The 57671-nt window shown below is 64.1% G+C and carries 46 protein-coding genes, 1 tRNA gene and 1 pseudogene (1 of these 48 running past the window's edge); 24 read left to right on the forward strand and 24 right to left on the reverse strand.

The window, feature by feature from the left end; genetic code table 11:
- Positions 1–214 precede the first annotated feature (214 nt).
- A tRNA-Asp gene (locus tag LU684_RS23320) sits at positions 215–291 on the forward strand.
- Between the two features lie 198 nt (positions 292–489).
- A complete protein-coding gene (locus LU684_RS23325) occupies positions 490–1317 on the forward strand; it encodes a DUF2242 domain-containing protein (RefSeq protein ID WP_096425773.1) in 828 nt (275 codons plus the stop codon).
- Between the two features lie 231 nt (positions 1318–1548).
- On the opposite strand, the gene LU684_RS23330 is transcribed toward LU684_RS23325, so the two are convergent.
- Positions 1549–2589 carry an AraC family transcriptional regulator gene (locus LU684_RS23330; protein ID WP_197888673.1) on the reverse strand — a complete coding sequence of 347 codons (1041 nt, stop codon included), beginning with the start codon at positions 2587–2589 and terminating at the stop codon, positions 1549–1551.
- A gap of 4 nt (positions 2590–2593) precedes the next feature.
- Positions 2594–3712 carry a nitrilase-related carbon-nitrogen hydrolase gene (locus tag LU684_RS23335; RefSeq protein WP_016485532.1) on the reverse strand — a complete coding sequence of 373 codons (1119 nt, stop codon included), beginning with the start codon at positions 3710–3712 and terminating at the stop codon, positions 2594–2596.
- Positions 3713–3904: 192 nt separating this feature from the next.
- Here LU684_RS23335 and LU684_RS23340 point away from each other — a divergent pair, with 192 nt between their 5' ends.
- A complete protein-coding gene (locus LU684_RS23340; RefSeq protein ID WP_095117040.1) occupies positions 3905–5941 on the forward strand; it encodes an NADPH-dependent 2,4-dienoyl-CoA reductase in 2037 nt (678 codons plus the stop codon).
- 88 nt (positions 5942–6029) lie between these two features.
- Positions 6030–6959 carry a 1-aminocyclopropane-1-carboxylate deaminase/D-cysteine desulfhydrase gene (locus LU684_RS23345; protein ID WP_232895076.1) on the forward strand — a complete coding sequence of 310 codons (930 nt, stop codon included), beginning with the start codon at positions 6030–6032 and terminating at the stop codon, positions 6957–6959.
- Here the strand turns inward: LU684_RS23345 and LU684_RS23350 are convergent.
- Both LU684_RS23350 and LU684_RS23355 read right to left on the reverse strand, forming a co-directional pair.
- Positions 6911–7456, reverse strand: coding sequence for a cytochrome b (locus LU684_RS23350; protein ID WP_016485535.1), 546 nt, complete (start codon positions 7454–7456; stop codon positions 6911–6913). The genes LU684_RS23345 and LU684_RS23350 overlap by 49 nt on opposite strands.
- A 217-nt stretch (positions 7457–7673) precedes the next feature.
- Positions 7674–8606 carry a DUF1853 family protein gene (locus LU684_RS23355; protein ID WP_145914609.1) on the reverse strand — a complete coding sequence of 311 codons (933 nt, stop codon included), beginning with the start codon at positions 8604–8606 and terminating at the stop codon, positions 7674–7676.
- An 88-nt stretch (positions 8607–8694) separates the two neighbouring features.
- Between LU684_RS23355 and LU684_RS23360 the strand changes: the two genes are divergently transcribed.
- From LU684_RS23360 to LU684_RS23410, 11 genes are all read left to right on the forward strand, one after another.
- Positions 8695–9585 carry an NAD(+) kinase gene (locus tag LU684_RS23360; RefSeq protein ID WP_016485536.1) on the forward strand — a complete coding sequence of 297 codons (891 nt, stop codon included), beginning with the start codon at positions 8695–8697 and terminating at the stop codon, positions 9583–9585.
- Entirely contained in the window at positions 9582–10556 is a 975-nt protein-coding gene (locus tag LU684_RS23365) for a metallophosphoesterase (protein WP_169725181.1), read from the forward strand. Before LU684_RS23360 ends, LU684_RS23365 begins: the two co-directional genes overlap by 4 nt.
- Positions 10553–11437 (forward strand): rhomboid family intramembrane serine protease, encoded by an 885-nt coding sequence (locus LU684_RS23370; protein WP_016485538.1) that lies wholly within the window; start codon positions 10553–10555, stop codon positions 11435–11437. The genes LU684_RS23365 and LU684_RS23370 overlap by 4 nt, the downstream gene beginning before the upstream one ends.
- A 13-nt stretch (positions 11438–11450) precedes the next feature.
- On the forward strand, positions 11451–11711 hold the full coding sequence (locus LU684_RS23375; RefSeq protein ID WP_016485539.1) for a YeaC family protein: 261 nt from the start codon (positions 11451–11453) through the stop codon (positions 11709–11711).
- Positions 11708–12538, forward strand: coding sequence for a DUF2797 domain-containing protein (locus LU684_RS23380; RefSeq protein ID WP_016485540.1), 831 nt, complete (start codon positions 11708–11710; stop codon positions 12536–12538). The genes LU684_RS23375 and LU684_RS23380 overlap by 4 nt, the downstream gene beginning before the upstream one ends.
- Before the next feature lie 13 nt (positions 12539–12551).
- On the forward strand, positions 12552–15209 hold the full coding sequence (gene pepN, locus LU684_RS23385; protein ID WP_232895077.1) for an aminopeptidase N: 2658 nt from the start codon (positions 12552–12554) through the stop codon (positions 15207–15209).
- Positions 15210–15475: 266 nt separating this feature from the next.
- Entirely contained in the window at positions 15476–16504 is a 1029-nt protein-coding gene (locus LU684_RS23390) for a WD40/YVTN/BNR-like repeat-containing protein (protein WP_023048020.1), read from the forward strand.
- A 20-nt stretch (positions 16505–16524) separates the two neighbouring features.
- Positions 16525–18900, forward strand: a complete 2376-nt coding sequence (locus LU684_RS23395) for an efflux RND transporter permease subunit (RefSeq protein ID WP_033731806.1) — start codon at positions 16525–16527, stop codon at positions 18898–18900.
- 150 nt (positions 18901–19050) lie between these two features.
- Positions 19051–19341: a DUF5629 family protein gene (locus LU684_RS23400; protein WP_232895079.1), complete on the forward strand. Its 291-nt coding sequence runs from the start codon at positions 19051–19053 to the stop codon at positions 19339–19341.
- Entirely contained in the window at positions 19307–20437 is a 1131-nt protein-coding gene (locus LU684_RS23405) for a lactonase family protein (protein ID WP_232895080.1), read from the forward strand. The genes LU684_RS23400 and LU684_RS23405 overlap by 35 nt, the downstream gene beginning before the upstream one ends.
- A 122-nt stretch (positions 20438–20559) precedes the next feature.
- Positions 20560–20739: a hypothetical protein gene (locus tag LU684_RS23410; RefSeq protein ID WP_016485546.1), complete on the forward strand. Its 180-nt coding sequence runs from the start codon at positions 20560–20562 to the stop codon at positions 20737–20739.
- A gap of 163 nt (positions 20740–20902) precedes the next feature.
- On the opposite strand, the gene LU684_RS23415 is transcribed toward LU684_RS23410, so the two are convergent.
- The 3 genes from LU684_RS23415 to LU684_RS23425 are packed head-to-tail and all read right to left on the reverse strand — an operon-like array spanning position 20903 to position 26372.
- Complete coding sequence (locus tag LU684_RS23415) at positions 20903–21496, reverse strand: glutathione S-transferase (protein WP_024717869.1); 594 nt, start codon at positions 21494–21496, stop codon at positions 20903–20905.
- Complete coding sequence (locus LU684_RS23420) at positions 21493–25137, reverse strand: AAA family ATPase (RefSeq protein WP_232895082.1); 3645 nt, start codon at positions 25135–25137, stop codon at positions 21493–21495. The genes LU684_RS23415 and LU684_RS23420 overlap by 4 nt, the downstream gene beginning before the upstream one ends.
- A complete protein-coding gene (locus tag LU684_RS23425) occupies positions 25134–26372 on the reverse strand; it encodes an exonuclease SbcCD subunit D C-terminal domain-containing protein (protein ID WP_016485549.1) in 1239 nt (412 codons plus the stop codon). The genes LU684_RS23420 and LU684_RS23425 overlap by 4 nt, the downstream gene beginning before the upstream one ends.
- Before the next feature lie 379 nt (positions 26373–26751).
- On the opposite strand from LU684_RS23425, the pseudogene LU684_RS23430 reads away from it, so the two are divergent.
- Positions 26752–26994: pseudogene (locus LU684_RS23430) on the forward strand (RHS repeat-associated core domain-containing protein); the annotation flags it as partial.
- Positions 26995–27567: 573 nt separating this feature from the next.
- Here LU684_RS23430 and LU684_RS23435 read toward each other — a convergent pair.
- The 6 genes from LU684_RS23435 to LU684_RS23460 are packed head-to-tail and all read right to left on the reverse strand — an operon-like array spanning position 27568 to position 34382.
- Positions 27568–29202 carry a BatD family protein gene (locus tag LU684_RS23435; RefSeq protein ID WP_016485550.1) on the reverse strand — a complete coding sequence of 545 codons (1635 nt, stop codon included), beginning with the start codon at positions 29200–29202 and terminating at the stop codon, positions 27568–27570.
- Positions 29199–30917, reverse strand: coding sequence for a vWA domain-containing protein (locus LU684_RS23440; RefSeq protein ID WP_060519075.1), 1719 nt, complete (start codon positions 30915–30917; stop codon positions 29199–29201). Before LU684_RS23440 ends, LU684_RS23435 begins: the two co-directional genes overlap by 4 nt.
- Entirely contained in the window at positions 30914–31990 is a 1077-nt protein-coding gene (locus tag LU684_RS23445) for a vWA domain-containing protein (RefSeq protein WP_016485552.1), read from the reverse strand. Before LU684_RS23445 ends, LU684_RS23440 begins: the two co-directional genes overlap by 4 nt.
- Positions 31983–32477 (reverse strand): DUF4381 domain-containing protein, encoded by a 495-nt coding sequence (locus tag LU684_RS23450; RefSeq protein WP_016485553.1) that lies wholly within the window; start codon positions 32475–32477, stop codon positions 31983–31985. Before LU684_RS23450 ends, LU684_RS23445 begins: the two co-directional genes overlap by 8 nt.
- Positions 32474–33418 (reverse strand): DUF58 domain-containing protein, encoded by a 945-nt coding sequence (locus tag LU684_RS23455; RefSeq protein ID WP_016485554.1) that lies wholly within the window; start codon positions 33416–33418, stop codon positions 32474–32476. The genes LU684_RS23450 and LU684_RS23455 overlap by 4 nt, the downstream gene beginning before the upstream one ends.
- A gap of 4 nt (positions 33419–33422) precedes the next feature.
- On the reverse strand, positions 33423–34382 hold the full coding sequence (locus LU684_RS23460) for an AAA family ATPase (protein WP_016485555.1): 960 nt from the start codon (positions 34380–34382) through the stop codon (positions 33423–33425).
- 231 nt (positions 34383–34613) lie between these two features.
- Between LU684_RS23460 and LU684_RS23465 the strand changes: the two genes are divergently transcribed.
- Positions 34614–35921 carry a T6SS phospholipase effector Tle1-like catalytic domain-containing protein gene (locus tag LU684_RS23465; RefSeq protein ID WP_060519073.1) on the forward strand — a complete coding sequence of 436 codons (1308 nt, stop codon included), beginning with the start codon at positions 34614–34616 and terminating at the stop codon, positions 35919–35921.
- Between the two features lie 114 nt (positions 35922–36035).
- Here LU684_RS23465 and LU684_RS23470 read toward each other — a convergent pair whose 3' ends face one another.
- The 5 genes from LU684_RS23470 to mtlD all read right to left on the reverse strand — a co-directional run bounded on the left by LU684_RS23470 (position 36036) and on the right by mtlD (position 42724).
- Complete coding sequence (locus tag LU684_RS23470; RefSeq protein ID WP_232895084.1) at positions 36036–37238, reverse strand: MFS transporter; 1203 nt, start codon at positions 37236–37238, stop codon at positions 36036–36038.
- 58 nt (positions 37239–37296) lie between these two features.
- Positions 37297–38511: a benzoate/H(+) symporter BenE family transporter gene (locus LU684_RS23475; RefSeq protein WP_023049012.1), complete on the reverse strand. Its 1215-nt coding sequence runs from the start codon at positions 38509–38511 to the stop codon at positions 37297–37299.
- A 69-nt stretch (positions 38512–38580) separates the two neighbouring features.
- Positions 38581–39468 carry a dihydrodipicolinate synthase family protein gene (locus LU684_RS23480; protein WP_016485559.1) on the reverse strand — a complete coding sequence of 296 codons (888 nt, stop codon included), beginning with the start codon at positions 39466–39468 and terminating at the stop codon, positions 38581–38583.
- Positions 39469–39512: 44 nt separating this feature from the next.
- Positions 39513–40295: an aldolase gene (locus LU684_RS23485; RefSeq protein ID WP_016485560.1), complete on the reverse strand. Its 783-nt coding sequence runs from the start codon at positions 40293–40295 to the stop codon at positions 39513–39515.
- A gap of 284 nt (positions 40296–40579) precedes the next feature.
- Positions 40580–42724 (reverse strand): bifunctional mannitol-1-phosphate dehydrogenase/phosphatase, encoded by a 2145-nt coding sequence (gene mtlD / locus LU684_RS23490; protein WP_023049009.1) that lies wholly within the window; start codon positions 42722–42724, stop codon positions 40580–40582.
- Positions 42725–43110: 386 nt separating this feature from the next.
- Here mtlD and LU684_RS23495 point away from each other — a divergent pair, with 386 nt between their 5' ends.
- A complete protein-coding gene (locus LU684_RS23495; RefSeq protein WP_016485563.1) occupies positions 43111–43407 on the forward strand; it encodes a DUF3144 domain-containing protein in 297 nt (98 codons plus the stop codon).
- A 25-nt stretch (positions 43408–43432) separates the two neighbouring features.
- On the opposite strand, the gene LU684_RS23500 is transcribed toward LU684_RS23495, so the two are convergent.
- Positions 43433–44326 carry a LysR family transcriptional regulator gene (locus LU684_RS23500; protein ID WP_016485564.1) on the reverse strand — a complete coding sequence of 298 codons (894 nt, stop codon included), beginning with the start codon at positions 44324–44326 and terminating at the stop codon, positions 43433–43435.
- A gap of 147 nt (positions 44327–44473) precedes the next feature.
- Between LU684_RS23500 and LU684_RS23505 the strand changes: the two genes are divergently transcribed.
- The 4 genes from LU684_RS23505 to LU684_RS23520 all read left to right on the forward strand — a co-directional run bounded on the left by LU684_RS23505 (position 44474) and on the right by LU684_RS23520 (position 49672).
- Positions 44474–45553, forward strand: coding sequence for a 4-oxalomesaconate tautomerase (locus LU684_RS23505; RefSeq protein ID WP_016485565.1), 1080 nt, complete (start codon positions 44474–44476; stop codon positions 45551–45553).
- Positions 45554–45625: 72 nt separating this feature from the next.
- Positions 45626–46933, forward strand: coding sequence for a dicarboxylate/amino acid:cation symporter (locus LU684_RS23510; RefSeq protein WP_016485566.1), 1308 nt, complete (start codon positions 45626–45628; stop codon positions 46931–46933).
- Between the two features lie 113 nt (positions 46934–47046).
- Positions 47047–48351, forward strand: coding sequence for a CitMHS family transporter (locus LU684_RS23515; protein ID WP_232895086.1), 1305 nt, complete (start codon positions 47047–47049; stop codon positions 48349–48351).
- 67 nt (positions 48352–48418) lie between these two features.
- Positions 48419–49672: an OprD family porin gene (locus LU684_RS23520; RefSeq protein WP_232895088.1), complete on the forward strand. Its 1254-nt coding sequence runs from the start codon at positions 48419–48421 to the stop codon at positions 49670–49672.
- Positions 49673–49724: 52 nt separating this feature from the next.
- On the opposite strand, the gene LU684_RS23525 is transcribed toward LU684_RS23520, so the two are convergent.
- Positions 49725–49973, reverse strand: coding sequence for a CsbD family protein (locus LU684_RS23525; RefSeq protein ID WP_016485569.1), 249 nt, complete (start codon positions 49971–49973; stop codon positions 49725–49727).
- Positions 49974–50119: 146 nt separating this feature from the next.
- Positions 50120–50575, reverse strand: a complete 456-nt coding sequence (gene soxR, locus LU684_RS23530) for a redox-sensitive transcriptional activator SoxR (protein WP_023049466.1) — start codon at positions 50573–50575, stop codon at positions 50120–50122.
- A gap of 84 nt (positions 50576–50659) precedes the next feature.
- Here soxR and LU684_RS23535 point away from each other — a divergent pair, with 84 nt between their 5' ends.
- Complete coding sequence (locus tag LU684_RS23535; RefSeq protein WP_060519062.1) at positions 50660–51757, forward strand: efflux RND transporter periplasmic adaptor subunit; 1098 nt, start codon at positions 50660–50662, stop codon at positions 51755–51757.
- The gene (locus tag LU684_RS23540) at positions 51754–54834 is read left to right on the forward strand and encodes a MexW/MexI family multidrug efflux RND transporter permease subunit (RefSeq protein ID WP_232895089.1); all 3081 of its coding nucleotides are present in this window, start codon (positions 51754–51756) and stop codon (positions 54832–54834) included. The genes LU684_RS23535 and LU684_RS23540 overlap by 4 nt, the downstream gene beginning before the upstream one ends.
- Positions 54835–54883: 49 nt before the next feature.
- On the opposite strand, the gene LU684_RS23545 is transcribed toward LU684_RS23540, so the two are convergent.
- The 3 genes from LU684_RS23545 to LU684_RS23555 form a co-directional block, all read right to left on the reverse strand.
- On the reverse strand, positions 54884–55621 hold the full coding sequence (locus tag LU684_RS23545) for a GntR family transcriptional regulator (RefSeq protein ID WP_060519057.1): 738 nt from the start codon (positions 55619–55621) through the stop codon (positions 54884–54886).
- A 146-nt stretch (positions 55622–55767) separates the two neighbouring features.
- Positions 55768–57282: a DHA2 family efflux MFS transporter permease subunit gene (locus tag LU684_RS23550; protein ID WP_095117036.1), complete on the reverse strand. Its 1515-nt coding sequence runs from the start codon at positions 57280–57282 to the stop codon at positions 55768–55770.
- Positions 57272–57671, reverse strand: partial view of an HlyD family secretion protein gene (locus tag LU684_RS23555; protein WP_232895091.1) — the end only. The gene runs 746 nt beyond the window's last position; the window shows 400 of its 1146 coding nt (coding positions 747–1146); the start codon falls outside the window, past its right edge — the gene reads right to left on this strand; the stop codon is at positions 57272–57274. Before LU684_RS23555 ends, LU684_RS23550 begins: the two co-directional genes overlap by 11 nt.

Consider the following 57671-nt stretch of genomic DNA (forward strand, 5'->3'; position numbering starts at 1 on the left):
CGGTAGTTCAGTCGGTTAGAATACCGGCCTGTCACGCCGGGGGTCGCGGGTTCGAGTCCCGTCCGCTGCGCCATCTTCGCTTCAAGGTCCCTAGAACACCTTGAAGCAAACACAAGAGAAGCGATCATGTTATCGCTTTTTTTGTGCCTGCCCTGAGGCCTTGGCGCCGGAAGGGTAGACCCAGGTTTCAATCGGGTGAAAGCCTGAATGATACGCAGCGGTAGTTCAGTCGGTTAGAATACCGGCCTGTCACGCCGGGGGTCGCGGGTTCGAGTCCCGTCCGCTGCGCCATCTTTGCCTCAAGGCCCCTTTGAACGCCTTGAAGCACAAAAAGAGCGACCTTAGGGTCGCTTTTTTTGTTTCTGCGGCTGAAAGCCTGTCTTTACCCATTTTTACACCAACCTGACAGACTCTTCACCGACCAGTGGTTCCTGTGCCTGCCTGCTGTGTTGCACAATAGGCACCTTCTCGACTTACCCGGAATTCGCAATGACCAGATCTTCCGTCTTTGGTGCGCTCGGGCTGGCCCTGGTGCTGGCGGGGGTGGCCGGTTGTTCCTCGAAAAAGACTGCCGTGTACGAGCACGAGAACTTCGATGACTCGGGTACCTTCTCGCGCAGCTTTCCGGTGAGCGATGCCGGCACTTGCGAGGCCGCCCGGCGTGCCTTGCTCAGCCAGGGCTACATCATTACCAACAGCGGTGCCAACCAGGTGGTGGGCAACAAGAGCTTCCAGCAGAATAGCGAGAATCACCTGCAGATCAGCTTCAACGTGACCTGTGCGCCGGATGTGAGCGACGAACAGCGCTCGACCATGTTCGCCAACGCCCTGCAGGACCGTTACGCGCTGAAAAAATCCAACACCTCTGCCAGCCTGGGCGTGGGGGTACTGGGTTCGGTATCGATGCCGATCGGCTCCAGCGACGACTCGATGGTCAAGGTGGCCAGCGAAACGGTGACGGCAGCGCAGTTCTATGACCGTTATTTCGCCTTGGTAGAGAGCTACCTGCCCAAGCCCAAGCCTAAGAAGGTTGAAGAAGCCAAGGTCGAGGCGCCCAAGGTTCCGAAGCCAGCGGTAGAACTGGGGTTACCTGAGCAGGCAGCGGCGAACCCGGTGGCGCCTGCGCCGGCTCCGGAAGCGGCACCGGAGGCGCAAGTTGCACCTGCGCCGGCCGTTGCCCCGGCCAGTGAAGCGGCAGCGGCACCGGTGGTGGATGACAGCCAGGGCTCGCAGCCGGTGGCGCCGCCGGCCGAAGCTGCGCCTATTCAGGTGGAGCAGCAATCCCAGCCTGCCGAGGCCGCGTCACCCTCCCTTTGACTGTTTGCCTGTTACAGACACCCCGCGATAACTTCCTGAACCCCTGCTACGTTTACCACTCATAAGCTTGTCATCATCCCTTCATCCCACCTGCTTAGGCTGAAGGCGATACCTACGAAGACAATATGAGTAAAGAGGACGCAGGGCGATGGATGAATACCAGGAAGAACTACTCGAAACCCAGGCTTACGAACTGGACACCCCGGAACCGGCTGAAGACGCTACCGAGCTTTAGCCCGCCCGCCGCTGGTTGCGGCGGAACTCCCCCGGCGTTAGGCCCGTCCAGCGCTTGAATGCGCGCTGGAAGGCCTCGGCCGAAGCAAACCCCAACAGATAGGCAATCTCGCCGAAGGCCAGCTCCGTGTCACGGATATAGGTCTCGGCCAGGTCGCGCCGCGTTTCGTTGAGCAGGTCGCGAAAGCGCGTGCCTTCTTCGGCGAGTTTGCGGCGCAACGTCCAGGTCGGTAGCTGTAAGTGCAGCGCCACTTCTTCCAGGTCCGGTTCACGGCCGCCATTGAGCAGCGGGCCCAGCAAGTGGGTAATGCGTTCACCCAGGCTGCGCACCCGTGTGCGTTGCAGCAGCTCTGCCTCACACAGTTGCAGGAGGTGCTGCCAGGTGCTCGGGCAATGCCTTGGGTTGGCCAGTTGCAGGGTTGCGCGGCTTAGCCGCAGCTGGTTGCCCTCGGCCGCGAATTGTACAGGTGTGCTGCACAGCGCCTGATAACACTTGGCGTAGGCAGGGGCGGCAAACTCGATGTCCAGGCGCTCGGCCTGCACCTGTGTGCCGGCCAGGTCGGCAAGTTGCGCCAGCCAGCCGGCAAGCAGTGAGTCGACCACGAAGCGGTTGTAGGCGTTGTAAGGGCTGATGGAGTAGAAACGCAACCAGGCGCCTTGGGCGTCTTCCTCAAAGCTGGAGTGGCCACGGTAGTTGGCCGCATACAGTGGCTCGAAGCGCAGCAGGGTGCGCGCCGCGTCGCCCAGTGTCGGTGCCTGGGCGGCGGTGACCCCGGCCAGGCCGGCATGCGTAAGGCGGCTCAGGCGGCCCATGTGCAGGCCCAGTGCGGCTTCGCCGCTCAGCTCGATGGCTGCGTGGCCCAGGTGCATGTAACGGGGGATCGACAAGCGCGCGCCGGCCTCGGCAAGGCGGGGCGCACCCAGACCATAACGGCGCAGCAGGGGCTCGGGGTCGTGCCCCAGTTCGCGCAGGGCCTCTGTCAGCGGCTGGACAAAGCCTACCGAAAGGTCGCCCAGGCGTACGCGGGGGCGGGTCATGGGCCTACAGCCACAGATTCAGCAGGCGGGCGCCAGGGCTGGGGGGACCCGTCAGCAACTCACCCGACTGTCGGGCAAAGCCCTGGCCGTCGCTGGCCTGCTCCCAGAACTGCCCGCGCATGAACACGCTCATGCTGCTGACGCTGGCCCCGGCTGCCTCGGTCAGGCGTTGCCAGGCAGTCTGTTCGCTGACCTCGCCCCGTTGCAGGGCCAGCCCTGCGCTGGCGTCCTGGTGGCGATTGCCGCGCCATGACGCTTCCCAGCTACCCTTGCCGCTGAGGAACACCGGGTTGGCGATCAGCTGTACCGCTTGTTGTGCCAGTTGCTCATGGTTTTGCGGATACCAGCTGTCACTGCCCACCAGGACACCCAAGCGGCCGGCCGGGGTTTGCACCACTTGCAGCGGTTGCTGGCGGCCATCATGGACGTAGCGGCGGATTTCACTGTCGGGGAACTGTTGGCGCTGTGGCTGGCCCAGCAGCGAGCCATCTGCGGCAAACACCAGGCTGCTGTTGAACAGCGGGCCACTGCCGGCATGCAGCACGCCTTGTTTGACATAGGGTGCGGGCAGCACGATGGAGCCGGCCACCAGGGTGACGCCGAACTCCCTGGCCAACCCGCCGAACAACTGCTGATAGTCTGCGGCCATTTGCTCGGCCTTCATGCGCAAATGCGCGTCAGCGCGCCAGTCGTCGCCGTCTGCGCCGAGTATTGCCAGGCCGTAGCGCAGCGGGTTGCTCAGCTCCAGCCACTGCAAGGCCTCGCGGCTGTGCGTGACTTGATAAAGCTCATTCTTTTCCCCACGCGCCCACAGCCAGGTGCCGATGTGCTCCGGCAGCACCACCACCGTGCGCGGGCTCACCAGCCCTTGCGCGCGGGCTTGCTCCAGATAAGCCGCGAGCTTGCGGTGCAGGCGTTGCAGGTTCTGGTAGTCGCCCGGGTACAGCAGCGGCTCGACGCCCAGCAGATTACCGTGCTCGCCCGGCACGCCATGGTTGAGGGCCAGCTCGATGCGCAGGTCGGACAGGTAGTGGCCTTCTGGGCGCTGCTGGGTCCAGAAGCCGTAGCCGCACAGGGAGGCGATCATCACCAGCGCCAGCGCGCTTGCCAGGAGTTTTCGCATGGAACAGGACGAGGCCTTGAGAACCGAGGGTTCCCTAGGGTAGTCCGGCTGTACGTCAGGATCAATAACTTGTCATTTTCGATCATTGAGCCCATTCAAACGGCTGTTTAATCTCGCTGACAGACAAACGACGGGCCCCGCCGACCAGTGAGGTGCCCGCATACCGTGATCACGCCACCAGGGGACTTTTCCATGGCTGCCGACCGCTACCCGCACCTGCTCGCCCCGCTGGACCTGGGCTTTACTACCTTGCGCAACCGCACCCTGATGGGCTCGATGCACACCGGCCTCGAAGAGCGCCCTGGTGGTTTCGAGCGCATGGCTGCGTACTTTGCCGAGCGCGCCCGTGGGGGCGTCGGCCTGATGGTCACCGGGGGCATTGCGCCCAACGATGAAGGCGGGGTGTATTCCGGCGCGGCCAAGCTCAGTACCGAAGAAGAGGCCGACAAGCACCGCATCGTCACCGAAGCCGTGCACGCGGCGGGTGGCAAGGTGTGCCTGCAGATCCTGCATGCCGGGCGTTACGCTTACAGCCCTCGGCAGGTGGCACCTAGCGCGATCCAGGCGCCGATCAATCCGTTCACGCCCAAGGCGCTGGACGAGGAGGGCATCGAGAAACAGATTGCCGACTTCGTCAATTGCGCGGCACTGGCCCAGCGCGCGGGTTACGACGGCGTCGAGATCATGGGTTCGGAAGGCTACTTCATCAACCAGTTCCTCGCCGCCCACACCAACCACCGCACCGATCGCTGGGGCGGCAGCTATGAAAACCGCATGCGCCTGGCGGTGGAAATCGTCAGCCGGGTACGCGGCGCGGTAGGGCCGAATTTCATCATCATCTTCCGCCTGTCGATGCTCGACCTTGTTGAGGGTGGCAGCACTTGGGACGAGATCGAGCTGCTGGCCAAAGCCATCGAGCAGGCTGGCGCGACCTTGATCAACACCGGCATCGGCTGGCACGAAGCGCGTATCCCCACTATCGCCACCAAGGTGCCGCGTGCGGCATTCAGCAAGGTCACGGCCAAGCTGCGTGGGGTAGTGAATATTCCGTTGATCACCACCAACCGTATCAATACGCCGGAAGTGGCCGAAGCTGTATTGGCCGAAGGCGATGCGGATATGGTTTCAATGGCCAGGCCGTTCCTGGCCGACCCGGAATTCGTCAACAAGGCAGCGGCTGGCCGTGCCGATGAGATCAACACCTGCATCGGCTGTAATCAGGCCTGCCTGGACCACACCTTCGGCGGCAAGCTGACCAGTTGCCTGGTCAACCCGCGTGCCTGCCACGAAACCGAGCTCAACTACCTGCCCGTGCGGGCAGTGAAGCGCATTGCCGTGGTCGGCGCCGGCCCGGCTGGCCTGGCTGCGGCCACCGTGGCGGCCGAGCGGGGCCACGCGGTGACCCTGTTTGACGGCGCAAGCGAAATCGGGGGGCAGTTCAACGTGGCCAAGCGGGTGCCGGGCAAGGAAGAATTCTTTGAAACCCTGCGCTACTTTCGCAACAAGGTGAAGAGCACGGGCGTGGACCTGCGCCTGAATACCCGTGTCGACGTGCAGGCGCTGGTGAGCGGCGGCTACGACGAAATCATCCTGGCCACTGGCATCGCACCGCGTACCCCGGCCATTCCCGGTGTTGAGCATGCCAAGGTGCTCAGCTACCTGGACGTGCTGCTTGAACGCAAGCCGGTAGGCAAGGCGGTCGCGGTCATTGGTGCGGGTGGTATCGGCTTCGATGTCTCCGAATACCTCGTGCACCAGGGCGTGGCCACCAGCCAGGACCGTGAGGCGTTCTGGCAGGAGTGGGGCATCGATACCCGTCTTGAGGCACGTGGCGGTGTGGCCGGGATCAAGGCCGAGCCGCATGCGCCGGCGCGGCAGGTGTACCTGTTGCAGCGCAAGAAGTCCAAGGTGGGTGATGGCCTGGGCAAGACGACGGGCTGGATTCACCGCACCGGGTTGAAGAACAAGCGGGTACAGATGCTTAACAGTGTCGAGTACCTGGGTATCGACGATGCCGGTTTGCACATTCGTGTGGCCGACGGCGAGCCGCAGGTGCTGCCGGTGGATAACGTGGTGATCTGCGCTGGCCAGGATCCGCTACGCGAATTGCAGGACGGCCTGGTGGCGGCGGGGCAGTCCGTGCACCTGATTGGCGGGGCTGATGTGGCGGCCGAGCTGGATGCCAAACGGGCGATCAACCAAGGTTCGAGGTTGGCGGCGGAACTCTGAGATTGCTGGGGCTGCTTTGCAGCCCTTCGCGGGCTTGCCCGCGAACGGCCGCACAGCGGCCCCAGGATTTCGCTGGTAAACTCGCACGATGCTTTTCGACCTCCCTCAAGCGCTCCTGCAACCCCTGAACCTGCCTTGGCTGGCAACTGCCAATGTCGAGGCCGCCATCCTGCGGCTGGACCTGATCGACCCACTGGTCAGCGGCAACAAGTGGTTCAAGCTTCGCCATCACCTGCAACAAGCCAGCGTCAGCAAAGCCCCGGGCCTGATCAGCCTTGGCGGCAATCACTCCAACCACTTGCACGCCCTGGCCGCCGCCGGCAAGCGCTTCGGCTTCGCCACCGCCGGCCTGCTGCGGGGCCACGTTCAGGAAACACCTACGGTGCGTGACCTTCAGGCGTTGGGCATGGAGCTGCACTGGCTCGGCTACGGCGGCTACCGCGCGCGCAACGAAACCGGATTCTGGGGCCCCTGGCAGTCACGCTACCCAGGCTGGCATTGCATCCCCGAAGGCGGCGGCGGCCCGGCTGGTGCACAGGGCTGTGCGCTGATCATGCAGCAGGCGCGTTCGCAGCTCACGGCATTGGGCTGGTCGGGCTACGATGCCTGGTGGCTGGCTGCTGGAACCGGTACTACCCTGGCCGGCCTGGTGCTGGCCGAGGCGGGTGCGCATGTCGTACATGGCGCATTGGCCGTGCCCAGGGATCATGGCGTGCCGGAGACGGTGGCAGCATTGGCCGGTACACACGGCTACCAGCTACACGATGCGTGCCGTGGCGGTTTTGGCAAATTCGACGATGAGCTGCTGGCCTTCATTGCCGGGTGCGAGCAGCACAGTGGTGTACCGCTCGAGGCCCTGTACACCGGCAAGGCCCTGCTGGCCCTGCGTGATCAGGTCGAGGCCGGGCTGTTTGCGCCCGGCACTCGCCTGATCGTTGTGCATACCGGTGGCCTGCAGGGCCGGCGCGGTTACTTGAAGGGCAGCATGCGCAGCAGCGTGTTGTCGCGCTGCACGTAGTGGTGATACAGCCCGGCCAGGGCGTGCAGGCCGATCAACCAGTAGCCCCAACTGCCCACGCGTTCATGCCAGCCTTTGATGAACTTGGCCTGGTCCGGGTCCGGGCCAATCAGGTGTGGCAGCTCCAGGCCGAAGAACGGCACAGGTTTGTCGGCGGCGCTGAGGATCAGCCAGCCGGCCAGTGGCATGCCGATCATCAGCAGGTACAGCGCCAGGTGCATCAGGTGCGCAAGCCCGGTCTGCCAGGCCGGCGGCTTAGGCACGATGGGCGGGGTAGGGCGGCTCAGGCGCATGGCCAGGCGCAGCCAGACCAGCACGAACACGCTGAGCCCGAGCATGAAGTGCAGGTCTTTCATCAGATTGCGTTCGGCGCTGTCCTTGGGGAACAGGCCACGCAGTTCGATGAGCGCATAAACAGCGGCCAGCAGCACCAGCATCAGCCAATGCAGGGCGATGGACACGCGTGCGTAATGGGTCGCGGGGTTGGATGAAACCATGATCGGTCCTCGTCATCAGGTCAAAATGGCGCTCTTGCTGGCGCTCAGGTACCACTGTAGTGGTTACCAGAAATAAATCTTTGCGCTAGGTCTGTGAAAATTGTGTTGCCAGCACCGGCCCTATCGCCGGCAAGCCAGCTCCCACAGGCACGATGCTGAGCCTGGGGCCTGTGCAGTGGGAGCTGGCTTGCCGGCGATAGGCCCGGTACAGGTAACATCAGGCACCGGGCACGTGCGGCCAGTCATCAGCCACCAGAAACACCCGCTCCACCTCCTGCCAGGCACCCTCGGCATCAGCCTCCAACCTCACCAGCAACTGCGCCGGCGCCTGCCGCTCCAGCACATGCAACCAGGCCGCAAACTGCTCCACCGTCCAGCCTTCACCTGCCTCGACCCGCGCAGGTGCCAGCCAGGCATGCCGCTGCAAGGGCTGCCAATGTTCACCCTCTGCCATGACCCAGTCCCGCCGGCGCACCCAGCGCCCGTGCAAGTGCTGCAGGTTGGCGCCCGCGGGTGGCTCGGCATGCCCAGGCCACGGATAGAACAGGTAGCCACCCAGCCACACGTGTGCCTGCACCTGCTCAACCCCCAACCGCGCCAACAGCTCGCGGCTGTGCGCGCCGTTCGACATGGGCAACTGGTGCCCCGTCAGGTGCGCAAGTTTGTTCCCCAGCCGGTCATGGCACCCAGGTCCCAGCCAGGCATGCGGGTCGTGCCCGGCGTGTTGCGGCCCCAGGTACAACTTGATCGCCAGTTCCAGGTGGTGCACACCGTCGCGGTCGCGCAGCACCACGTCCAGCTCGCCCAGGGTGTGCCCACCGTCACGGATTGCCAGGTTGGCCGCCAGCAGCTCGATGCCGGGTGCCTGGCCCAGGGCAAATTGCCACAGCCGTTCGTAGTAAAGCCCCAGCCGCCGGCTGCCGAGCTTTGCCAGCCACGCTTGCAGCGGGCGATCGTCGGCATCCAGCGCTCGCAACCAGCCCTCGAGACGCTGCGGCTGCTGCGCCCAGAGGCTGCCCGTCAGCGGGTGGCGCTGGGGACAGGGCGGGGTGCTGAGCAGGGGCGGCGACAGCAGCGCCCAGGCCAGGTCGCGTACGGCGGGGCGGCGTAGCTGCCGGGGCAGGTCGATGAGCAGGGCGAATGGCATCATCCTGCGAGCATAGCCGGTTTGCCGCTACCCGGTGGTTTCGCCCATAATCGGGCCATCGTCACCCGTCGCAGAGCCCCGCAGGAGCCCCATGGAGCAATTTCGCAATATCGGTATCATCGGCCGCCTTGGCAGCTCGCAGGTGCTCGACACCATTCGCCGACTGAAAAAATTCCTCCTCGATCGCCACTTGCATGTGATCCTCGAGGACACCATTGCCGAAGTGCTACCCGGCCATGGCCTGCAAACCTCTACCCGCAAGCTGCTGGGCGAGGTCTGCGACCTGGTCATCGTGGTCGGCGGCGACGGCAGCCTGTTGGGCGCCGCCCGCGCCCTGGCCCGGCACAACATTCCGGTGTTGGGCATCAACCGTGGCAATTTGGGCTTCCTCACCGACATCCGCCCTGACGAGCTGGAAGAGAAAGTTGCCGAAGTGCTCGACGGCCACTACCTGGTGGAAAACCGCTTCCTGCTGCAGGCCGAGGTGCGTCGCCATCACGAGGCCATTGGCCAGGGTGATGCGCTGAACGACGTGGTGCTGCACCCAGGCAAGTCCACGCGCATGATCGAGTTCGAAATCTACATCGACGGCCAGTTCGTCTGCAGCCAGAAGGCCGACGGCCTGATCGTCGCCACGCCCACCGGTTCCACTGCCTACGCGCTGTCGGCCGGCGGCCCGATCATGCACCCCAAGCTCGACGCCATCGTCATCGTGCCGATGTACCCGCACACCTTGTCGGGCCGGCCGATCGTGGTCGACGGCAACAGCGAGCTGAAGATCGTGGTGTCCAAGGACCTGCAGATCTACCCGCAAGTGTCCTGTGACGGCCAGAACCACTTCACCTGCGCCCCCGGCGACACCATCACGGTGAGCAAGAAACCGCAGAAGCTGCGCCTGATTCACCCGCTGGACCACAATTACTACGAGGTCTGCCGCACCAAGCTCGGTTGGGGCAGCCGCCTGGGGAGCAGGGACGACTGATGCTCGATCCGGCGCGAAGTTTCGACATCATCGGTGACGTACACGGCTGTGCACTGACCCTTGAACGCCTGCTCGACGCCCTCGGTTATAAGCGTGTGGCCGGCGTGTGGCGCCACCCGCGGCGCCTCGCGCTGTTTCTGGGCGATATCGTCGACCGCGGGCCACGCATTCGCGAGGCGCTGCACATCGTCCATGACATGGTCGAGGCCGGCCAGGCGTTCTGCATCATGGGCAACCACGAATATAACGCCCTGGGCTGGGTCACCCCGGCACTGCCCGGCAGCGGCAAGGCCTATGTTCGCGAGCACACGCCACGCCACGCCCGGCTGATTGACGAAACCCTCACCCAGTTCGCCCACCACCCCGGCGACTGGCACGATTTCGTCAACTGGTTCTACCAGCTGCCGCTGTTCATCGATGCCGGGCGCTTCCGCCTGGTGCACGCCTGCTGGGACCCGCGGTTGATCGAGCCGCTGCGCCAGCAATACCCCGACGGGCGCATCGATGAACACTTCATCCAGGCCTCGGCGGTCAGTGGCAGTTTTGCCGACACGGTGTGCAACCGCCTGTTGCGCGGCACCGACATGCGCCTGCCGGACGGCCTGACGCTGACCGGCGGCGACGGCCTGACCCGCGCGTTCTTCCGCACCAAGTTCTGGGAAGAAGACCCGCAAACCTATGGCGACATCGTGTTCCAGCCCGATGCCTTGCCCGAGGAGGTAGCCAGTACCCCGCTCAGCCACAGCCAGAAGAACGCCTTGCTGCGCTATGCCGAAGACGAGCCCTTGCTGTTCGTGGGCCATTACTGGCGCAGCGGCCGCCCAGCGCCGATCCGCGCCAACCTGGCCTGCCTGGACTACAGTGCCGTGCTCTACGGCAAACTGGCCGCCTACCGGCTGGATGATGAAACCCGCATTGACCCGCACAAGTTCGTCTGGGTCGACGTCGACCGCCCACAGGCCAATCAATGAACATTATCGAAGTGATGCGCCTGCCGCTGTCGGTCGACCTCAGCGGCTTCGTCCACCTGCTGCAACGTCTGCAGGTGCCGCACCGGGTCAGCGAGGAGGGCGATGTCCAAGTGCTCTGGGCCCCCGACACCCTTGCCGAAGACGTGCTGCAACTCTACCAGCGCTACCCCGACGGCAACGCCGACCTCCAGGCGGTGGAGCAACCTGTGGGAGCGGGGCCTGCGAACGGCCCCACACAACCCTCCCTGGTGCAGCAGGCCAAAGCCTGCAAGATCACCACCCTCACGCTGCTGCTGTGCTTCATCGTCGCCGGCCTCACCAGCCTGGGCGACAATTTCACCACCATCAGTTGGTTTACCTTCCTCGACTTCCGCGTCCAGGGCGACTACCTGTACTTCAGCTCGCTGGCGCAAGTCCTGGACCAAGGCCAGTGGTGGCGCCTGGTATCACCCATGCTGCTGCACTTTGGCGTGCTGCACCTGGCCATGAACAGCCTGTGGTACTGGGAGCTGGGCAAGCGGATCGAGTTGCGCCAAGGCCCGTGGATGCTGCTGGGCCTGACCTTGCTGTTCAGCCTGGTGTCCAACCTGGCCCAGCACTACACCAGCGGGCCGAGCCTGTTCGGCGGCCTGTCCGGCGTGCTGTACGGCTTGCTCGGGCATATCTGGCTGTACCAGTGGCTGGCGCCCAACCGTCACTTCAACCTGCCCAAGGGCGTACTGGTGATGATGCTGGTCTGGCTGGTGGTGTGCCTGACCGGCGTGGTCGGCACCCTGGGCCTTGGCCAGATCGCCAACGCTGCCCATGTTGGTGGGTTGCTCATCGGATGCCTGACCGGGCTCTTGGGTGGGGCGCTGGCCCGGCGTAAACTGTCGGCTTGAATCAGGAGACACTATGTCCACTTTCGCGCAAATGATTGAAAACATCACCCCGGAAATCTACGAAAGCCTGAAACTGGCCGTGGAAATCGGCAAATGGTCGGATGGCCGCAAGCTCACGGCCGAGCAGAAAGAGCTGTCGCTGCAGGCGGTCATCGCCTGGGAGATGAAAAACCTGCCCGAAGAGCAGCGCACCGGCTACATGGGCCCGCAGGAATGCGCATCGAAGTCTGCGCCGATCGCCAACATTCTGTTCAAGTCGGACTCGGTACATTGATCGAACTCGCTCGTGGCTCGTTGAGCAAGATGGCAGTAAGCCTGCAGGCGCCCGTGGTGCAATACAGCTTCCGGCTGGATGACACGCAGGTGCCAGTCAACCCGCTGATCGGCCAGCGCCTGCGCCTGGAATACCTCGGCGCCATTCACTGCAGCCATTGCGGCAAGCGCACCAAGACCAGTTTCAGCCAGGGTTACTGCTACCCGTGCATGACCAAGCTGGCCCAGTGTGACCTGTGCATCATGGCCCCGGAAAAATGCCACTACGATGCCGGCACCTGCCGCGAACCGTCGTGGGGCGAACAATTCTGCATGACCGACCACGTGGTCTACCTGGCCAACTCGTCGGGGATCAAGGTCGGCATCACCCGCGCCACCCAGCTGCCCACTCGCTGGCTCGACCAGGGCGCCAGCCAGGCCCTGCCGATCATGCGTGTGGCCACCCGTCAGCAATCAGGCCTGGTGGAAGATGTACTGCGCAGCCAGGTGCCAGACCGCACCAACTGGCGCACGCTGCTCAAAGGCGATGCCGAGGTGCTCGACCTGCCCGCCATTCGTGAGCAGATCTTCGACGCCTGCGCCGACGGCTTGCGCGAGCTGCACGGGCGCTTTGGCCTGCAGGCGATTCAGCCGCTGCCCGACGCCGAAGTAGTGCAGATGAACTACCCGGTCGAGGCCTACCCGAAAAAGATCGTCAGCTTCAACCTCGATAAGGACCCGGTGGCCGAAGGCACGCTGCTGGGCATCAAGGGCCAGTATCTGATCTTTGACACCGGGGTGATCAATATTCGCAAGTACACGGCCTACCAGTTGGCCGTGCTCCAGTAAAAAGGACCTGCACATGCGTACCGAACAACCGCAAGTGATCTACCTGAAGGATTACCAGGCGCCCGAGTACCTGATCGACGAGACGCACCTGACTTTCGAGCTGTTCGAGGACCACACCCTGGTCCACGCGCAACTGGTCATGCGCCGCAACCCGGCACGCGGTGCCGGCCTGCCGCCTTTGGTGCTAGACGGCCAGCAGCTGGAACTGCTGCGTGCCTCGCTGGACGACCAGGAACTGCAGTCGGGCCACTACCAGGTCGATGCCGACAGCCTGACCGTCCATCCCAAGGCCGAACGCTTCACCCTCGACACCAGCGTGAAGATCCACCCCGAGAGCAATACCGCGCTGGAAGGCCTGTACAAGTCGGGCAAGATGTTCTGCACCCAGTGCGAGGCCGAGGGCTTCCGCAAGATCACCTACTACCTCGACCGCCCGGACGTGATGAGCACTTTCACCACCACGGTGATCGCCGAGCAGCATCGTTACCCGGTGTTGTTGTCCAACGGCAACCCAACGGGCAGCGGGCCGGCCGAGGACGGCCGCCACTGGGCCACCTGGGAAGACCCGTTCAAGAAGCCGGCCTACCTGTTCGCGTTGGTGGCCGGTGACCTGTGGTGCGTCGAGGACACCTTCACGCGCCAGTCTGGCCGTGATGTGATGCTGCGCATCTATGTCGAACCCGAAAACCTCGACAAGTGCGACCACGCCATGGTCAGCCTGAAGAAGTCCATGCGTTGGGACGAAGAAGTCTACGGCCGTGAGTATGACCTGGACATCTTCATGATCGTCGCGGTCAACGACTTCAACATGGGCGCCATGGAAAACAAGGGCCTGAACATCTTCAACTCCAGCTGTGTGCTGGCCCGTGCCGAAACCGCCACCGATGCCGCGCACCAGCGCGTCGAAGGCGTGGTCGCCCACGAGTACTTCCACAACTGGTCGGGCAACCGTGTCACCTGCCGTGACTGGTTCCAGCTGTCGCTCAAGGAAGGCTTCACGGTGTTCCGCGATGCCGAGTTCAGCGCCGACATGAACTCGCGCACGGTCAAGCGCATCGAAGACGTCGCCTACCTGCGCACCCACCAGTTCGCCGAAGACGCTGGCCCCATGGCCCATCCGGTGCGCCCGGACAGCTTCATCGAAATTTCCAACTTCTACACCCTGACGGTGTACGAGAAGGGCGCCGAAGTGGTGCGCATGGTCCGTACCCTGCTGGGCGCCGACGGCTTCCGCAAGGGCAGCGACCTGTATTTCGAGCGTCACGATGGCCAAGCGGTGACCACCGATGATTTCATCAAGGCCATGGAAGACGCCAACGGTGTGGACTTCACCCAGTTCAAGCGCTGGTACAGCCAGGCCGGTACCCCGCGTCTGGACGTGAGCGAAAGCTATGACGCAGTTGCACAAACCTACAGCCTGACCTTCCGCCAGAGCTGCCCGCAAACCCCGGACAAGGCCGAAAAGCTTCCGTTCGTGATCCCGGTCGAGCTGGGCCTGCTGGACGCTCAAGGCAATGACCTGCCGCTGCGTCTGGCCGGTGAGCCGGCAGCTGGCGGTACCAGCCGTGTGCTGTCGGTGACCGAGGGCGAGCAGACCTTCACCTTCGAGGGTATCCAGGCCAAGCCGCTGCCCTCGCTGCTGCGCGGCTTCAGCGCACCGGTAAAGCTCAGCTTCCCTTACAACCGCGACCAGCTGATGTTCCTGATGCAGCACGACAGCGACGGTTTCAACCGCTGGGAAGCGGGGCAGCAACTATCGGTACAGGTGTTGCAGGAGCTGATCGGCCAGCATCAACGCGGCGAAGCCCTGAAACTCGACCAGCGCCTGATCACGGCCCTGGGCACCGTGCTGGGTAACGCGTCGCTGGACCCGGCCATGGTTGCCGAAATGCTTTCGTTGCCGGGCGAGGCGTACCTCACCGAGATCAGCCACGTGGCCGACGTGGACGCCATCCACGCAGCCCGCGAGTTCGCCCGCCAGCAGATCGCCGAGCAGCTGTTCGACGCCCTGTGGGCGCGCTATCAGGCCCACCGTGAAGTGTCGCGCGGCACCGCCTACGTGGCCTCTGCCGAGCACTTCGCCCGCCGTAGCCTGCAGAACATTGCCCTGTCGTACCTGATGCAGAGCGGCAAGCCGCAGGTGCTGGAAGCGACCCTGGAACAATTCGATCAGTGCGACAACATGACCGAGCGCCTCACGGCCTTGGCGGTGCTGGTCAACTCGCCGTTCGAAGCCGAGCGGGCCAAGGCCCTGGAAGCCTTTGCCGAGCACTTCAAGGACAACCCGCTGGTCATGGATCAGTGGTTCAGCGTGCAGGCGGCCAGCACACTGCCGGGCGGGTTGGCACGGGTCAAGGCGTTGATGCAGCACCCGGCGTTCACCCTGAAAAACCCGAACAAGGTGCGTGCGCTGATTGGGGCCTTTGCCGGGCAGAACCTGATCAACTTCCATGCCGCCGATGGTTCGGGCTATCGCTTCCTCGCGGACCTGGTGATCGAGCTGAATGCGCTGAACCCGCAGATCGCCTCGCGTCAGCTGGCGCCGCTGACCCGCTGGCGCAAATATGACGATGCGCGTCAGGCGCTGATGAGGGGCGAGCTGGAGCGGATTCTGGCTTCGGGTGAGCTGTCCAGTGATGTGTATGAAGTGGTGAGCAAGAGCCTGGCTTGAGTTTTCTGTAGTCAGTGCCGGCCTCTTCGCGGGTAAACCCGCTCCCACAGGTACTTCACCGCTTTCATGGACGGTGTAGCACCTGTGGGAGCGGGTTGACCCGCGAAGCTTTTTGGGCCGACAACAAAACATAACACCCCGCCCGTTGTAATCGCGCAGACATCCCCGCTACGATCCCCTCAAGCTATTGCAGGCCTCTAGATCAGGCTTTTTGCAGTACCTGCAATGCATTGACCCACCAACAAGAACACAACAAGGGGGCAGTCATGAGGGAACAGCTACGGGCGCCGGCCAGGCGTGGTGCCTGGCCATTGGCGGCCAGCGCATTGCTGGCACTGGCATTGGGGGTGTGGGCCGACAGTGCCCAGGCCGCCGCTGCCGACGAATACTCCACCGAATCTGCCAAGGCCAGCCAAAGCCTGCTGATCGGCGCCACCCATGCCGGCAAGCGCCTGGTGGTGGTGGGGGATCGCGGCCACATTCTGTTCTCCGACGACCAGGGCAATACCTGGACCCAGGCTCGCGTACCCACCCGGCAGTTGCTCACCGCCGTGTTCTTCCTCGATGACAAGCGCGGCTGGGCGGTCGGCCATGATGCGCAGATCCTCGTCAGCAGCGACGGCGGCGCAACCTGGACCAAGCAGTTCGAAGACCTCGCCCGTGAAGCACCCTTGCTCGATGTCGCTTTCCTCGATGCGCAGCACGGCTTTGCCGTAGGGGCCTATGGCGCCTTGATGGAAACCACCGACGGCGGGCAGCACTGGCAGGACGTGGCCGAGCGCCTGGACAACCCTGACCAGTTACACCTGAACGGTATTGCCCGTGTGCGGGATGCCGGCCTGTTCATCGTAGGCGAGCAGGGCGGCATGTTCCGCTCCGCCGACAACGGCCAGACCTGGGCCAAGGTGCAGGGCCCCTACGAGGGCTCGCTGTTCGGTGTGATCGGCACCGCCCAGTCGCACGCCTTGCTGGCCTACGGCCTGCGCGGCAACCTGTTCCGTTCCACCGATTTTGGTGACAGCTGGCAGCCGATCGAACTCAAGGTCGCGCGCGGCAACCTCGAATTCGGCCTGGCAAGCGCTACGCTTCTCGATGATGGCACCTTGGTGCTGGTCGGCAACGGCGGCAGTGTGCTGCGCAGTACCGATGGCGGCCAGACCTTCAGCGTGTACAACCGCGCCGACCGCATCGCCCTGGCTGGCGTCAGCGGCCTGGCCAATGGCGGCCTGCTGCTGGTGGGGCAGGGCGGCGTACACCTGGCGGATGCCCAGGGTGCCGAAGGGGTGAGCCGATGACCAGCAGGGAGAGCATTACCATGCACCCGCACCACCAGGACAAGGCCACGCTGCTTGAGCGCCTGATCTTCAACAACCGCCCCGTGGTCATCGCCCTGTGTGTGCTGGTGAGCATTTTCCTGTTCTGGCAGGCGACGCAGATTCGCCCGTCCACCAGTTTCGAGAAGATGATCCCGCTGCAGCACCCGTTCATCGAGCAAATGATGGAGCACCGCAACGACCTTGCCAACCTGGGTAACACCGTGCGCATTTCGGTGGAGGCGGTGAATGGCGACATCTTCGACAAGGACTACATGGAGACCCTGCGCCAGGTCCATGACGAGGTGTTCTACATCCCCGGCGTCGACCGTGCCGGGCTGAAGTCACTGTGGAGCCCCAGCGTGCGCTGGAGCGAGGTAACCGAGGAGGGCTTTTCCGGTGGCGAGGTGATCCCCAACACCTACAACGGTTCGCAGGACAGCCTCGACACCCTGCGCGACAACGTGCTCAAGTCCGGCCAGGTGGGGCGCCTGGTGGGTAACAACTTCAAGTCGAGCATCGTCGACGTGCCGCTGCTGGAGAGCTACCCCGACCCGCAGGACCCAGGCAAGCAGGTGAAGCTGGACTACCAGCAGTTCTCGCACCTGCTGGAAGAGAAGATCCGCGACAAGTTCCAGGCGCAGAACCCCAATGTGAAAATCCACATTGTCGGCTTCGCCAAGAAGGTCGGTGACCTGATCGATGGCCTGGTGATGGTGGCGATGTTCTTCGGCGTCGCCCTGGCCATTACCTGGGTGCTGTTGTACTGGTTCACCTGGTGCATACGCAGCACCATCGCCGTGCTCATCACTACCCTGGTGGCGGTGGTCTGGCAGCTGGGGCTGATGCATGCGGTGGGCTTTGGGCTGGACCCATACTCGATGCTGGTGCCGTTCCTGATCTTCGCCATCGGCATTTCCCACGGGGTGCAGAAGATCAACGGCATCGCCTTGCAGTCGAGTGACGCCGACAACGCCCTCACGGCGGCCCGGCGCACCTTCCGCCAGCTGTTCCTGCCGGGGATGATCGCCATCCTTGCCGACGCGGTGGGCTTCATCACTCTGTTGATCATCGATATCGGGGTGATTCGCGAATTGGCCATCGGCGCCTCCATCGGTGTGGCGGTGATCGTGTTCACCAACCTGATCCTGCTGCCAGTGGCCATTTCCTATGTCGGCATCAGCAAGAAGGCCATCGAGCGCAGCAAGAAGGACGCGACCCGCGAGCACCCCTTCTGGCGCCTGCTATCGAATTTTGCCAGTGCCAAGGTGGCGCCGGTGTCTGTCACCCTGGCGCTGGTCGCCTTCGCCGGTGGGCTGTGGTACAGCCAGAACCTGAAGATCGGCGACCTCGACCAGGGCGCGCCGGAGCTGCGCCCTGACTCGCGCTACAACCAGGACAACAGCTTCATCATCAGCAACTACTCGACCAGCTCCGACGTGCTGGTGATCATGGTCAAAACCCCGCCCGAGCAGTGCTCGGTCCACGCGACCATGGCGCCTATCGACGAGCTGATGTGGACCATGCAGAACACCCCGGGTGTGCAGTCGGCGATTTCCCTGGTGACCGTGTCCAAGCAGGTGATCAAGGGCATGAACGAGGGCAGCCTGAAATGGGAAACCCTGTCGCGTAACCCGGACATCCTCAACAACTCCATCGCCCGTGCCGACGGCCTGTACAACGGTGACTGCTCGCTGGCGCCGGTGCTGGTGTTTCTCAACGACCACAAGGCCGAGACCCTGGAGCGGGTGACCGCCGTGGCCAAGGCGTTTGCCGACAGCCACAACAAGGAAGGCCTGCAGTTCCTGCTGGCGGCGGGCAACGCCGGGATCGAGGCGGCGACCAACGAAGTGATCAAGTCGGCCGAGCTGACCATCCTGATCCTGGTGTACATCTGTGTGGCGGTGATGTGCCTGATCACCTTCCGCTCGTTCGCCGCCACCCTGTGCATCGTCCTGCCGCTGGTACTGACCTCGGTGCTGGGCAATGCACTGATGGCCTACATGGGCATCGGGGTGAAGGTAGCGACCTTGCCGGTGGTGGCGCTGGGTGTGGGGATTGGCGTGGATTACGGCATCTACATCTACAGCCGGCTGGAAAGCTTCCTGCGTGCCGGGTTGCCGTTGCAGGAAGCCTATTACCAGACCCTGCGTTCGACGGGTAAAGCCGTGTTGTTCACTGGTTTGTGCCTGGCCATCGGCGTGTGCACCTGGATCTTCTCGGCAATCAAGTTCCAGGCCGACATGGGGTTGATGCTGACCTTCATGCTGCTGTGGAACATGTTTGGCGCGCTGTGGCTGCTGCCGGCGCTGGCACGGTTCCTGATCAAGCCGGAGAAGATGGTGGGCAAGGAAGGTGGGTCCATTTTCGCCCATTGAATCGCAAGGGGCCGCTTTGCGGCCCATTCGCAGCACAAGGCTGCTCCTGCAAGGGTTACGCGATCCCCTGTAGAAGCAGCCTTGTGCTGCGAATGGGCTGCAAATCAGCCCCAGGGTTATAATGCCGCCATATTTCCCACAGGTACCCCCATGTCCCCCCTCGCCACCGCCCTGCAGTCCTGCGACATGCTCCTGATCGACGGCCTGCACGCCTTCGATTTCACCGCCGACGCATCCGGCCTCACCGTCGAATGCATGGACGGCCGCCAGCTGCGCCGCTGGTCCTTCACCCCTGATCAGGTCGCCGCCTCTATCGCCACCGGTGATGAATGGCAACTCAACGATGCCAACGGCGAGCATCGGCTAGTCTGTATGAGTGCCTTTCGCGCCCCGGATGAAGACCAAGATGAACCGGATCTGGACGAACCTGCTGACCGCTAGCCTGATGAGCCTGACAATCCACGCCCACGCCGCTACCTTGCTGGTGGGCAGTTACACCGATGGTGCCAGCCAAGGCATCTACCGCTATCAATTCGACGACAAGGTCGGCCATATTGACCCCACGCCCTTGCAGGTGGTGAAGAGCGTCAGCCCTTCGTGGCTGGTGTTGTCCGCCGACCAGCGTCAGCTGTTCGCGGTGAATGAAACCCCGCAGGGCCATGCCAGCAGTTTCAGCATCAGCAGCAAAGGCGAAATCAAGCCGCTCAACCAGGTGGCCACCGAGGGCGACGAGCCAACCCACGCCAGCATCAGCCGTGACCAGCGCTACCTGTTCGTGGCCAACTATGCGGTCAAGCCCGACCCCGGTGGCAGCCTGGTGGTGATTCCGGTGGCCAGGGACGGCAAGCTCAAGCCCGTGGTGCAGCAGGCCCGACACCAGGCCAGCGGGGTAAACCCTGAGCGCCAGGCCGGTGCCCATGTGCATTCGCTGGTGCTGTCGCCTGATGGCCAGCACCTGTATGCCAGCGACCTGGGTGCCGACAAGGTGTTCATCTACCGGTACGACGGCGCCAGTGCGGACCACCCGCTGACAGCGGCGATACCGGCGTCCGTGGCTTTGCCGCCGGGCAGCGGGCCGCGTCACCTGCTGTTCGATGCCAAAGGCCGCCATGCCTACCTCACCCTGGAAATGAACGCCGAGGTGGTGGTGTTCGATGTGCAGGACGGCAACCTGGTCGAACGCCAGCGCTTGCCCCTGACCGAGCACCAGGAGGCAGCAGCCAAGGCGGCGGGTGGCTTGCACCTGTCGGCGGACGGGCGTTTCCTGTACGTGAGCAACCGCGGCACGGCTAACGAGATTGTGGTGTTTGGCGTGAGCAAGGACGATGGCCAGTTGACCTTCCTGCAGCGTCGTTCGGTGGAAGGCGATCACCCCAGGGAATTTGCCCTGGACCCGAGTGACAACTTCCTGCTGGTGGCCAACCAGAAGAGCAACCAGATCGTGGTGATGCGTCGCGATCCGCGCAGCGGCAAGCTGCTGGAGACGGTGCAGACGCTGCAGCAGGATGCACCCTCGGACCTCAAGTTCATCGAGTGATATCGATTGGCGTGATAATCGATACTGGCGCAATGAATTTTTGCGTGCGGCCTCGGCGGCGTAAGTTTGACCCAAGGCCCAAGCGGGCCACCGTCAAACCACCGCCGTCGAGGTCAGCCCAGATGAACTTCAATCTCTTCCCGGTTATTGCCGCATCCGCCATTTCCGCATCGGTCGTACTGCCGGCGCATGCCCATGCCGACAGTAGCGGCAAGGCCTCTGCCACCCACAGCTACACCGAGCAGTACCTGCGCCAGAGTGCCAACTTCCATGCGGCCTTGAGTGCCAAGCAGCACCACTGAGCCAGCCTGCTGCGGCCCCTGTGGGAGCGGCCTTGTGTCGCGAAAGGGGCGCACAGCGCCCCCAGGATTTGAGCGGTTTACTCTAAGAATGCAGGGGCCGCTGTGCGGCCCTTTCGCGACACAAGGCCGCTCCCACAGGGGACCGTGTAAAGCTGAGAGCTGTTCATTTGGCCATGACTGACCTGAACAGCTCCGAAGCCAGCCACCCCTCCAGCCAGCTCCGCACCCGCGGATAAGCCGCCTCGGCGAACCACTGCGGTTCGACCCCGGCAAACTGGCGCATCAGGGGTAGCAACGCGGCATCGGCAATGCTCGGGTGGTCGGCCAGCAGGTAGGGCCGGCCGGCCAGCAGGCCTTCGAGCTCCGCCAGCCAGGCCTCGGCCTGCTGGCGGTAATGCTCGCGGGAATGCTGCGGGTAACGCTCGGCATACTTGTACAGGTTCACCTGGGCCTTGAACGTGCTGTCGTTGCGCGCAATCAGCGCTTCAGCCTGCTGCGCCGCCGCAGGGTCAGCCTGTAGCTGCCAGTCCTGCGGGTCGTTTTGCGTCAGCGCCCAGCGCATGATGTCCAGGCTTTCTTCCAGTACCCCGGCACCGGTATCCAGCACCGGCACCGTGCCCTTGGGCGACAAGGCCAGCAGTGCTGCCGGCTTGTTCTTCATCGCCACCTCACGGATTTCCACCGCGCACCCGGCATAGCGCAAGGCCAGGCGCGCGCGCATGGCCCAGGGGCAGCGGCGGAACGAGTAGAGGATCACCCGCATACCTCCACGTCACTCAGGCCATTGCCCTGGCGGCGCACCTGGATTTGCACCGGGATACGCTCGTGCATTTCCTGCACGTGGGAGATCACCGCCACCTTGCGGCCCTGGGCCTGCAAGCCGTCGAGGGCGTCCATGGCCAGTTGCAGCGACTCGGGGTCGAGGCTGCCGAAGCCTTCGTCGATGAACAGCGATTCGATGCGCAGGGTGCTGGAGGCCATCGAGGCCAGGCCCAGGGCCAGGGCCAGTGAGACCAGGAAGGTTTCCCCGCCCGACAGCGAATGCACCGAGCGCAGTTCGTCGCCCATCTCGGTGTCCAGCACCAGCAGGCCCAAGGCGCTTCCGCCACGCTTGAGGCGGTAGCGGCGGGCCAGCTGGCGCAACTGGGTGTTGGCGTGGTGCAGCAGCAGATCGAGGTTGTAACCCTGGGCGATCTTGCGGAACACATCGCCCGAGGCTGAACCGATCAAAGCGTTCAGGCGCCCCCAGCGTTGCCATTGCTGATGGGCCTGTTCGATTTCTGCCGCCAACGCCTGGTGTGCCTGCTGGCGACGTTGGTCGTCGGCCTGTTGCGCGCGCAGTTCGGCGCACTGCTGCTCGTGGCTGGCCAGGCGCGCGCGCAGCCCGGTCAGGGCGTGCTCCAGGGCTTCGGCCGAGGTGTCCACGGTCATTTGCGTGGCGTGTTGTTGCAGGCGTTGTTCGCGCTCCTGCAGCAGCACACGGCCCTGTTCGATGGCTTTTTCGGCGTTTTGCAGGCGCTGGCGCAGTTCATTGACGTGCGCGTCATCCATGGCCAGCAGGCGATCCAGGCCGGCGTCATCCAGTTCCGGGTGCTCGCTGCGCCACTGGGCAATCTGGCCCTGCAACTGCTGGCACTCGGCGTCCAGCGCTTGCTGCTGCTGGACGTTGGCCTTGAGTTCACTGGCCAGTTGCACACCCTGGGTGCGCAGGTCTTGCAGGCGCTGGGCGGTGTCGGCGTCCAGGGCGCGGGCTTGCTCCAGCGTGCTGTTCATGTGCTGCTGCCAGGCTTCTGCACTGCTGTGCTCACCCAGCAGTTCGCCGAGTGAGGCCTGGGCCTGCTGGCGTTGTTCTTCGAGGACGGCCAGTTTCTGCTGCAACTGCTGCAGCCTTTGCACGCGCGCCTGTTGCTGGTCGTGCAACTTGTCCAGCTGTGCCTGACGGGCTTGTTGTTCTTCCAGTTCGTCCTTGCGCTGCTCCAGTTGCTGGAGGCGCTGGGCAATCTGCTGGTCGAGGGCGAGGAAGGCATTTGCCGGGTCTTCGTTGAGGGCCTTGAGGGCTTGCTCGGGCAATACGCCAGCGAGGTCGCTCAGCCCCTGCTGCAACTGCTGCTCATCGTTGGCCAGGGCCTGGTGCTGTTGCTCCAGATGACGCTGGGCCTGCTGCTGGGCGTCGTGGGCAGCCTGCAATTGCTGGTTGAGGCGGGCGGCATCTTTTTGCAGGGCGAGCAGGGCGCTCTGGCGCTTCTCGTCCTGGCCGATTTCTTCATCCAGGCGCCGCAACTGGCTGTCGAGCCAGGTGCTGCGGGCCTTGTCGTCCTGCGGGGCGAGGGCCGGCCACAGGCTGTGCGCCTGTACCTGGGCCACCAGCGGTTGCAGCTGTTCGCCCAATTGTTGCAGTTGCTGTTGGTAGTCCTTGAGCTGGGCATTCACCACGCCCAGCTGGGTACGCAGTTCCACCAGCGTGCCGTTGAGGGTTTCGACCTGCTTCTGCGCGGCCTCTTCTTCGGCCTGGTCATGGCGACCCAGGCTCTGCAGCAGCGCTTCGGGCTGATGAAACGGGTGCTCGGCGCTGCCACACACGGGGCAGGGTTCGCCGTCGCGCAGCTGGCCACGCAGTTCTTCGACGCTGGTGTTGCGCGCCAGGCGCTGGCGTTCCAGCAACTGGCGGGTGAGGGTCAGCGCTTGCTCGGCCGCTTCCAGCTCGGCCTTGGCGGCGGTGCCTTCGGTAATCAGTTGCTGGCGTTGCTGCATGGCCTGCTGCTGCCGTTCGCGCATGGCATCCAGCTGCTGGCGCAGGTCTTGTTCACGGCCATGCAGGCGCGACAGCTCCTCGACGGCGCGCTGTTGCTTGCGGTTATCCTGCAGCATGCCACCGAGCAGGTCGATTTGTTCGGCAAGGGCCTGCGGTTCGGCCTTGGCTTCACGGAATAGCAGGTCATAGGCGTCGCGCTCGGCCTGCAGGTGAGCATTGGCCTGGCTGGCCTGGGCCTGCAGGCCGGGCAGTTCATCACGGCCTTTGGCCAGGCGGCCACCAATCAGCATCACCTGCTTGAGCTGCGGCAGATAGGCGTGCCAGGCATCGGCCAGGCCCGCCAGGTGCTGGCTGTCGGCCAGTGCGGTGTCGATGTTGGCCAGTTGCTGCAGGCTGCGCTGCTGGTTGGCTTCCAGCTGCTGCACCTGCTGCTGGCCCTCGGCGACCTGTTGTTCAGCCTGTTGGCCGGTGCTGCGCTGCGCGGCCAGCTCCTGGCCCAGGCGGGCCACGTTGTCCTGGGCGGCAAAGGCCTGACGCAGGCGTGGTGCGTTCTCGCTGTGCCGGGCCTGGCGGTCGGCAAGCGCTTGGCGTGCGGCGCTCAGCGCCTGTTCGAGCTCGAGGGTGCGCAGTTGCAGCTCGGTTTGCTGTTGCTGTTGCTCAGCGATCTTCGCGGCCATGGGTGCCAGTTGCGCAGCCAGCGCCTGCTGGCGGTGGAACTGGTGGCGCTGCGGGGCAAGGCGTTCCAGGCGTACGAGGTCCAGGCGGGGTTCGGCCAGTTGTTGCCAGCTGTGTTCGGCGGCCTGCAGCGCGGTGCCGGCTTCGGCATGCTGGGCCTGCAGCTGGCGTTGCTCATTCAGCCAGTTGCGTTGCTGCTCCAGTTGGCGCTCGCCGGCCTGGTCGGCCTTGAACTGCTGCTGCGCCTGCTCCAGGCGCTGGTCCAGTTCGGTGCGGGCTTCGGCGGCCATTGGTAACAGGTGGCTGGCGCGGTCCTTGAGGGCGTTGTGGGCCTCGGCGGCTTCACGGGCCTTGCTGAAGGCACGCTGGCCCAGGCGGGTGTAGATGGTGGTGTTGGTGAGCTTTTCCAGCAGCTCGCTGCGCTCTTTGTCGTCAGCCTTGAGGAAGGCCCCGAACTCGCTTTGAGCCAGCATCACCGCACGGGTGAACTGCTCGAAGTTCAGGCCCAGGCGGGCTTCGACCAGTTGCTTGTATTCGTTCTTGCCGCTGCCCAGCACCTGTTCGCTGTCCAGGTCGTAGAAGCTCTGGCGGCTGTGTTGCAGCTTGCCATTGGCCTTGTCGCGGGCGCGGTTGGCTTCCCAGCGGGCGCGGTAGCGGCGGCCGTCGATACCGATGAAATCGACCTCGGCGAAGCCACTGCCGGTGCCCCGGCGCAGCAGGTTGCGCGGGTCGTAGGTGGGGATTTCGCCATCGGCGTCGGGCACCTTGGCCTCGCGGCCAATGTCGTTCAGGCGTGGCACCGTGCCAAACAACGCCAGGCACAGGGCGTCGAGCAGCGTGCTCTTGCCCGCCCCGGTGGGCCCGGTGATGGCAAACAGGCCAGCGCTGGCCAGCGGCTCGGCGGTAAAGTCGATTTCGACCGGGCCGGCCAGCGATGCCAGGTTCTTCAAGCGAATGGCGAGAATCTTCATGGCTGCTCCTCTTCCTGCTGCACGTCCTGCAACAGCAGGGCAAAGTCGGCCAGCGCCTGCTCATCTGCGGGGTTGCCATAAGCCTGCTCCCAGGCGCGGCTGAACAGGTCCTGCGGGGTCATCTGGGAAAGCTCGACAAAGGCCAGGTCATCGTCTTCGGCGTTATTGCGGCCGGCGTATTCGGCGCTGATGCGGATCAGCCGCACTGCCTTGCCTTCCAACGCCGTTTCAATCTGCTGGCGCAGGTCGGGTTGCGGCTCGTCCAGTATCACCCGCACCTCCAGCCAGGGCTGGCGGTTGGGGTCTTCGAGCAGGTCGATCACGGGCAGGTCGGCCAGTTGTTGCAGCAGTTCGCCGAGCGGCGCCGGGCCGACCCGTTGCAGGGCCACCGCGCGCGGTACCGGGCGCGGTTCGACGCTGACCAGGTCGGTGCCGTCCAGCTCCACTTCCAGCACCTGGTGCGGGTAGTTGATTTCGGCGAACGACAGCGGGATCGGCGAGCCGCTGTAGCGGAGGCGTTCTTCGCGGTTGACCTTCTGCGGCTTGTGCAGGTGGCCCAGGGCGACATAGCTGATGGCCTTGTCGAACAGCTTGGCCGGCAGTGCCTCGGCGTTGCCGATGATCAGGCTGCGCTCCGAGTCCTCCGACACCGAGCCACCGGCCATGTGCGCATGGCTGATGGCGATCAGCGCCTGGTCTTTCTTGCGCTTTTTCTGCGCGGCGGCGATCAGTTGCTGATGCACCTGGGTGATGCCTTGCAGATAGTCGTCGCCCAGGTTCGGGCCGGTGACCTCGGCCGGGCGCAGGAAGGGCAGGGCCAGGCACCAGGCGGCGACCTTGCCGCGGCCGTTGGTCAACGGGATCAACAGGCGCTCGGCATCCAGCTGGCCTTCATCCAGCCAGTGCACACGGCCCAGGGCATGGGTGCGCAGACGGCGCATCAATGCGGCGGGCAGCTCGATGCGCGAGCCGGAGTCGTGGTTGCCGGCGATCATCACGATGTCCAGCTTGGGCTGTTGCTCATGGGCCTGGACGATGAAGTCGTAGAGGCGCTCCTGGGCTTTGACCGGCGGGTTGACCGTGTCGAAGATGTCGCCGGCAATCAGCAGCGCATCCGGCTGGCGCAGGCGCAGCTGGCCGAGCAGCCAGTCGAGGAAGCAGGCGTGTTCGAAGTCGCGTTCCTGGCCGTGCAGGCTTTGGCCCAGGTGCCAGTCGGAGGTATGAAACAGACGCATGGATGACCTGTTGGTGTCGAGTCGGGCAAGCGGGGAAAGGGCGGTATGGTAACCCAGGGATGGGGTCGCTGTGCGGCCCAATCGCGGGCAGCCAGCGCGCACAGGTATTGCACAAGGCTCAATGCATGCGCTGTATCTGTGGGAGCGGCCCTGCGTCGCGATAGGGCCGCACAGCGACCCCGGCAATCTTGCGATGATGCAAGTATCCTGGGGCGCTGCGCACCCCTTTCGCGACGCAAGGCCGCTCCCACAAGGGCCGCGCTCGCCTGGCATTTTTGCCAGTTGCAGTGCCGTTGTTCATGACTGAAAAATTGTGCTCGGGCAGACTGCAACTGGCTCACTTGCATGAGGCTAGGCGATGGCAACCTTGACGCAGGTCTATACGGCATACGGGTACTCCGAACGGCCATCGAACACCACAGTACTCGGCTTCAATGGTGAGCGGCTGGCCGTCGAGTTGGCGAGTTACCTGCTGGGCAATGGGTATCGAGCGTTTAGCCCGGTTCTGATGCGCTTCCACTCACCGGATAGCCTCAGCCCATTTGGGGAGGGGGGACTGAACAGTTATGCCTATTGCTCGAATGAGCCTGTGAACCGGCGGGATCCCACCGGGCATGGATTTGAACGCAACGTTGTTACACGCCGGCCTATCCGGAGCAAACGTGATCCCACCGGGCAAGGATTTGAACGCAACGTTGTTACACGCCGCCCTATCCGGATCAAACTTGATCCCGCAAAAAAAATGCAGGCGCTGCCTGCGGAGCGGCTGGTTCAGAAGTACAACACGCTCGGCTGGCAAATGATCGAAAACAAACTTTCAAATCCCAGGACAACGCAAAGCCAGCTCCACGACCAGCAAATGCTGCTGATCAATAAGTTGGCATCCAGGCAGGTCAAGAAAGGTCCTTCGCCGCAAACGATTGAATTACAAAGCAAGGTGTCGAGTGCAACGCCAATGATCCACGGACTGTTGAATTCGAATGATCCGTTCCCCCCCAGGTTTGGTCCTGCCGAGTCGATCGCAGAACCACCCTCGCAGACAGCTGAGCGGCTCCGCGGCGATGAATGGTTTTAACCGTATCGTCCAGGTATTCGCAGTTCATCGTTGGAGCAGCTGTCTTGCGCAAGCGCTAAAAGCTTGCGCGGTCAGCGTGGGAGCGGGTTTACCCGCGAAGAGGTCGGCCCAGGCAGCGCATTACTTGGGATAAAGCGGCGGCAAGCTGCCGTTGTCACCCGTCGGCAGCAGCACCTGCTCAGCCGGCGGAATGGTGCCAATCGCCCGCCATAAATCCTCACCCTGCCAATACTGGCCACTCTCGCTATACAACGCCCCGTTCAACCCATCCAGCGCATCCGACAACGGCACGAAGCGCGCGGCCATCTCGGCCAAGGTTTCCGGTTGTTGCCGGGCCCACGCATCCAGCGCCTGGCGCGTGGCCTGGGGGTCGTTGGCCTGGCACGCACGCTTGAGGTCGTCCAGCAAGGTACGTGGGCTTGGCCCGTTCTGCGCCGCGCGCAGCACCGCAGGCCGCGAGCGGGCGCGCCACCACAGGGCAAAGCCCAGCACGGTGGTCAGGGCGAACACCAGTGTGGCCAGTTGCCAAGGCCACAGCAGGGTGCTGGCGCTGCTGTTGTCGCCCACAGGGGTGTCTGCGCTTAGCGCCGGGTTGTCCTGCACATTCAGGGTGCGCGCCGGCAGGCTGCTGTGTTCCAGATGGTCTTCGCGGGTGTTCCACCAGGCCACTTCCAGCGCCGGCAAGGTCAGCGTACCGGCGTGAGTCGGCACCAGGGCTTCGCGTTCTTCGCGGTTGGCGGTCATGCCGCGCTCGCTGATTTCGTTGCGCAGCAGCGGTTGGTCAGGGTAGCGGCGCAAGCCGATGATCTCTGTGGCGGGCAGCGGCGGCAGTTGGGTGCTGGACAAGCCCTCGGCACGCAAGGTGATGTTGCGCGTCAGCGAGTCGCCAATCTGCACCTGCTGGCTGCCCGGGTCGGGGTTCCAGTGCTCTTCCAGGGTCAGGCTGCGGGCTGGCAACCATGGTACGCCAGCGGGCCAGGCCGCGGGAATCGGCCGCACGGTGAGGCGCAAGGGCAGCGAACTGACCTGCACCTGGCGGCCGGCGCGCGCCGTGCCATTGGCTTGTGGCGCTTCGTCGTTGCTGGCGGCGGCAGTGGCGGTAAAGGTCAGTGAGGGAATGTCGAGGCTGCCACTTTGCTGGGCGTACACCGCATAGCGGGTTTCGATCACGCCATGACGCACGCCGTTGATTTCCTTTTCATACGTGCGCGATTCGCCTAGTGGCTCGACCTTGGCGTTCTCCAGTTGCAGCGGGCTGAGGCTGCTGTCGTCGTACAGCGCCACCGAATGGTAGATGCGCAGGGTCAGCACAGCCTGGGCCTGGACGTAGACGTCGTTGCTGTCCAGGGTCGCTTCGATGAACACTTGCGAGGCGCTGTCCTGGCGGCTGGCATCGGCTTGCAGCACTTGCAGTTCGATGGCCTGGCTGTGCGACTGGCCCAGTTGCAGCTCGGGAATGCGCAGGCTGCCGCTGCGCCGTGGCAGCAGGGTGATGATCCAGCGGGTACTGGCGCGGGTTTCACCGTCCAGGGTGTGCAGGCTGTTCAGCTGGCGCGTGCCGCGCACTTCAAAGTCACCTTCCAGGGCGCGCAGGTCGGGCTTGCCGAACTCGGTGACGTCCTGGCTTTCCAGGGTCAGCTCCAGGCTCTCGCCGGCTTCCAGGCGGGTGCGGTCAACGCTGGCTTGCAGCAGCGGCTCGGCCTGGGCCAGCACGGCCCATACCAGGGTGAGCAGAAAGACGCCGAAGCGACTCATCGTGGGGTTTCCTGATGCAATTGCTGTTCATACCAGAATTTGCGCCGCAGCAGCTCCGCCGGGTTATCGGGGATCTCCCGCAGCCATTGTTCCAGGGCTTGGCGCTGCTCGGTGTCGAGGCTGGTCGAAACCGGGCGCTGTGGCGGCTGGGTGACATTGTCGTCAGCACCCGCCTGGTTGCCGGGCGCGGCCTGGCTGTTATTGCTGCTTTCACCGGGTTGTTCGGCGTTGGCCTGTTCGTCGCTGCCGGGCGTGCCTTGGGCCGGGCTGCTGGCCGAGCTGCTATTGCCTTCGGTTTCACTGCCGGGTGTACCTTGGGCATCGCTGCTGGCTGACTGCTCCTCGGCCTTGGCCTCGCGCTGTTGCAGCAGTTGTTGCACCAGCGCCTGGTTGTCCAGCGCGGGTTGCAGGTCTGGCTGGCGCTCCAGGGCTTGCTCGTAGGCGTCCAGGGCGGCCTCCAGTTCGCCGCTGCGGGCCAGGGCATTGCCTCGATTGTAGTGGGCGGCGGCTGTGTCGCCTTGGGAAAATGCCTCGGCGGCACCGGCATAGTCGCCGGCCTGGTACAGCGCCATGCCGCGCCACTGTGGGTTCTGGAAGTGGCGTGCGGCGCTGGCCGGGCGGTTTTGTTCCAGCAGGCGCTGGCCTTGCTGGTCGGGGCGCAGCCACAGGTCGTTGAACTCAAAGGCCTGGCTCGGCTGTGGCAGGGCCAGCAGCAGTGGCAGGCAGAACAGCCAGCCACGACGGCCGGCGCAGGCGGCCAGCAACAACAACGGGATCAGCAGCCAGTAACCCTGGTCGGCCCAGCTGTCCAGTTGCAGGGTCTGGCCGTCATTGCGTGCGGTGCGCGGGTTGTCGAACAGGCCCAGCCCGCGCAGGTCGAGGTCGTCGATGCGGGCATGCCGGTAGCGTCCGCCCGTGCCGTTGATGAAGCCTTTGAGGCTGGCGCTGTCCAGCCGTGGCAATAGAATGCCGCCCTGGTCGTCCTTGAGGTATTCGCCGCTGGCCTGGCGTACCGGCGCGCCTTCGCGGCTGCCAATGCCCAGCATCAGCAGGCTTGGGCCTTGACGGCCGAGGGCCTGGCTGATGCCTTGCCGTTCCTGGGCACTCAGCGACGAGCCGATCAACAGCAAACGCCCTTGGCCCAGGCCACTCTGGGCCAGCAAGGCCAGGCCTTTTTGCACGGCCAGGTCGGCGCGTTGGCCAGGTTTTGGCATGATCGACGGGTCGATGGCCTCCAGCAGGTTGCGGGTGGTGGCCAGGTCATCGGACAGCGGCACCAGGGTGTGCGCCGAGCCGGCATACACCACCAGCGCAGTCTGGCTGTCACGGCGGCGTTCGAGCAGGTCGAGCACCTTGCGCCGGGCCTGCTCCAGGCGGTTGGGCGGGCTGTCGTCGGCGAGCATCTGCGGGGTCAGCTCCAGCAGGATCACCAAGGGGTCGGCCGGGCGCTGGCGGTTTTCTTCCACGCGCTGCCAGCTGGGCCCGAGCAGGGCCAGGATCACCAGCGCCCAGGCCAGGCCCAGTGCTATCCACGGCAGCTTGCTTGCGCTGCCGCTGCCACCGCCCAGCAATACGCCGTGGAAGGCCGGCGGCAAGATCATCTGCCAGCGCCCGGCGCGCTTGCGCCGGTGCCACAGCTTGTACAGCAGCCAGCCGAGCAGCGGCACGGCCAGCAACCACAGCGGGCGAAGCCATTGGGGCCACAGTTCGATCATCGCCGCCTCCTCAGGCGCAGGCGCTTCAGACGCTGGCGCCATTCCGGGTGCGGCTGCAGGAAACGCGGCTTGCGCAGCAGGCGTTGCAACAGGTTGTCGGGCCATTGCACGGCCACCACCAGCAGCACGCTGAGCAGCAGCGCCAAGGCCAGGGGCCAGGCGTACAGGGCCTGGGCCGTGCGTGCCTGGGTAGGCTGTTGGGCTACCGGCTCCAGCTGGTCGAGGGCGTCGCCGATGGCGCCCAGTTCGGCGCCGTCATGGGCACGGAAATAGGCACCGTGGGTGATGTCGGCGATTTCCTTGAGCGAGGCCTCATCCAGGTCCAGGCTCGGATTCAGGCCAAGCAAGCCGGGGGTGCCACTGGCTTCGGGGTTGGCGCCAATGCCGATGGTGTAGATACGCACCCCTTCCTGGGCGGCCAGGCGAGCGGCGGTCAGCGGGTGGATTTGCCCGCCGTTGTTGGCGCCGTCGGTGATCAGCACCAGTACCCGGCTTTGTGCTGGCCGTTGGCGCAGGCGTTTGACCGCCAGGCCAATGGCGTCACCGATGGCGGTGTTTTTGCCGGCGATGCCGATTTGCGCCTCCATCAGGAATGTACGCACGGTGCGCCGGTCGAAGGTGAGCGGCGCCTGCAGGTAGGCCTGGCTGCCGAACAGGATCAGGCCCACACGGTCGCCTTCACGGTCTTGCAAGAAGTCGCCCATCAGCGCCTTGACCAGGTCGAGGCGGCTGATGTCTTCGTTTTTCCACTGCATGTCGGGGAAGTCCATCGACCCGGACACGTCCACCGCCACCAGCAGGTCGCGGCCGCTGGCGGCCACCGGCACCGGATCGCCCAGCCATTGCGGGCGGGCGGCGGCGCATAGCAGCAACAACCAGATGACCACGAACGGCGCCTGCTGGCGCCAGGTGGGCAGGTTGAGCCGTGCGCGGCGCCCGGCCAGGCCTTCCAGCTCGTTGAGGAAGCCTACCTTGAGCACCGGCTCCCCGCTGTCGGCGGCCGGCAGCAGCAGGCGCGCCAGCCACGGCAGCGGCAACAGGGCGAAGACCCACGGCCAGGCCAGTTCAAACATGCTTGCGGATCCAGGTTTCGACGGCTTGGCTGAGCCCGGCAATGGCCTTGTCGTCGAGCTTGCACTCAGGCTTGTAGGCGCCTTCGACCAGTATCATCCAGCGGGTCAGGCCGGCAGCCGGGCAGCGGTTGTCGAGAAATGCCAGCCACTGGCGGCCGTTGAGGGTGTGGCTGTTGGCACCTGGATAGTGGCTGCGGCACAGGCGCTTGAGCAGGGCATTGATCTGTTGCAGCCAGGCGCCGGCCGGGGCGCCGTCGTAGGGGCGCGGCAGGCGCGCCAGCTCGGCCAGGGCGGCCACGCGCACCGGGTCGAGCGGTTGTTCGGCGCGCACGATGCGGCGTTTGCCCGGGCGCCAGCGGCGCAGCCGCCACAGGCCCCAGCCCAGCAATGGCAGCACGGCCAGCAGCAGCCACCAGCCCGGTGCCGGCGGCCACAGGCCGACAGGCGCAGGCTCGATCAGTGGGTGCAACTGGTCGAGCGGGTTCATGACGCGCTCCTTGGCCGCTGGGCGTTCAGGTACTCGCGCAGTTGCTCGATCATGTCGCTTTGGGTGCTCAGCGGCATCAACACGACGCGCAGTTTCTGGGCCATCAGCTCCCAGCGCTCGATGCGTGCTTCGGCCTGCTTGCGATAGGCCTGGCGCAGGTTGGCGTCCAGGGTGTCGAGTTCCAGCTGCGCGCCCCGTTGGGCAAAGCGTAACAGGCCGGCGGCAGGGAGGGCGTGGTCGAGCGGGTCGGAGACTGGTAGCAGCAACAAGTCGCAGTGGCGCGAAAGCATGGCCAGGTGCTGTTCGCACTGCGCGGTCAGCGCACGTTCGTCGCAAATGACAATGGCCAGGCTGCCAGGGCGCAGTACCTCTCGCGCCCGGCGCAGGGCCAGGCCAAGGCTGTCGGCCTGGGGCACGGCTTCGGTGTGCAGCGACTGGTTGACCTTGGCCAGGCGGTTGAGCAGTTGCAGCAGGCTCTGCTTGCTGCGCCGGGGCTTGATTTCGTGAGGGTCGTTGTCACCGAACACCAACCCGCCGATGCGGTCGTTGTGGCCCAGTGCGGCCCAGCCGAACAGTGCCGCAGCCTGGGCCGCCAGCACCGACTTGAACAGCAGGCCCGAACCAAAGAACAGCCGTTGGCTTTGCTCGACGAGGATGAAGATCGGCCGCTCGCGCTCTTCGTGGAACAGCTTGGTGTGCGGTTCCTGGGTGCGTGCAGTGACCCGCCAGTCGATGTTGCGCACATCGTCGCCGGCCTGGTACACGCGCACCTGGTCGAAGTCCACCCCGCGCCCGCGCAGCTTGGAATGGTGCAGGCCCACCAGCGGGCTGCGCTGGCCGGGCTTGGAAAACAGCTGGATTTCGCGCACGCGGTGGCGCATGTCGATCAGCTCGGCAAGGCCGATGCGGATGCCGGGTTCGGCCAGCTGCGCGGTGGGCATTGGGTCAGGCAACGGCGACGACGTCGAGGATGCGCTGGACCACACGGTCCTGGTCGATCCCCGCCGCCTCGGCCTCGAACGACAGGATGATGCGGTGGCGCAGCACGTCGAACAGCACGGCCTGGATGTCTTCGGGGCTGACGAAGTCCCGCCCGGCCAGCCAGGCGTGGGCACGCGCGCAGCGGTCCAGCGAGATGGAACCGCGTGGGCTGGCGCCGTAGGCGATCCAGTCGGCCAGCTCGGTGTCGAACTTGGCCGGGGTGCGGGTGGCCATCACCAGTTGCACCAGGTATTCCTCCACCGCGTCGGCCATGTACAGGCCGAGGATTTCCTTGCGCGCAGCAAAGATGGCCTGCTGGCTGACCCGGCGCTCGGGCTTGGTTTCGCCGCCCAGCGCTTCGCCACGGGCTTGCGCCAGGATGCGCCGCTCCACGGCTGCGTCGGGGAAACCGATTTTAACGTGCATCAGGAAGCGGTCGAGCTGGGCTTCGGGCAGGGGGTAGGTACCTTCCTGCTCAATCGGGTTCTGCGTGGCCATGACCAGGAACAGCGGCGACAGGTCGTAGGTGCTGCGGCCCACGCTGACCTGGCGCTCCGCCATGGCTTCGAGCAGTGCCGACTGCACCTTGGCCGGGGCGCGGTTGATTTCGTCGGCCAGTACCAGGTTGTGGAAGATCGGCCCCTGCTGGAACACGAAGCTGCCGGTTTCCGGGCGGTAGATTTCGGTACCGGTGATGTCGGCCGGGAGCAGGTCTGGGGTGAACTGGATGCGATGGAACTGCGCCTCGATGCCTTCGGCCAGTTCTTTGATGGCCTTGGTCTTGGCCAGGCCCGGGGCACCTTCGACCAGCATGTGGCCGTCGGCCAGCAGCACGATCAACAGCCGTTCGACCAGTTTCTCCTGGCCTAGGATCTGGGTAGAAAGAAAGGTGCGCAGCGCGGTCAGCGCTTCACGGTGTTCCATCAGTGACGGTTCCTGGTATGGGGCCGCAGGCGGGGCTGAAGGCAGCTGCCCTGGCAAGGGGTGATACTTTAATCCATCCGGGGGGGTGGCGACCAATGGCGGCTGGGAAATTTATCCAGCCCTGGGCCTTGTATATACAGAAATGTCCTGCAAGTGGCTGGCCAAAGGCCGATGTTCTGCGGCGGGGTCCTGGCGCCTGCTTGTGCTTCTGACGCAAGCAGGAGCACAACGATGGAACTGAACAGCTGCAGTAATGAAGCCGCTGCGCCGCTCACTTTGAGGTTCGGCGTGTTTTTCGACGGCACGGGTAACAACCAGCACAATGCGATATCGGCGGATGCGAACGGCGACAAAGGCGCCAGTTATGCCAACGCCTTGAGCAATGTGGCCCTGTTGCATGCGCTGTACCCGGCGCAGGCGGCCGATACGGGCGGGGCCATGGCGTTTCTGAAATGTTATGTGGAGGGGGTGGGTACCCGAGCCGGTGAGGCGGATGGCACCTATGCCTCGGCCACCGGGCGTGGCCACACGGGGGCGCAAGCGCGGGTTACCGAAGCCTTGGCGGGGCTTGCCGGGCAACTGCGCGACTGGCGCCGGGCGCATCCGCAGGCCATGCTGGCGCAGGTCGAGTTCGACCTGTTCGGCTTCAGCCGCGGTGCGGCGGCAGTGCGTCATCTGGCAAATCTGCTGCACGACGACGGCGCCAGGCTGCTGGCAGTACCGTGCAGTATCACGATCAATTTCATCGGCCTGTTCGACACCGTGGCTGCGATCATTGCGCCGTTGCAGGGCGATTTCGACCCTGCCGACGACCGCCATGGCGGCTTGCGGCTGGGCCTGGGTACCGGCATTGCCCGTCATGTGGTGCAACTGGTGGCGGGGGATGAGCAGCGGCACAACTTCCCATTGGTGAGCAGCGGTCACGACATCGTGTTGCCGGGTGTGCATTCGAATATTGGTGGTGGTTACCCGAGCAGTACGCAGGAGCGGGTACTGCTGTGCAAACCGCAGTCACAGCGTGTGATGCGGCGCGTCTGCGCTGAACAGACCCGCGCATATGCCAAGGTAAGTGCGTTGTTGGCGTCGGCATTTGGCGGCTTGGGCGCGCGGGTGATTACCTGGGAAGAAGCGATTGCCGGTGGGCGGCCAGAGGAGGCGCAAAAGCAGGTGTATGCGGCGGTGTACCGGGAGCGGGAGGTGGCGGGGCAGCTTTCGCGGGTGTACCTGAGTGTCATGCGTGAGCTGGCGGTGCGTGCGGGGGTGCCGTTTGAGCCGTTGGGTGGGCAGGCTGAGCATGGGGTGCCGGCTGATTTGCTGGAGATCAGCCGCAAGTTGCATGCGTTTGCCCTGGGTGAATGTGAACAGCCTGGCCTGACCGGGGATGAGCAGCGGTTGTTGCGTGACAGGTATGTGCACACCTCGGCGAACTGGAATGCGCTGAAGGGGTTGCGCAACAGTGTGCTGGATATGTTGTTCATCAACCGGCCAGCGGCAGGCGGTCGGGTGGTGCATCCGAACCCGGTAGCTTTATCAACCTGAACCGGCCTCATCGCCGGCAAGCCGGCTTCCACACGGATCGCGCCGCACTCAAGAGGTGTGGAGTCCTGTGGGAGCTGGCTTGCCGGCGAAAGGGCTGCAAAGCAGCCCTAGGGTCTAAGCCAGCTGGCGACGCTTACTGGCTAAATATGCCTCCTGCGCCAGGGTCAGCAGCACGGTCAGCAGCATGAACACCACCGAAGCGATGAAGATGCCTTCGGGCAGGCGCTGATCGAGCATCCAGCCGAATGCAATGGGCCCGAGAGCGCCGCCGATGTTGAAGCCGGTCGAGACCAGCCCGAAGGTTTTACCCTCGGCACCACGGGGTGCCGCCGCCTTGACCAGCATGTCCCGCGACGGCGCGATGACCCCGGTCAGCAAGCCGATGGCCCCCAGTACCGCTACCAATGCCCAGTCCCGCACCAGCCCCAGCGCCACCAGCGTCGTCAGCGCCGCCGCCAGGGCAAAGGCCATGGCCGCCACCAGGCCATGGCGGCGGGTGCGGTCAGCCAGGGCTCCGCCGCACAAAACGCCCACTGCACTGCTGAGCAGAAACGCCGTGAGCGCCGTGTTGGCCCAGGCCAGGGTCAGGCCTTGGCCCTGGACCAGGGCGGCCACGGAGAACTTCTCGATGGCACTGGTGCTCAGGTTCAGCAGGATGAACAACACCGTCAACACACCGATCATCGGCGAGAGCAAGCGCACGCGGCCAGGCGCAGCAGCACGGCCGGCGTCACTTTTGTTGCCATGCCCGCAAACCTGATAAATGCCGCTGCGTGGCACAGAGATCAGCAGCAGCGCGGCAATACCTACCACCGCACCTGCTGCCAGGGCGGCCTGGGTACCGAACACGGCGGCGATGCCGAGAAATACCGCTGGCGTTACCGCCGAACCGAGGAAACCGGCGAACGTATGGATCGAGAACGATCGCCCCAGGCGGCCTGCTTCAATGCCGTTGACCAGCAACGCGTAGTCGGCAGGGTGATAGACGCCATTGGCCAGCCCGGCCAAGGCCATCGCTACCAGCAATACCGCATAGCCGGGGCTGACCGCCAGCATCAGGAAACTGAGACTGCCCAGCAGCAACCCGGCCTTGAGCACCTTGCGCGCACCGTAGTGGTCGACGGCAAAGCCCAGCGGTGCCTGCACCAAGGCAGAGACGATGTTGAACACCGCCAGGGCCACGCCAAGCTCGACGAACCTCACGCCCAGCAGGCCGGGGAGGACGGGCAGCAATGCCGGGATCAGCATGATGTGCACATGGCTGACAAAGTGCACGGCAGCAATTTGGGTAAGAAGCTTGGGGCCAGCTTGGGGCATGTCGATACCTGTCGAACGGCGTGGATACAGGGCGCAGGGTAGGTTGGTTGTAAGCTGTCTATCGGGATGAACGGCTGGCGCGTGGCAGGCGCCCGTTCAGCACGGCATACGCCAGCAGGCCAATGACCAGCCCCCAGAAGGCCCCGCCAATGCCGAACAGGCTGATGTTGGCCGCCGCCGCCAGGAAGGTGATCAGTGACGCTTCGCGCGAGCTGGCATCCGCCATTGCGCCGGCCAGGCTGGCACCGATGGTGCCCAGCAGGGCAAGGCCGGCCAGAGTCGTGATAAAGGTACCTGGCAGCGCCATGAACACACTGGCCAGGGTGACCCCGAACACCCCCACGCCGATGTAGCAGACACCGGCAGCAATCCCCGCCACCCAGCGCTTGCCCGGGTCTTCATGGGCTTCCTTGCCGGTGCAGATGGCCGCCGTGATAGCGGCGATGTTGAAGGCGTGGGAACCGAATGGCGCCATCAGCAATGAGCCCAGGCCCGTGACCGCGACGATCGGGTTGGCGCTGGTCTTGAAACCGTCGTTGCGCAGCACCAGCATGCCTGGCATGTACTGGCCGGTGAGTGTGATCAGGAACAATGGCAGGGCCACGCTGAGGGCGGCGTTGAGGGTGAAGGTGGGCGCGGTGAACACTGGGGAGGCGAATTCCAGCTGCAATGCCGTCAAGCCTGCTTGCCCCTGCAGCAGCAGGTAGCCCAGGCCCAGGAGCAGAATGCCAACCACGGCATAACGGGCGGTGAAGCGTTTGAATGCCACATAGGCCGCAATCAGCAGCCCGGCCAGGACGGGGTCGAGCGACAGGCTGGCAAAGGCGCCGATACCGAACTGCAGCAGGATGCCCGCCAGCAGCCCGGCGGCAATGCCGCCAGGGACCACCCGCACCAGGCGCTCGAAGCACCCGCTCAGCCCCAGCACCACGAAGCCCGCGGCCGACAGCAGGTAGGCACCGATGGCTTCGCTGTAGGGCACGCTGGCCAGGGCGGTGACCAGGAATGCTGCGGCTGGCGTGGACCATGCCGTGATTATCGGCTCGCGGCTGTACCAGGACAGCAACAGGCCGCTGAGGCCGACGCCGATCGACACGGCCCAGACCCATGATGACGTCAGCTCTGGACTCAGCCCGGCCACCTTGGCCGCCTGGAACACCAGGATGAAGGTGCCGCCATAGTTGACGATGACCGAAACGAGCCCGGCTATCACGGGGTGAAGGAGGTCTGTAGGCCGAAACGGGGTTGAAGAGCTTTGTGCAGGCGCGTCCATGGTTGCCTCTGGTGAAGGTCGGGTGCAGCAGGGGCCCGGCTGCGAGGTGCCGCCGGGCAGGTTTCAAGGTCAGTTGGCCAGTTCGGTCAGCAGGCTTTTCAGGTAGTTGCTGCCTTGCGCATCCAGCGGCTGCAGGGGAAGGCGCGGCGCGCCGACATCCTGGCCGAGCATTTTCAGGCCGGCCTTGATGGTGGTGGGCAGGCCACGGCGGGTGATGTATTCCAGCAGCTCGAACTGGCGGTAGAACAGCGCGCGCGCTTGGGCCAGGTCGCCTTGCTGCACGGCGTCCCACAGCGCCAGGTTCAGGGCTGGTATCAGGTTGGGTGCGGCGGTGCACCAGCCCGTGGCGCCAGCCACCAGGGCTTCCAGAGTGAGCGGGTTGCAACCGTTATAGAAGGCCACCCGGCCGTCGGTGGCCTTGAACAGGCGGTGCATGCGCTGAATGTCACCGGTGCTTTCCTTGACCATGGTCACATTGGGCACTTCGCCGAGGATGCGCAGGATCAGCTCCACCGACAGGTCGGTGCCGCTGGTGCCCGGGTTGTTGTAGAGCATGATCGGAATGTCGATGGCCGCGCCGACGGCCTTGTAGTGGGCAACCACTTCGGCTTCGGTGAGCTTCCAGTAGGAAATGGGCAGCACCATCACTGCTGTGGCACCGCAGGCCTGGGCGAGGCGGGCACGCTGCACGGTACGGGCGGTTGTCAGGTCGGATACGCTGACCACGCTGGGTACGCGGCCGGCAATGCGTGCCTGGCTGAAGCGCACCACGGTTTCCCATTCGCTGTCGGACAGGTAGGCCCCTTCGCCGGTGCTGCCCAGCGGTGCGATGGCGTGCACGCCGTCTGCGATCAGGCTGTCGATGGACGTGCCCAGGGCATCAAGGTCGAGCGTGCCCTCAGCCGTGAAGGGAGTGATGGTGTAGCCGATAACGCCGCGAATTACAGGTGTAGACATGACCAGGCACCTTTGCCGTTGTTGAGGAAAGAGTACAGCTTCGATCAGCCCAGGCAGTCGCCATGGGCACGCAAGGCACGGCGTGCGTAGTAGCTGAACGCGGCGCCATGACGTTTGGGGGTGGAGATCCAGTCGTGGGCTTCTTTGCCCAGTGCCTCAGGGATGGGGCGGATGTCACCGGCGCCCATGGCCAGCAATTGCATCTTTGCTGCGCGCTCGAACAGCAGGGCGAGCACGCAGGCTTCCTCGATCGAGCCACCGGCAATCAGCAGGCCGTGGTGGGAGAGCAGGATTGCACGCTTGTCGCCAATCGCCTTCGCGATGATTTCACCTTCCTCGTTGCCCACCGGTACGCCTGGCCATTCCTTGAGGAATGCGCAGTCGTCGAACAGCGGGCAAAGATCCATGTGCGAGATGGCCAACGGCACCTCAAGCATCGACAGGGCGGCGCTGTGCAGCGGGTGGGTGTGGATGATGCAGTTGACGTCGGGGCGGGCCCGGTACAGCCAGCTATGGAAGCGATTGGCCGGGTTGGCCATGCCGCGGCCTTGCAGCACGGTGAGGTCTTCGTCCACCACCAGCAGGTTGGAGGCAGCGATTTCGTCGAAGCCCAGGCCCAGTTGCTGGGTGTAATAGGTGCCAGGTTCCTGCGCACGAGCGGTGATCTGCCCGGCCAGGCCGGAGTCGTGGCCGCCATCGAACAGGATGCGGCAGGTGAGGGCAAGCTTTTGTCGGGCGGTGTAGGTGTTGTCGGCCAGGGCCGTCAGCATCTGCTGCTGGGCCAGCTTGACCAACTGGTCCTTGGGGATGTGCATGGTGGTCGTCATGGGCGGTACCTGCATGGGAAAGGGCGGGCGCTGGCTGTTCGTCGTGATGGCGTCGCCAGGACACATGGCGATCTTAATGACACTTTGTGTCATGCGCAAGCATTGTGTCATTCAAAAGGGGGGGCTGGCTGGCAACCCTCTGAAAGCTAGCGCGATCAAGGTGGGAGCCACTGTCTTGCTCAATGTCTAGAATCTAGCGCGGTCCCTGTGGGAGCGGGCTTGTCCCGCGAACACGGGCGAAGCCCGTGCCATTCACTGCGCGGGTTGCAGGCTTATGCAGTACCTCATGCGCCTATGCAAAGGTCGTCCCGCCTGGTTGCCATATCCCTTTGCGGGTACTGTCGAAACGCCTCTGAAATGGCGGTGATCAGCTGCTCATCCCTGATCGGGTGCAATCCTGGAAAACGCTTGCCATTACAGTCACCGTCACGGGTAAGCACGGCCTCAACGCTGGCGTCGTTTTCCCGATAAACCTGTCTGATCGCCTGGGCTTCCTGGTCCTTGCTGTCTTCGCAGCGCAACGCATGGTGAATGGCCAAGGCCGCGCCAAACGTCAGTGCCGGGGTTTCGATACCGTGTTTGCGTGCAAGGTCGATGCTGCTGAGGATCCGTTCGTTACGCTGAAGCTTGCGCAACGGGTCGCGCCCCACCCGGGCACAAGGGTCTTTGAACGAGGTTGCACAGCGCTCAAGGAACGTATCGGCAAAACGGCTGACCACTTCGGCCATGTGTGGGTACTCCGCCACCAGTGCGGGCCCGACTTCCTGGCGAATCAGGCGTTCGGCCAGTTCGCTGACACGCGCGTCGCCCATACCCTGGCCCACCGAATCATGGCCCAGCAGGCTTGCGTACCAGGCAACAACGGCATGTGGGCCGTTCCACAGGCGGTTCTTGATGACCTGGATCTGGGTGATGTCAGGCACCGTCTTCACCTGGCGCAGGCGCTCGAGCAGCTCGCTGCCGTGCTCTACATACAGCGGCATGTCGGGTTCGCTGTTGAACAGGATCAGGTGCAACTGGCTCATCGCGCTGCTCGGCTGGGCGAAAGGCCTGAAGCGCCCGATCAGTCGTTCGTACTCAGGCACTGGCGTGGATGCCTTTGTGGCGACTGCCGGTTCGTCTTCCAGGCTGTTCTGGAACATCTGCGACTTGATGCGCAGTTGCCGCACCAGTGCGTCATTGCTGAGCTTGGAGACGATGCGGCTGACCACCGTTTCGGCGAAATGGGTCTTTTCCAGCACTTGCTCGCCAATGGCCGGCGGGCACAGCAATGCCAGCTCTGCCTGCACATGGCGGCGCACGAACGCGGCGCCGCCTACCTTGTTCAGCACGATCAGCAGCGTCAGCTCACGGCCACGTCGTTCGAAACGTTGCAGCAGCCCCTTGGCGATCACCTTCGCCTGGTTGCGGATGGCCTGCTCGGGCAGGCTCAGGCCGACAATTTCGGCAGTGGTGTACATGCCGATCACGGCGTCGTCATCGTCCAGGTCGATCATGCGTACATTGTCGATGGTCTGGTCGAACGAAGTGGCGCCGTAGCGCACGCTGTAACGGCCGAAGGCATTGACGCTTTCGCGCAGCATGCGCGAGCGGGTCGCGGCGATGATTTCACGGGGCCGGGTGTAGCCGTCCCAATGGGAAAATACCTGTGTCAGGTACCCACCGCCGATGGCGCCGAAGCCATGAATGCCCACGCTGAACTGGTTCAACGAAGCCGGGAACGGCTCGCTCAACGCTGGCATGCCCAAGTCAGGTACGCACTCGCTCAGGTCGGCGAGAAACTCATGCATGCTGCGGTAGGCTTTGAGTGCGCCTGCCTTGATCTGGGCAGCGGGCGGCTTGATGTCTTCGATCAGGATCGCCTGGCCTTCGGCGCGGATGGCCGACAGCATGCCGTTCTCTGAATCCTCGACCATGAAGCACTGATCGGGTTCGCAATTGAGCGCGCGGGCGGCTTTCAGGAAAATCTCGGGGTGGGGTTTGCCCTGGCTGACTTCATCGCCACAGACAGTGATGTCGAAATACTTCAGCACATTGGCATTGATCAGGTATTCCTCGGCAATGGCACGTCGGCTGGAGGTGGCCACTGCCATGGTCAACCCCGACTTGCGCAGGCGTTCGAGTACCTCCAGCAGGCCGGCCTTGATGGGTACGCCGTGATTGCGCACATATTCGAGCTCAAGTTCATCCGCGCGTTTGCGAATCTCGGCGTACGGGAAGTTTTCACCGTTATGCGCCTTGGCCAAGGCTTCGGCCTTGGTCGCGCTCAAACCCAGCGAGCCGATCAATGTGTCCTCGCTCAGCGCTTTGCCGAAGATTTCCACAGAGGCTTGCTTCAGTGTCTTGAAGCGCAAGCGTTCGGTGTCGAAGAGGGTGCCATCCATATCGAAGATGGCGCTGAAAATGCGTTTACCGTGAAAGAAAAGCATTGGGTATTGCCCCTTGTTGTTGCGTCATACATCCCGCCTGTAACAGGCGAATACGGTGTGTGAGCTGCAGCGATGGCAGTCAGGTAGGGGGCACACGGTCGACAGGGGGGCGCTCAGGGGTGACGCAGAGGTAAGGCGGGGCGGAGCGGGGCGTGCAGAGCAGGTTTGTAACCTTTGAGGCGAGGCGGGCAACTGGTTTGGCCTTGAGGTCACGCCCACTGGCTGCAGTCGGTTTTGCAGGCAGTGGGCGCAAGTAGCGATGGATACGTGTGATTCCAAGCATAAGGTGCTTTGCTTCCTTTTTCGTCATGGGTCATCCTTTTTCAGCCTTGCACGTATGCGCGCCGCCATGCAAGGCTTGGGCTTCCGTTACAAGGTGAAGCGCAATGACCCAAGCTACCGATCAGGCCTTTTATGACCGCGCCGATGCGCACATCGACCTGGCCAACCAGCAGATTGAAAAATTCGAAGACCTGGGCAAGGTAAGTGCCTCGCTGACCTTTGGCGCCACGCGTTTCAGCGCCTGGATGAGCGCCCGCAGCTTCAAGTCGGGCGCGGAACTTGCGGCAGCCCGGGAGGAGATTCTGAAGTACTTCTGCGAGCAGTACCGGATGATGCTCGAAGATAATCTGGATGAGCACATCGAGCATTTCGACCGCATTGTGCTGGGCAAGGACGCCTGACCTCACCTGCCTGCGCAGCCGCGATTCAACGGTTGGGCCACTGCTGCAGCAGGATCGAAACGAACTTCTCCGCCGCAGGCGACAATGACGCACCGCGCCGGTACACCAGCCCCAGGGTGCGTGTGACCTGCGGCTCGATCAACGGCACGCTCACCAGCGTCGGGTGATCAGCGTTGGGCATGGCCAGGCTGGGCATGGCCGACACGCCCAGCCCGGCCTCGACCATGCCCAGCGACGTCGACAGGTGCTGCACTTCGTAGAACCATTTGGGCCGCAGGTTGAGCCCGGACAACGCATGGTCCAGCAGCATGCGGTTGCCACTCAGGCGGCCGACGCCGATCAGGCGGTAATCAGCCAGCTCTGTCCAGGTAACGGATGCGCGCTCTGCCAGTGGGTGGTCGCGCCTGCACGCCAGTACAAAATGCTCTTGCACCAGTGAGACAAACTCGATGTCCGGGTGCTGGCCGCTCATCATGTTGATGCCGAAGTCGGCCTCGCCGCGCAGCACTGCTTCGAGCCCGTCGTTGGCGCTAAGGTCCAGCAGGCGAATGCGGATTTTAGGGTACTGCTCGTTGTAATCGCGGATCACCGACGGCAGGAAGTAGAACGCTGCGGTGGGAATGCAGGCGAGGGTAACCTGGCCGGTCTGGCGCTCGGCCAGCTCGCGAATGCTGAGGATCGAGTCTTCAAAATCATCCAGCAGGCGCCTGGCCTTGGGCAGGAAGTCGCGGCCCACGCTGGTCAGGCTGACCCGGCGAGTGGTGCGTTCCAGCAGCGAGGTGCCCAGGCCTTCCTCGAGCTTCTTGATCCGCCGGCTTAGCGCTGGTTGGGACAGGTGAAGCGCTTCGGCGGCCTCGTGGAAGCTGCCGAGTTCGGCGATTTTCACGAAAGATCTGATGTCTTGCAGCTCATATTCCATAAGAAAACCCGCTACTGTCGCCGTGCTTGATTAATGTTTGAATCGCAATAATGGCTACGATATTTGCATTGGATTGATTTATCCATGCCTGTCACTCTTTTGCTCACAGCATCAATGATGTCCATTGATCAACAAGAGTGCGAAATCATGCAACGAATTCCTTGCGTACTCATGCGCGGTGGTACCTCCAAAGGGCCGTTCTTCCACGCTTGGGACCTGCCTGCCAATGTGGTCGAGCGCGACGAGTTGCTGATCAACCTGATGGGCTCTGGCCATGAGCTGGAAATCGACGGCATCGGTGGCGGCAGCCCGCAGACCAGCAAGGTGGCGATCATCAGCCCGTCTTTGCACGCCGACGCCGACGTCGACTACCTGTTCGTGCAGGTGATGGTTGCACAGCGGCGGGTCGATACTGCTCCCAACTGCGGCAACATGCTGTGTGCCGTTGGCCCGTTCGCCATCGAACAGGGGTTGGTCAAAGGCAAGGAAGGCAAGACCCTGGTCCGTATTCGCAACCTGAACACCGGTACCTTCGTCAATTCGCTGGTAGAAACCCCAGGCGGCATCGTGCGCTACGAAGGCCGAACCGCAATCGACGGCGTGCCAGGCACGGCGGCCCCGGTGCACCTGACTTTCCTTGATGCAGTCGGCAGCAAGACCGGCAAGCTGTTCCCCACCGGTCAGGCCAAGGATTTGATCGATGGTGTCCCGGTGACCTGCATCGACATGGCCATGCCGATGATGGTGGTAGAGGCCAGCCAGCTGGGTGTCACCGGCTCGGAAACCCCGGCCCAGCTGGACGCCAACAGCGAACTGTTGCAACGCCTTGAAGCATTGCGGTTGAAGGCCGGCAAGGCCATGGGCCTGGGCGACGTCAGTGGCATGGTCATTCCCAAACCAGTGCTGGTATCCAGGCCTCGCTACGACGGCACGCTGCAGGTTCGCTATTTCATGCCGCACAACTGCCATCGCGCCTTGGCTATCACTGGCGCAGTGGGGCTGGCGACTGCCTGCGTCAGCCCCGGCACGGTGATTGCCGACCTGCTGGGCGAAGGCGCGCAGCAGCTGACCGAGGTCCGACTCGAGCACCCCAGTGGCGGCATCGATATCGCCCTGACGCGCAGCGGTGCCGATGGCCAGACGATCCAGGCCTCGGTCGTACGAACCGCCCGGCGGCTCTTCTCAGGCTTCGTCTACGCCCCTACATTCCGCAGGTTGGCCGGGTAGCACCAGGCGTCGATCAAGCCCCGCACATTCGTAGCAAGCGCATCCGCACAATTTCAACAATGGTGATGCCCCATGAAACTCGCCAAATCGCTGTACTTCCAGATCCTCTGCGCCGTCCTGCTGGGCGTGGTGGTCGGCCACTTCTGGGCGCAACAGGCCGTGGCCCTCAAGCCGCTGGGTGATGCGTTCATCAAGCTGATCAAGATGATGATTGCGCCGGTGGTGTTCTGCACCATCGTCACCGGCATCGCCGGCATGACCGACAAGCGCTCGCTGGGGCGGCTGATGAGCAAGACCCTGCTGTTGTTCCTGGGCCTGACGGTGGTCAGCCTGGTGATCGGACTGGCGGCGGTCTACCTGTTCAAGCCGGGGAGTGGCATGAACATCGACCCTGCCACCCTCAGTACTGCAGGCCTGAGCCAGTACACCGCCTCGGCCGCCAAGCTGAGCGTGGTGGACTTCTTCATGCACATCATCCCGGACACCTTCGTCGGTGCCTTCAACAAGGGAGAGGTCTTGCCGGTGCTGTTCATCGCCGTGCTCAGCGGTTTCGCGCTGTCGTCGATGGGCGAAAAGGGCAAGCCGGTACTGGATGTGCTGGAATCGGCGTCGACCATGGTGTTCCGCATCTTCGGTTACCTGATGCGCTTTGCCCCGATCGGCGCTTTCGGCGCACTGGCATTCACCGTAGGCCAGTACGGCATTACCTCCCTCGGCTCGCTGGCCAAGCTGGTGGGGACGTTGTATATCGCCTGTGCGTTCTTCGTTCTGGTGGTGCTCGGTGGCATCTGCCGGGCCCATGGCTTCAGCCTGTGGAAGCTGCTGCGCTATTTCCGTGAGGAGTTCCTGGTGGTGCTTGGCACCTCGTCCACCGAACCTGTGCTGCCGCGCATGCTTGAAAAGCTCGAGAAGCTTGGATGCAAGAAAGGCGTGGTCGGCCTGGTGCTGCCCACCGGCTATTCTTTCAACCTTGACGGTACTGCCATCTACCTGTCGTTGGCAGCCGTGTTCATCGCACAAGCCTGCAACATCGACCTGAGCCTGGGCCAGGTGGTGACCATGCTGGCGATCATGCTGTTGTCTTCCAAGGGCGCGGCAGGTGTCACCGGCAGCGGTTTTGTGGCCTTGGCCTCGACCCTTACCGTTATCCATGACATTCCCCTGGCCGGCCTGGCCCTGCTGATCGGCGTCGATCGCTTCATGTCGGAAGCCCGTGCGCTGACGAGTCTTGCCAGCAACGCAGTGGCTACGGTGGTGGTTTCGCTATCGGAAAATGCCTGTGACCGCCAGACGCTTCACAGCCGCCTGAACGGCGAGCCGGTGGCCAGCCCCGTGGTTGAATCCGCCGACTGGGTCGCCGAACCGCGCCGCCACGGCTGAACACCCACTCCTTCACCCTTTTGACAAGGCCCCCACCAGGCGCTGCCGGGTGGGGTAGGGGGCCGTCTGCGCTGCAGGTGGCCACATAGACAATAAAAACAAGAGAACAAACCATGCTCGCACTCTTGGGCCTGATCATGGTGGTGACTTTCACCTACCTGATCATGAGTAAACGCCTGTCCCCGATCGTTGCACTGACCGTCGTTCCGATTGTTTTCGCCCTGGTTGGCGGCTTCGCGCCAGACCTGGGCAAGATGATGCTCGATGGGCTGAAAATGGTCGCACCGTCTGCCGCGCTGCTGTTGTTTGCCATCTTGTTCTTCGGCTTGATGATCGACGCTGGCCTGTTCGACCCGCTGATCCGCAAGATCCTCAAACGGGTAAACGGCGACCCGGTCAAGATCGCCATCGGCACGGCCTTGCTGTCGCTGCTGGTGGCGCTGGACGGTGACGGCACCACGACCTACATGATTACCTGCGCCGCCATGTTGCCGCTGTACAAGCGGATCGGCATGAACCCGATGATCCTGGCCACCGTGTCGATGCTGTCGTTGAGCATCATGAGCGGCATGAGCCCTTGGGGCGGCCCCGCCACCCGCGCCATTGCCGCGCTCGGTCTGGATGCGACCGAATACTTCATTCCGATGTTGCCCACCGTCATCGGCGGCGCATTGTGGGTGGTGTTCACCGCTTACCTGCTTGGTCGCACCGAGCGCCGGCGTATCGGCAATATTGCGCTGGAGTCGGGAGGGGGTAACTGCTACATCAAGGAAATCCTCGGGGACAGCCCGCACAAGCGCCCGCGCCTTGCCTATGTGAACCTGGTGCTGGTGATCGCCGTGATGACCGCGCTGGTGCTGGGGCTGATGCACGCGGCCATCCTGTTCATGATCGGTTTTGTCGCCGCACTGATGATCAACTACCCGCAGCTGGACCTGCAGAAAGGGCGCATCCTCGCCCATTCGGGCAACGCCATGACCGTGGTGCTGCTGGTGTTCGCCGCAGGCATATTCGCCGGTATTTTCTCGGGTACCAAGATGGTCGATGCGTTGGCCCAGAGCCTGGTGGACTGGATTCCGGAAGCCTGGAGCCACTGGTTCCCGCTGGTGGTGGCGCTGACCAGCATGCCGCTTACCTTTGTGCTGTCCAACGACGCGTACTACTTCGGCGTTGTGCCGATCCTGGCAAACGCCGCGGCCGCGTACGGCATCGACCCGGTGGAAATTGCCCGCGCTTCGGTGCTAGGCCAGCCTGTGCACCTGATGAGCCCGCTGGTGGCTTCCACGTTGTTGCTGGTGGGCATGGTCGACCGCGATATCGGTGACTTCCAGAAAGCCACCGTGAAATGGGCCGTGCTCACCTCGTTGGTGATCACAGCGCTGGCGCTGCTCACGGGCGCCTTGTCCTTCTTCGTCTAAGCATTACCGGGCGTTGCCAGGCGCCCGGGCTCCCGCTCACTCAGAAAACAACAATAGAGTACCGATCATGTCCCGAGCTGTGTTCCGTGGGGCCACCTGTGGCCTGCTTTGCGGCTGGCTGCCTGTTGCCGGCGCTTCCGGTTTTGTCGACGACAGCAAGCTCAAGCTGCAGTTGCGCAATGTGTATTTCAACGAGAATTTCCGTGACGAGCACGGTATGAGCGCCCGCGCGGCCGCCACCGCCAAAAGCGAACGGGTGGAGTGGGCTCAAGGTTTTCTGCTCGACTACCAGTCTGGCTTTACCCAAGGTACGGTGGGCGTGGGGCTCGATGCACTGGGGCTGCTAGGCTTGCGCCTCGATTCCGGTCGTGGGCGCAGCGGCACGGGTTTGTTGCCGGTGCACGACGATGGCAGCGCAGCGCAGGAGCTTGCCAGTGCCGGGGCCACGGCCAAGGCACGCCTGGGCCAGACCGTGGTCAGGTACGGCACCTTGCTGCCAAAGACACCGGTGCTGGTTTACAACGATGCGCGGCTGCTGCCGCAGACCTACCAGGGCACTCAGCTGACCAGCACGGATATCGACGGGCTGACCCTGACGGCCGGGCACCTCGACCGCTTCAAGCAGCGTGACTCGTCTGACAGCACCGGTATCTATCTGGACGGATATGGGGGCGGCAAATCGGGTGACTTCAGCTTTGCAGGTGCCGATTATGCCGTGACCAAACAACTGCGCCTGAGTGTCTACCATGGCCAGCTGGCAAACTTCTATCGCCAGGATTTTGCCGGGCTGGTCCATGACCTGCCGTTGGCCGGCGGGGTACTGACCACCGACCTGCGCTACTTCAAAAGCCGCGACAGCGGGGCGGCCTACGGCGGCGGCATCGACAACCACATGTTCAGCGGCCAGGTGGCGTACGCGCATTCCGGTCATTCTGTGGGTGCCGGTTACCAGGTGCTCGATGGCGAAGCCGGCTTGCCGTACATCAGCGGTGCGACCGTGTATTCGTTCAGCAACGTCGGCATCGGCAAATTCATCGAGGAGGAAGAGAAAACCTGGATGGCCAGCTACGCCTACAACTTCGCAGCAGCCGGGGTGCCGGGGCTGACCTTCATGACGCGGTACCTGAGTGGGGACAATGGCCGTTCAGCTGGCGAGGGCATCAAGGAGTGGGAGCGTGACGCCGAGATTGCCTACGTGGTACAGGGCGGACCGCTGAAAGGGCTGGGCGTGAAGCTGCGAAACTATGTGTATCGATCAGATTTCGCCCGCGGCCGAGACAGCAATCGCCTGTACCTGACCTACGATATTGCCATCTGGTGATGGCACAGGCCGGACGATATCTCCGGCCCTGAGCCGCCTGAGGCGCCGTGGTTCAGCGGCGCAGCAGGCGAGAAACCACCAGTGTGACGGCGGCGGTGATGGCCAGTGCGGCGAAGGGCTTTTCCTTGACGAACGAAGACACCGTATCCAGGGTGTCGCCGTAGGTCTTGGTCACCTGGCCTGCGGCCTGACGCGCATCGCCTTCGGCTTCCAGCGCCGGGTCTTCGACCAGACGGCCTACAGCGCTTTGTGCCTTGCCTGCGAGGTTCTCTGCAACACCTTCGATCTGTTCACGTTTCATGATGGCTTTGTTCCTTCCTGTGATCGGCTTTGGGTTAACAGCACAGGGTTAGGGCGGTGAAGGACCGCAATGGTTCCAAGCAACTGCTTGCCACCTGCAGGCCACGCGCTGTTGCGAAGGGTTGCACATGGCTCGAGAGCGCGAGGCTAGCGGGCCTTCTTCTCCAGAATCCGTGCCCCGGTACCTTCCTTGCCCAGCACATCCTCGGGGTTGCGCAGCGGGCAGTCTTCCAGCGACAGGCAACCGCAACCAATGCAGTTGTCGAGGCTGTCGCGCAGCGCCTCCAGCGTGCGGATGCGGGCGTTCAGGTCTTCGCGCCAGGCGGTGGACATCTCACCCCATTGCGCCGCCGTAAGCTTGCTGTTGGGCGCATAGCGGCTGAACGCCTGCCTGATTTCCTCCAGCGGAATACCCGTGCGCTGCGCCACCTTGATGATCGCCAGTGTACGCAGCACCAGTGAGGGAAAGCGGCGCTGGTTGCCAGCCGTGCGCACGCTGGCGATCAGCCCCTTGGTCTCGTAGAAGTGCAGCGCAGACACCGCCACGCCGCTGCGCCTGGCCACTTCACCCACAGTGAGCATCCGCGTGTTGTCCGCTGCCATGCCTGTTGACCTCAAGTTAAGTTGAGCTCTTATAGTCCTGCCCGATCTTCCCCGCAACCGCTTTCCCTGTGATCGGAGCTGTGCATGAACAAACGGACGTTACTGGCCTGGGCTGGCGCTGTAGCCGGTGTGCTGGCTGCTTGCTATGCGTTAGTGGGTAGCGGTTCGGCGCCACCCGCCGCGGCGGCGTGGCCGGCGACCAAGGTGGCGCTGGCCACGGCCGAGCAGGTGCCACTGGCGCGGCAGCACTTTGCTTCGGGGGAGCTGGAGGCGGTCAACCAGGTGCAGGTAGCGGCCGAGACGGCGGGGCGCATTACCCGCATTGCCTTCGAGTCGGGGCAGGCAGTAACCGCCGGGCAGTTGCTGGTGCAGTTGAACGACGCGCCGGAGCAGGCCCAGCGGGTGCAGTTGCGGGCGAAATTGCGTAACGCTAACGTGGTGCTGCAGCGCAGCCGCAAGCTGCGGGCGATGAATGCCGTGTCGCAAGAGTTGCTGGACAACGCCGCCACCGCCGTGGACGTGGCCAGCGGGGAGCTGCAGCATGTCGAAGCGCTGATCGCGCAGAAGGCCATTCGCGCACCGTTTACCGGCAAGCTGGGCATTCGGCGGGTGCATCAGGGCCAATACCTAGGCGCCGGCGAGGCCATCGTCAGCCTGGCCGACATCAGCCAGTTGCATGTGAATTTTGCCTTGGGCGAGCAGGCCGCCCCCGAAGTGCACGTCGGGCAAGTGCTGGCACTGACGCTGGACGCCGTACCCGGGCAAGGCTTCCAGGCCCGGGTGGTGGCGGTCGATCCGGTGGTCAGCAAGGCGCGCCTGGTGCAGGTGCAGGCAGCCTTGCCGAACCCGGACGGGCAGCTACAGCCGGGCATGTACGCTGGCGTGCGCCTGGATGCTGTGCAGCCTTCGACTGTATTGGCGGTGCCGGAAACCGCGATCACCTACGCCGCCTATGGCCAGACAGTATTCGTTGCCACTCAGGACGCGGCGCATGGTACCCGGGTCAGCAGGGTGCGGGTAACCACGGGTGAGCGCTGGCAGGGGCGGGTGGAGGTTACCTCCGGCCTGGCGCCCGGTGACCGGGTGGTGGTGTCTGGCCAGTTGAAGCTGAGCGACGGCATGTCGGTCGAGCCGGTGGCGCAGGACAGCTTGCAGGCCAACCTCGGAGGCCGGCAGCGGTGAAATTTACCGATCTCTTCGTGCGCCGCCCGGTGCTGGCGCTGGTGGTCAGCAGCCTGATCATCCTGATGGGGCTGTTTGCCATGGGCAAGTTGCCGATCCGTCAGTACCCGTTGCTGGCAAGCTCGACCATTACCATCAGCACCGAGTACCCCGGCGCTTCTGCCGAGCTGATGCAGGGCTTCGTGACCCAGCCGATTACCCAGGCGGTGTCGTCGGTCGAGGGCATCGACTACCTGTCCTCGTCGTCGCAGCAGGGGCGCAGCCTGATCACCTTGCGCATGGTGCTCAACCGCGACTCGACCCAGGCGCTGGCCGAGACCATGGCCAAGGTCAACCAGGTGCGCTATCGCCTGCCGGAAAAGGCGTACGACCCGGTGGTGGAGCTGTCGGCAGGCGACTCCACCGCCGTGGCCTATGTGGGTTTTTCCAGCGACAGCCTGTCGATCCCGGAGCTGAGCGATTACCTGTCGCGGGTGGTGGAGCCGCAGTTCTCAGGCATCGACGGCGTGGCCAAGGTGCAGTCGTTCGGTGGGCAACGCCTGGCCATGCGCCTGTGGCTGGACGGCGAGCAGATGGCCGGGCGCGGGGTGACGGCAGCGGACGTGGCGCAGGCGGTGCGGGCCAACAACTACCAAGCGACGCCGGGCCAGGTGCGTGGGCAGTACGTGCTGGCCGATATCCAGGTGGACACCGACCTGACCCGGGTCGAGGACTTCCGTGAGCTGATCATCCGCAACCATGGCACCGACCTGGTGCGCCTGCGCGATGTCGGCACCGTCGAGCTCAGTGCGGCGGCCACCCAGACCAGCGCTACCATGGACGGCAAGCCTGCCGTGCACCTGGGGCTGTTCCCCACGCCGGCCGGCAACCCGCTGGTGATTGTCGAGGGCATTCGCCAGCTGCTGCCGCAAATCCAGCAGACCCTGCCGCCTGGGGTGAAGGTGGCGCTGGCCTATGAGACTGCGCGCTTCATCGATGCTTCGATCCATGAGGTGTTGCGCACCCTGGTGGAGGCGATGCTGATCGTGGTGCTGGTGATCTGGTTGTGCCTGGGTTCGTTGCGCAGTGTGCTGATCGCGGTGGTGGCCATTCCGCTGTCGATGCTCGGTGCCGCGGGCCTGATGCTGATGTTCGGCTTCAGTCTCAATCTGCTGACCTTGCTGGCGATGGTGCTGGCCATCGGTCTGGTGGTGGACGATGCCATCGTGGTGGTGGAGAACGTGCACCGGCATATCGAAGAGGGCAAGTCGCCGGTTGCTGCGGCATTGGCCGGGGCGCGGGAAATCGCCGGGCCGGTCATTGCCATGACCCTGACCTTGGCGGCGGTGTATGCGCCGATCGGGCTGATGGGCGGGCTGACCGGCACGCTGTTCCGCGAATTCGCCCTGACCTTGGCGGGGGCGGTGATCGTGTCCGGCATTGTGGCGCTGACCTTGTCGCCGGTGATGAGCTCGTTGCTGTTGCAACCCGGGCAGCAGCATGGCGCGATGGCCAACATGGCCGATCGGTTGTTTGCTGCGTTGACCGGGGCCTATGGACAAGTGCTGGCCTACTCCCTGGCGCATCGCTGGATCAGCGCTGGTGTGGCGCTGCTGGTGTGCCTGAGCCTGCCCTGGCTTTACCTGCTGCCCCAACGCGAGCTGGCGCCACCCGAGGATCAGGCCGCGGTGCTGACCGCCATCAAGTCGCCGCAGCATGCCAGCCTCGAATATGCGGAACGCTTTGCGCTGAAGCTCGACCAGGTGATGAAGTCCATCGCCGAAACCACCGACACCTGGATCATCAACGGCACCGACGGCCCGGCCGCCAGTTTCGGGGGCATCAACCTCAGCGCCTGGCAGGCGCGCGAGCGGTCCGCGGCACAGGTGCAGGCACAGCTGCAGCAGGCCGTGGCGGATATCGAAGGCAGCAGCATCTTCGCCTTCCAGGTCGCTTCGCTGCCGGGCTCCAGTGGTGGCCTGCCGGTGCAGATGGTGCTGCGCAGCGCCCAGGATTACCCCGAGCTGTACCAGACCATGGAAGTGCTCAAGCAACGCGCCCGCGACAGCGGCCTGTTTGCCGTGGTGGACAGCGACCTCGACTACAACAACCCGGTGGTCAAGGTGCGTGTCGACCGGGCCAAGGCGGCCAGCCTGGGCATCAGCATGCAGGCCATTGGCGAGTCGCTGGGGGTGCTGGTGGGCGAGCAATACCTCAACCGCTTTGCCCTGTTCGGGCGCTCCTATGATGTGATCCCGCAGAGTATCCAGGACCAGCGCCTGACGCCTGCGGCGCTGAACCGCCAGTATGTGCGCGCCGAAGAGGGCAGCCTGGTGCCGCTGGCCACGGTGGTGCACCTGGATCTCGAAGTGGCGCCCAACCGCCTGTTGCAGTTCGACCAGCAGAACGCCAGTACCCTGCAGGCAATCCCGGCCCCGGGTGTGTCGATGGGCAACGCCGTGGCCTTTCTCGAACAGCTCACCGCCGAGTTGCCACCGGGCTTCAGCCACGACTGGCAATCGGAATCGCGCCAGTATGTGCAGGAAGGCTTTGCCTTGATGTGGGCGTTTCTTGCTGCCCTGGTGGTGATCTACCTGGTGCTGGCGGCGCAGTACGAAAGCTTGGTTGACCCACTGATCATCCTGGTGACTGTGCCGCTGTCGATCTGCGGTGCGCTGCTGCCGCTGGCGCTGGGCTGGGCCACGCTGAACATTTACACGCAGATTGGCCTGGTGACGCTGATCGGCCTGATCAGCAAGCACGGTATCCTGATGGTGGAGTTCGCCAACGAGATCCAGGTGCGCGACAACCTCGACCGTGCTGCCGCCATTGTCCGTGCCGCGCAGATACGTTTGCGGCCGGTGCTGATGACCACCGCAGCGATGACCTTTGGCGTGCTGCCGCTGCTGTTTGCCAGCGGCGCCGGGGCCAACAGCCGCTTCGGGCTGGGGGTGGTGATTGTGTGCGGGATGCTGGTGGGCACTTTGTTTACCTTGTTCGTGCTGCCGACCCTCTATGCCTGGCTGGCGCGCGATCACCGGGTGACCACGGTGCGGGGGCAGCAGTTGCTGGAGGCCGATCGGGTGTTGGGCATGTGAAGTGAGGGAACAGGAATATCGGGGCCGCATAGCGGCCCCGGTTGCACGATCAGGACGGTGAGCGAACCCGGCGCATCTGGGTCACCAGGGTGAAGCGGTCATCCGGGTGCACGGTTTCGGAAACCGCCATCAAATCACCGTTTTCCTCGCGGTACTGGCGGATGATTTTCAGCCCCGGTGAACCCGCCTCGGCCTTCAGTGCTTTGGCCAGCTCTGCCGTCAGCAACACTGCCCGTACCTGCTGGTCGACCACCGCGATTGACCGGCCAACGTGCTGCTCGATCAGCCCTGCAATCAGCTGGTCGGGGTGCTCGCGGGCCCGCTCGATGACCTCGGCATAGTCGCGCTGTGCGTACACATCGATCCAGCACAGCGGTGCGGCATTGTGCAGGCGGTCGACGCGGATGCTCGACACGCAAAAGTAGTGCTCCCCCGGTACCAGCCCCAGCCGCGCCGCCTCACTCAGGTCGGCGACGAAATGGCGCACGTCCTGGATTTCCCGCTGCTGGGTTTCGGCCAGGTGGGCCAGGTCGGCCACGCTGGCCAGCGACTGCGAATAGCCGCCGCGCGGGCTGCTGGCCTCTACCCGGGTGCCTACGCGCTTGCGCCGCGACACCAGCCCCTGGTCGAGCAGCTGATTGATCGCGGCGCGCACCGTGTGCCGGCTCACATCGTAAAGGTCGCACAGCTCGAACTCAGTCGGCAGCAGGCTGCCCACCGGGTAGCGGCCGTTGGCGATGCCTTCCATCAAGTCCTTTGCCACGGTGGAGTAGCGCGTCGGGTTCATACCTCTGGTCTGTCTCGTAAATTTCATCGGTTGGCAGTGTAACAGCGGCAGGGATATGTTCGGCACCGCCGAAATGCGTGCGGTGCTGGGCCGCGCGCCGGGTGCGGCACTCTAAGCGCATGCTCCTGCAGGGAGATGTGTCGGCGTCACAATTGGTGTTTTGACCGTAACAGCAATGCCGCTACTGCACACCCGACCAACGCCAGGCACGCCAAGTAGAACGCATCACTGTAAGCCAGCAGGTAAGCCTCCCGCCGAATCGTCCCGGCCAGCCCCTCCAGCATCTGCTGCTGGTGCGGCAACCAGCTCTGTACTGTCTGGTTGATGCGCTCTTGCACGCCAGGCGCGAACACTGTCACCTGCTCGTGAATGCGCTCGCTGTGAAAGCGCTCACGGGTGGCCACCAGTTGCGTCAACCCGGCCGTGCCGATGGCTCCCCCCAGGTTGCGCAGCATGGAGAACACCGCCGAGGCCGAGCCGGCTTCACGCTTGTCCAGCCCGGCCACCGCCAGCACCGACAACGCCACCATGATGAAAGGCTGGCCAATACCGCGCACCACCGTGGACGGGATGATCACGTTGTCGGCACTGTCGGCGCTCAGGCTAGCCCCCAGCCAGCAGCCCAGGGCCATGATCAGAAAGCCGCTGGCGACCATGAACTTGGCGCTGGTCCAGCCCATCAGCCGGGGCATCAACGGCGCCAGCAGCAGCTGCACCACGCCATAGGCGATCAGCGCCACGCCGACATCGTGCGCGCTGAAACCCTGCAGCTGCGACAGGTAGTTGGGCACCAGAAAAACCAGGCCGAATGTGGCGGCGCCAAAGATGAACATCGCCACGCTGGCGACGCCGAAGTTGTAGCGCCCGAGCAAGCGCAGGTTGATGAAGGCGCGCTGGCCGAACAGCTGGGTCACCACGAACACCACCAGGGCAATGGCGGCGACCACACTCATGGCGACGATGAATGGCGAGCCGAACCCGTCCAGCCGGCCGCCTTCTTCCAGCACGATCTGCAAGCCACCCAGGCCGATCACCATGGCGGTGATACCCAGCCAGTCACCTTTGCGTAGCAGCTCAAGCTTCATGGGCTTGGCCTCGATCGACCAGGCGATGGCGAACAGCAGTGCAAGGCCGGGGAACAGTTGCAGATAAAAGATCCAGCGCCACGAATAGGCATCGCTCAGCCAGCCACCAATCGATGGCCCGGCCGCCTGCGCCACGCTGTTGGCCAGGCTGAACAGCGCCATGCCCATGGCCATCTTGCTGGCCGGCAGTTCGGTGATGATCAGCTGGAACGACAGGGGGATCAGCACCGCGCCCGCAGCACCCTGGATCACCCGGATGGCAATCATCGCCTCCAGGTTGGGCGCCCAGGAACAGGCCACCGAAGCGATCAGGAAGATGAGCGAGCCGGTCCACATCACCCGGCGCAGCGAGAACACGTCCACCAGCCAGGCCGTCAGCGGAATCATCACGATTTCCGCTACCAGGTAGGCGGTGGAAATCCAGGAGCCTTCCTCGAAGCTGGCGCCCAGCGAGCCGCGGATTTCCGGCAGTGCGGCGCTGGTGACATGCACGTTCATGCCGGCCATGAAGCAGCCCAGCAGGCCGCCGAGCACCGCTACCCAGGCGCGCAGTGTGACCGTTGGTTCAGTGCCCATCGGCCACCTCTGCGGGGCGCGTGTCGACCGTGCTCACCACGGACATGCCGGGCAGTACCTGCGGGCCATCCAGCGGTGTGTCGAGCAAAATACGCACCGGGAAGCGCTGGACAATCTTGGTGAAGTTGCCGGTGGCATTGTCCGACGGCAGCAGTGCGAAGACATTGCCGGACGCTGGCGAAAAGCTGGCCACATGGCCGCGCAGTGGCTGGCTGACGAAGCTGTCGACGCGGATTTCTACCGGCTGCCCCGGGCGCATGTTGGCCAACTGGGTTTCCTTGAAATTGGCCACCACATAGGCCTGCTGCAGGGGTACCACGGCCAGCAGCGGCTGGCCCGGCACCACGTACTGGCCGGCACGTACGCGGCGTTGGCCGACCACGCCCGTG

It is taken from the genome of Pseudomonas sp. NMI542_15, assembly GCF_021283425.1.
Lineage (GTDB): Bacteria > Pseudomonadota > Gammaproteobacteria > Pseudomonadales > Pseudomonadaceae > Aquipseudomonas > Aquipseudomonas fortuita.

Bases quoted from the DNA above. Each gene is read 5' to 3' on its own strand.
- LU684_RS23325 (WP_096425773.1), top strand. From the start codon at position 490: ATGACCAGATCTTCCGTCTTTGGTGCGCTCGGGCTGGCCCTGGTGCTG.
- LU684_RS23330 (WP_197888673.1), bottom strand. From the start codon at position 2,589: ATGACCCGCCCCCGCGTACGCCTGGGCGACCTTTCGGTAGGCTTTGTC.
- LU684_RS23335 (WP_016485532.1), bottom strand. From the start codon at position 3,712: ATGCGAAAACTCCTGGCAAGCGCGCTGGCGCTGGTGATGATCGCCTCC.
- LU684_RS23340 (WP_095117040.1), top strand. From the start codon at position 3,905: ATGGCTGCCGACCGCTACCCGCACCTGCTCGCCCCGCTGGACCTGGGC.
- LU684_RS23345 (WP_232895076.1), top strand. From the start codon at position 6,030: ATGCTTTTCGACCTCCCTCAAGCGCTCCTGCAACCCCTGAACCTGCCT.
- LU684_RS23350 (WP_016485535.1), bottom strand. From the start codon at position 7,456: ATGGTTTCATCCAACCCCGCGACCCATTACGCACGCGTGTCCATCGCC.
- LU684_RS23355 (WP_145914609.1), bottom strand. From the start codon at position 8,606: ATGATGCCATTCGCCCTGCTCATCGACCTGCCCCGGCAGCTACGCCGC.
- LU684_RS23360 (WP_016485536.1), top strand. From the start codon at position 8,695: ATGGAGCAATTTCGCAATATCGGTATCATCGGCCGCCTTGGCAGCTCG.
- LU684_RS23370 (WP_016485538.1), top strand. From the start codon at position 10,553: ATGAACATTATCGAAGTGATGCGCCTGCCGCTGTCGGTCGACCTCAGC.
- LU684_RS23375 (WP_016485539.1), top strand. From the start codon at position 11,451: ATGTCCACTTTCGCGCAAATGATTGAAAACATCACCCCGGAAATCTAC.
- pepN (WP_232895077.1), top strand. From the start codon at position 12,552: ATGCGTACCGAACAACCGCAAGTGATCTACCTGAAGGATTACCAGGCG.
- LU684_RS23390 (WP_023048020.1), top strand. From the start codon at position 15,476: ATGAGGGAACAGCTACGGGCGCCGGCCAGGCGTGGTGCCTGGCCATTG.
- LU684_RS23395 (WP_033731806.1), top strand. From the start codon at position 16,525: ATGCACCCGCACCACCAGGACAAGGCCACGCTGCTTGAGCGCCTGATC.
- LU684_RS23400 (WP_232895079.1), top strand. From the start codon at position 19,051: ATGTCCCCCCTCGCCACCGCCCTGCAGTCCTGCGACATGCTCCTGATC.
- LU684_RS23405 (WP_232895080.1), top strand. From the start codon at position 19,307: ATGAACCGGATCTGGACGAACCTGCTGACCGCTAGCCTGATGAGCCTG.
- LU684_RS23410 (WP_016485546.1), top strand. From the start codon at position 20,560: ATGAACTTCAATCTCTTCCCGGTTATTGCCGCATCCGCCATTTCCGCA.
- LU684_RS23420 (WP_232895082.1), bottom strand. From the start codon at position 25,137: ATGAAGATTCTCGCCATTCGCTTGAAGAACCTGGCATCGCTGGCCGGC.
- LU684_RS23425 (WP_016485549.1), bottom strand. From the start codon at position 26,372: ATGCGTCTGTTTCATACCTCCGACTGGCACCTGGGCCAAAGCCTGCAC.
- LU684_RS23435 (WP_016485550.1), bottom strand. From the start codon at position 29,202: ATGAGTCGCTTCGGCGTCTTTCTGCTCACCCTGGTATGGGCCGTGCTG.
- LU684_RS23440 (WP_060519075.1), bottom strand. From the start codon at position 30,917: ATGATCGAACTGTGGCCCCAATGGCTTCGCCCGCTGTGGTTGCTGGCC.
- LU684_RS23445 (WP_016485552.1), bottom strand. From the start codon at position 31,990: ATGTTTGAACTGGCCTGGCCGTGGGTCTTCGCCCTGTTGCCGCTGCCG.
- LU684_RS23450 (WP_016485553.1), bottom strand. From the start codon at position 32,477: ATGAACCCGCTCGACCAGTTGCACCCACTGATCGAGCCTGCGCCTGTC.
- LU684_RS23455 (WP_016485554.1), bottom strand. From the start codon at position 33,418: ATGCCCACCGCGCAGCTGGCCGAACCCGGCATCCGCATCGGCCTTGCC.
- LU684_RS23460 (WP_016485555.1), bottom strand. From the start codon at position 34,382: ATGGAACACCGTGAAGCGCTGACCGCGCTGCGCACCTTTCTTTCTACC.
- LU684_RS23465 (WP_060519073.1), top strand. From the start codon at position 34,614: ATGGAACTGAACAGCTGCAGTAATGAAGCCGCTGCGCCGCTCACTTTG.
- LU684_RS23470 (WP_232895084.1), bottom strand. From the start codon at position 37,238: ATGCCCCAAGCTGGCCCCAAGCTTCTTACCCAAATTGCTGCCGTGCAC.
- LU684_RS23475 (WP_023049012.1), bottom strand. From the start codon at position 38,511: ATGGACGCGCCTGCACAAAGCTCTTCAACCCCGTTTCGGCCTACAGAC.
- LU684_RS23480 (WP_016485559.1), bottom strand. From the start codon at position 39,468: ATGTCTACACCTGTAATTCGCGGCGTTATCGGCTACACCATCACTCCC.
- LU684_RS23485 (WP_016485560.1), bottom strand. From the start codon at position 40,295: ATGACGACCACCATGCACATCCCCAAGGACCAGTTGGTCAAGCTGGCC.
- mtlD (WP_023049009.1), bottom strand. From the start codon at position 42,724: ATGCTTTTCTTTCACGGTAAACGCATTTTCAGCGCCATCTTCGATATG.
- LU684_RS23495 (WP_016485563.1), top strand. From the start codon at position 43,111: ATGACCCAAGCTACCGATCAGGCCTTTTATGACCGCGCCGATGCGCAC.
- LU684_RS23500 (WP_016485564.1), bottom strand. From the start codon at position 44,326: ATGGAATATGAGCTGCAAGACATCAGATCTTTCGTGAAAATCGCCGAA.
- LU684_RS23505 (WP_016485565.1), top strand. From the start codon at position 44,474: ATGCAACGAATTCCTTGCGTACTCATGCGCGGTGGTACCTCCAAAGGG.
- LU684_RS23510 (WP_016485566.1), top strand. From the start codon at position 45,626: ATGAAACTCGCCAAATCGCTGTACTTCCAGATCCTCTGCGCCGTCCTG.
- LU684_RS23515 (WP_232895086.1), top strand. From the start codon at position 47,047: ATGCTCGCACTCTTGGGCCTGATCATGGTGGTGACTTTCACCTACCTG.
- LU684_RS23520 (WP_232895088.1), top strand. From the start codon at position 48,419: ATGTCCCGAGCTGTGTTCCGTGGGGCCACCTGTGGCCTGCTTTGCGGC.
- LU684_RS23525 (WP_016485569.1), bottom strand. From the start codon at position 49,973: ATGAAACGTGAACAGATCGAAGGTGTTGCAGAGAACCTCGCAGGCAAG.
- soxR (WP_023049466.1), bottom strand. From the start codon at position 50,575: ATGGCAGCGGACAACACGCGGATGCTCACTGTGGGTGAAGTGGCCAGG.
- LU684_RS23535 (WP_060519062.1), top strand. From the start codon at position 50,660: ATGAACAAACGGACGTTACTGGCCTGGGCTGGCGCTGTAGCCGGTGTG.
- LU684_RS23545 (WP_060519057.1), bottom strand. From the start codon at position 55,621: ATGAACCCGACGCGCTACTCCACCGTGGCAAAGGACTTGATGGAAGGC.
- LU684_RS23550 (WP_095117036.1), bottom strand. From the start codon at position 57,282: ATGGGCACTGAACCAACGGTCACACTGCGCGCCTGGGTAGCGGTGCTC.